This is a genomic window from Streptomyces sp. NBC_01257 (genome assembly GCF_035917255.1).
GTDB lineage: Bacteria > Actinomycetota > Actinomycetes > Streptomycetales > Streptomycetaceae > Streptomyces.
On sequence record NZ_CP108472.1, the window covers coordinates 7,759,607 to 7,817,277 of the forward strand.

44 protein-coding genes, 1 tRNA gene and 1 riboswitch (2 of these 46 running past the window's edge) are annotated in these 57,671 nt (G+C 71.5%); of the genes, 28 read left to right on the forward strand and 17 right to left on the reverse strand.

The window, feature by feature from the left end; genetic code table 11:
• The 3 genes in view from OG408_RS33920 to OG408_RS33930 are tightly spaced (each overlapping or abutting the next) and all read right to left on the reverse strand, a layout consistent with a single transcriptional unit that may run on beyond the window.
• Nucleotides 1-943, reverse strand: the start of a protein-coding gene (locus tag OG408_RS33920; protein WP_326673572.1) for an NAD(P)H-dependent oxidoreductase subunit E. The gene continues 1,001 nt to the left of window position 1, outside the view; only the first 943 of its 1,944 coding nucleotides appear in the window; the start codon lies at nucleotides 941-943; its stop codon lies beyond the left edge, outside the window.
• Complete coding sequence (locus OG408_RS33925) at nucleotides 934-2,871, reverse strand: molybdopterin oxidoreductase family protein (RefSeq protein ID WP_326673573.1); 1,938 nt, start codon at nucleotides 2,869-2,871, stop codon at nucleotides 934-936. The genes OG408_RS33920 and OG408_RS33925 overlap by 10 nt, the downstream gene beginning before the upstream one ends.
• Nucleotides 2,868-3,866, reverse strand: coding sequence for a 2-dehydropantoate 2-reductase (locus OG408_RS33930; RefSeq protein ID WP_266785202.1), 999 nt, complete (start codon nucleotides 3,864-3,866; stop codon nucleotides 2,868-2,870). The genes OG408_RS33925 and OG408_RS33930 overlap by 4 nt, the downstream gene beginning before the upstream one ends.
• A 260-nt stretch (nucleotides 3,867-4,126) precedes the next feature.
• On the opposite strand from OG408_RS33930, the gene OG408_RS33935 reads away from it, so the two are divergent.
• The 17 genes from OG408_RS33935 to OG408_RS34015 all read left to right on the forward strand — a co-directional run bounded on the left by OG408_RS33935 (nucleotide 4,127) and on the right by OG408_RS34015 (nucleotide 25,903).
• Entirely contained in the window at nucleotides 4,127-5,077 is a 951-nt protein-coding gene (locus OG408_RS33935; protein WP_266785204.1) for a beta-ketoacyl-ACP synthase III, read from the forward strand.
• Nucleotides 5,078-5,141: 64 nt separating this feature from the next.
• Nucleotides 5,142-5,819: a GntR family transcriptional regulator gene (locus tag OG408_RS33940; protein ID WP_326673574.1), complete on the forward strand. Its 678-nt coding sequence runs from the start codon at nucleotides 5,142-5,144 to the stop codon at nucleotides 5,817-5,819.
• 241 nt (nucleotides 5,820-6,060) lie between these two features.
• Nucleotides 6,061-7,242 (forward strand): ROK family transcriptional regulator, encoded by a 1,182-nt coding sequence (locus tag OG408_RS33945; protein ID WP_266785208.1) that lies wholly within the window; start codon nucleotides 6,061-6,063, stop codon nucleotides 7,240-7,242.
• Nucleotides 7,243-7,413: 171 nt separating this feature from the next.
• Nucleotides 7,414-8,946, forward strand: a complete 1,533-nt coding sequence (locus OG408_RS33950; protein ID WP_266785210.1) for a sugar ABC transporter ATP-binding protein — start codon at nucleotides 7,414-7,416, stop codon at nucleotides 8,944-8,946.
• The gene (locus OG408_RS33955) at nucleotides 8,943-9,992 is read left to right on the forward strand and encodes an ABC transporter permease (RefSeq protein WP_266785212.1); all 1,050 of its coding nucleotides are present in this window, start codon (nucleotides 8,943-8,945) and stop codon (nucleotides 9,990-9,992) included. Before OG408_RS33950 ends, OG408_RS33955 begins: the two co-directional genes overlap by 4 nt.
• A 75-nt stretch (nucleotides 9,993-10,067) precedes the next feature.
• Complete coding sequence (locus OG408_RS33960) at nucleotides 10,068-11,108, forward strand: substrate-binding domain-containing protein (RefSeq protein ID WP_266785214.1); 1,041 nt, start codon at nucleotides 10,068-10,070, stop codon at nucleotides 11,106-11,108.
• 68 nt (nucleotides 11,109-11,176) lie between these two features.
• Nucleotides 11,177-12,415: a Gfo/Idh/MocA family protein gene (locus tag OG408_RS33965; protein ID WP_326673575.1), complete on the forward strand. Its 1,239-nt coding sequence runs from the start codon at nucleotides 11,177-11,179 to the stop codon at nucleotides 12,413-12,415.
• Nucleotides 12,416-12,427: 12 nt separating this feature from the next.
• A complete protein-coding gene (locus OG408_RS33970) occupies nucleotides 12,428-13,435 on the forward strand; it encodes a sugar phosphate isomerase/epimerase family protein (protein ID WP_266785218.1) in 1,008 nt (335 codons plus the stop codon).
• Between the two features lie 336 nt (nucleotides 13,436-13,771).
• A complete protein-coding gene (locus OG408_RS33975) occupies nucleotides 13,772-17,521 on the forward strand; it encodes a ThuA domain-containing protein (protein WP_326673576.1) in 3,750 nt (1,249 codons plus the stop codon).
• Between the two features lie 117 nt (nucleotides 17,522-17,638).
• Nucleotides 17,639-18,757 carry an inositol-3-phosphate synthase gene (locus OG408_RS33980; RefSeq protein WP_266785223.1) on the forward strand — a complete coding sequence of 373 codons (1,119 nt, stop codon included), beginning with the start codon at nucleotides 17,639-17,641 and terminating at the stop codon, nucleotides 18,755-18,757.
• On the forward strand, nucleotides 18,754-19,653 hold the full coding sequence (locus OG408_RS33985) for an SCO3242 family prenyltransferase (RefSeq protein WP_326673577.1): 900 nt from the start codon (nucleotides 18,754-18,756) through the stop codon (nucleotides 19,651-19,653). The genes OG408_RS33980 and OG408_RS33985 overlap by 4 nt, the downstream gene beginning before the upstream one ends.
• On the forward strand, nucleotides 19,650-20,537 hold the full coding sequence (locus tag OG408_RS33990; protein ID WP_266785227.1) for a sugar phosphate isomerase/epimerase family protein: 888 nt from the start codon (nucleotides 19,650-19,652) through the stop codon (nucleotides 20,535-20,537). The genes OG408_RS33985 and OG408_RS33990 overlap by 4 nt, the downstream gene beginning before the upstream one ends.
• Nucleotides 20,534-21,223 (forward strand): EboA domain-containing protein, encoded by a 690-nt coding sequence (locus OG408_RS33995; protein WP_326673578.1) that lies wholly within the window; start codon nucleotides 20,534-20,536, stop codon nucleotides 21,221-21,223. Before OG408_RS33990 ends, OG408_RS33995 begins: the two co-directional genes overlap by 4 nt.
• Nucleotides 21,223-22,071, forward strand: coding sequence for a TatD family hydrolase (locus tag OG408_RS34000; protein ID WP_266785231.1), 849 nt, complete (start codon nucleotides 21,223-21,225; stop codon nucleotides 22,069-22,071). Before OG408_RS33995 ends, OG408_RS34000 begins: the two co-directional genes overlap by 1 nt.
• 4 nt (nucleotides 22,072-22,075) lie before the next feature.
• On the forward strand, nucleotides 22,076-23,251 hold the full coding sequence (eboE, locus tag OG408_RS34005; protein ID WP_266785233.1) for a metabolite traffic protein EboE: 1,176 nt from the start codon (nucleotides 22,076-22,078) through the stop codon (nucleotides 23,249-23,251).
• Entirely contained in the window at nucleotides 23,248-24,645 is a 1,398-nt protein-coding gene (locus tag OG408_RS34010; protein ID WP_266785235.1) for a nucleotide pyrophosphatase/phosphodiesterase family protein, read from the forward strand. Before eboE ends, OG408_RS34010 begins: the two co-directional genes overlap by 4 nt.
• A 64-nt stretch (nucleotides 24,646-24,709) precedes the next feature.
• Complete coding sequence (locus OG408_RS34015) at nucleotides 24,710-25,903, forward strand: sugar phosphate isomerase/epimerase family protein (protein WP_266785237.1); 1,194 nt, start codon at nucleotides 24,710-24,712, stop codon at nucleotides 25,901-25,903.
• 81 nt (nucleotides 25,904-25,984) lie between these two features.
• Here OG408_RS34015 and OG408_RS34020 read toward each other — a convergent pair whose 3' ends face one another.
• The 4 genes from OG408_RS34020 to OG408_RS34035 all read right to left on the reverse strand — a co-directional run bounded on the left by OG408_RS34020 (nucleotide 25,985) and on the right by OG408_RS34035 (nucleotide 32,518).
• Nucleotides 25,985-27,379, reverse strand: coding sequence for an OFA family MFS transporter (locus OG408_RS34020; RefSeq protein WP_285564304.1), 1,395 nt, complete (start codon nucleotides 27,377-27,379; stop codon nucleotides 25,985-25,987).
• Between the two features lie 69 nt (nucleotides 27,380-27,448).
• A complete protein-coding gene (locus OG408_RS34025) occupies nucleotides 27,449-29,587 on the reverse strand; it encodes an acetate--CoA ligase family protein (RefSeq protein ID WP_285564303.1) in 2,139 nt (712 codons plus the stop codon).
• Nucleotides 29,588-29,589: 2 nt separating this feature from the next.
• On the reverse strand, nucleotides 29,590-30,819 hold the full coding sequence (gene frc / locus OG408_RS34030) for a formyl-CoA transferase (RefSeq protein WP_266785243.1): 1,230 nt from the start codon (nucleotides 30,817-30,819) through the stop codon (nucleotides 29,590-29,592).
• Nucleotides 30,820-30,835: 16 nt separating this feature from the next.
• Nucleotides 30,836-32,518, reverse strand: coding sequence for a thiamine pyrophosphate-binding protein (locus tag OG408_RS34035; protein WP_266785245.1), 1,683 nt, complete (start codon nucleotides 32,516-32,518; stop codon nucleotides 30,836-30,838).
• Nucleotides 32,519-32,684: 166 nt separating this feature from the next.
• Between OG408_RS34035 and sucC the strand changes: the two genes are divergently transcribed.
• The 3 genes from sucC to OG408_RS34050 all read left to right on the forward strand — a co-directional run bounded on the left by sucC (nucleotide 32,685) and on the right by OG408_RS34050 (nucleotide 36,459).
• Nucleotides 32,685-33,818 (forward strand): ADP-forming succinate--CoA ligase subunit beta, encoded by a 1,134-nt coding sequence (gene sucC, locus OG408_RS34040; protein WP_326673579.1) that lies wholly within the window; start codon nucleotides 32,685-32,687, stop codon nucleotides 33,816-33,818.
• Nucleotides 33,819-33,829: 11 nt separating this feature from the next.
• A complete protein-coding gene (sucD, locus tag OG408_RS34045) occupies nucleotides 33,830-34,750 on the forward strand; it encodes a succinate--CoA ligase subunit alpha (protein WP_326673580.1) in 921 nt (306 codons plus the stop codon).
• Between the two features lie 140 nt (nucleotides 34,751-34,890).
• Entirely contained in the window at nucleotides 34,891-36,459 is a 1,569-nt protein-coding gene (locus tag OG408_RS34050) for an aldehyde dehydrogenase family protein (RefSeq protein ID WP_326673581.1), read from the forward strand.
• Between the two features lie 250 nt (nucleotides 36,460-36,709).
• Here OG408_RS34050 and OG408_RS34055 read toward each other — a convergent pair whose 3' ends face one another.
• Complete coding sequence (locus tag OG408_RS34055; protein WP_266785253.1) at nucleotides 36,710-38,017, reverse strand: DUF2254 domain-containing protein; 1,308 nt, start codon at nucleotides 38,015-38,017, stop codon at nucleotides 36,710-36,712.
• A 236-nt stretch (nucleotides 38,018-38,253) separates the two neighbouring features.
• Between OG408_RS34055 and OG408_RS34060 the strand changes: the two genes are divergently transcribed.
• A tRNA-Leu gene (locus OG408_RS34060) sits at nucleotides 38,254-38,341 on the forward strand.
• A 67-nt stretch (nucleotides 38,342-38,408) separates the two neighbouring features.
• Here OG408_RS34060 and OG408_RS34065 read toward each other — a convergent pair.
• The 6 genes from OG408_RS34065 to OG408_RS34090 form a co-directional block, all read right to left on the reverse strand.
• Nucleotides 38,409-40,058 carry an FAD-dependent monooxygenase gene (locus tag OG408_RS34065; RefSeq protein ID WP_326673582.1) on the reverse strand — a complete coding sequence of 550 codons (1,650 nt, stop codon included), beginning with the start codon at nucleotides 40,056-40,058 and terminating at the stop codon, nucleotides 38,409-38,411.
• A 77-nt stretch (nucleotides 40,059-40,135) separates the two neighbouring features.
• A complete protein-coding gene (gene sph / locus OG408_RS34070; RefSeq protein WP_326673583.1) occupies nucleotides 40,136-41,119 on the reverse strand; it encodes a sphingomyelin phosphodiesterase in 984 nt (327 codons plus the stop codon).
• A gap of 167 nt (nucleotides 41,120-41,286) precedes the next feature.
• Complete coding sequence (locus tag OG408_RS34075) at nucleotides 41,287-41,937, reverse strand: class F sortase (RefSeq protein ID WP_326673584.1); 651 nt, start codon at nucleotides 41,935-41,937, stop codon at nucleotides 41,287-41,289.
• Between the two features lie 93 nt (nucleotides 41,938-42,030).
• A complete protein-coding gene (locus tag OG408_RS34080) occupies nucleotides 42,031-42,381 on the reverse strand; it encodes a hypothetical protein (RefSeq protein WP_266785261.1) in 351 nt (116 codons plus the stop codon).
• Between the two features lie 125 nt (nucleotides 42,382-42,506).
• Nucleotides 42,507-44,501: a sensor histidine kinase gene (locus OG408_RS34085; protein ID WP_326674632.1), complete on the reverse strand. Its 1,995-nt coding sequence runs from the start codon at nucleotides 44,499-44,501 to the stop codon at nucleotides 42,507-42,509.
• Nucleotides 44,502-44,625: 124 nt separating this feature from the next.
• The gene (locus tag OG408_RS34090; protein WP_326673585.1) at nucleotides 44,626-45,360 is read right to left on the reverse strand and encodes a response regulator transcription factor; all 735 of its coding nucleotides are present in this window, start codon (nucleotides 45,358-45,360) and stop codon (nucleotides 44,626-44,628) included.
• 153 nt (nucleotides 45,361-45,513) lie between these two features.
• Between OG408_RS34090 and OG408_RS34095 the strand changes: the two genes are divergently transcribed.
• Nucleotides 45,514-46,335, forward strand: coding sequence for a maleylpyruvate isomerase family mycothiol-dependent enzyme (locus OG408_RS34095; RefSeq protein ID WP_326674633.1), 822 nt, complete (start codon nucleotides 45,514-45,516; stop codon nucleotides 46,333-46,335).
• 31 nt (nucleotides 46,336-46,366) lie between these two features.
• Here OG408_RS34095 and OG408_RS34100 read toward each other — a convergent pair whose 3' ends face one another.
• Together OG408_RS34100 and OG408_RS34105 are read right to left on the reverse strand one after the other, a co-directional pair.
• A complete protein-coding gene (locus OG408_RS34100) occupies nucleotides 46,367-48,151 on the reverse strand; it encodes an AAA family ATPase (RefSeq protein ID WP_266785265.1) in 1,785 nt (594 codons plus the stop codon).
• Between the two features lie 359 nt (nucleotides 48,152-48,510).
• Nucleotides 48,511-48,990, reverse strand: a complete 480-nt coding sequence (locus tag OG408_RS34105; RefSeq protein WP_266785267.1) for a hypothetical protein — start codon at nucleotides 48,988-48,990, stop codon at nucleotides 48,511-48,513.
• 283 nt (nucleotides 48,991-49,273) lie between these two features.
• Between OG408_RS34105 and OG408_RS34110 the strand changes: the two genes are divergently transcribed.
• On the forward strand, nucleotides 49,274-50,296 hold the full coding sequence (locus OG408_RS34110) for an alpha/beta fold hydrolase (protein WP_405407107.1): 1,023 nt from the start codon (nucleotides 49,274-49,276) through the stop codon (nucleotides 50,294-50,296).
• Nucleotides 50,297-50,433: 137 nt separating this feature from the next.
• On the opposite strand, the gene OG408_RS34115 is transcribed toward OG408_RS34110, so the two are convergent.
• Nucleotides 50,434-51,288 (reverse strand): hypothetical protein, encoded by an 855-nt coding sequence (locus OG408_RS34115; protein ID WP_326673586.1) that lies wholly within the window; start codon nucleotides 51,286-51,288, stop codon nucleotides 50,434-50,436.
• A 329-nt stretch (nucleotides 51,289-51,617) separates the two neighbouring features.
• Here OG408_RS34115 and OG408_RS34120 point away from each other — a divergent pair, with 329 nt between their 5' ends.
• The 5 genes from OG408_RS34120 to OG408_RS34140 all read left to right on the forward strand — a co-directional run.
• Nucleotides 51,618-53,684, forward strand: a complete 2,067-nt coding sequence (locus tag OG408_RS34120; RefSeq protein ID WP_326673587.1) for a phosphocholine-specific phospholipase C — start codon at nucleotides 51,618-51,620, stop codon at nucleotides 53,682-53,684.
• Between the two features lie 112 nt (nucleotides 53,685-53,796).
• Nucleotides 53,797-53,906, forward strand: a riboswitch (SAM riboswitch).
• Nucleotides 53,907-53,953: 47 nt separating this feature from the next.
• Complete coding sequence (locus tag OG408_RS34125) at nucleotides 53,954-54,388, forward strand: hypothetical protein (protein ID WP_326673588.1); 435 nt, start codon at nucleotides 53,954-53,956, stop codon at nucleotides 54,386-54,388.
• Between the two features lie 225 nt (nucleotides 54,389-54,613).
• Nucleotides 54,614-55,912, forward strand: coding sequence for a cytochrome P450 (locus OG408_RS34130; RefSeq protein WP_326673589.1), 1,299 nt, complete (start codon nucleotides 54,614-54,616; stop codon nucleotides 55,910-55,912).
• Nucleotides 55,912-57,183, forward strand: a complete 1,272-nt coding sequence (locus OG408_RS34135; protein ID WP_442806088.1) for a cytochrome P450 family protein — start codon at nucleotides 55,912-55,914, stop codon at nucleotides 57,181-57,183. The genes OG408_RS34130 and OG408_RS34135 overlap by 1 nt, the downstream gene beginning before the upstream one ends.
• Nucleotides 57,184-57,243: 60 nt before the next feature.
• Nucleotides 57,244-57,671, forward strand: partial view of a TIGR03854 family LLM class F420-dependent oxidoreductase gene (locus OG408_RS34140; RefSeq protein WP_326673590.1) — the 5' portion only. Its footprint extends 454 nt past the window's final position; 428 of the gene's 882 nt are visible here — the first part of the coding sequence; it begins with the start codon at nucleotides 57,244-57,246; its stop codon lies off the right edge, out of view.

A 57,671-nucleotide genomic window follows, 5' to 3' on the forward strand; every position in this document is an offset into this window, starting at 1 on the left:
GGGTGTCGGGCTGCCCGGCGGTGGCCTCCCACTTGCGGCCGGTCGGGAACGCGGCACCGCCCCGGCCGACGAGCCCGGCGTCCAGGACCTCGCGGATGACGCCCGCGGGGCCGAGGGCGAAGGCGCGGCGCAGCGCGGTGTAGCCGCCGCTCGCGCGGTACGCGTCGAGGGAGGCGGGGTCCGTGGTGCCGATGCGCTTGAGGAGGACGAGGCCGGGGCTGCCCGTCTGGGGGACGGCGGTCTCGGGTGGGGGCTGGGGCGGGGTGTGCTCGGGGGAGCGGATCGCGTGGGTGAGGGCGGCCGGGGTGGCGGGGGCGATGACCGCGGTGCGGTGGGGGGCGCCTGCCGCGCGCTGTTCCCCTTCCCGCCCCTTCCCGTACCCGTGGGCTCCGCCCCCGGGCCCCCGGTCCTCGAACGCCGGACGGGCTGACCGCGGTTGTTCGCCCGCCTGGATCAGCAGTGCCGCCGGGGCCCTCTCGCACAGGCCCAGGCAGGGGCTCTCCTGCCAGGTCGCGCCCTCCGTCGCCGTTCCCGCCGGGGCGAAGTCCCTCGTCAGGTCCGCGCAGAGGGCCGCCGAGCCGCGGGCCGCGCACGCCAGGTCCGTACAGACGTGGAGGACCTTCGGCGGGCGGGGACGCAGCGAGAACATGGCGTAGAACGTCGCGACGCCGTACGCCTCCGCCGGGGCCACCGTCAGCCGGCGGCAGAGGTAGCCGAGCGCGCCCTCGCTGATCCAGCCGATCCGGTCGTTCACCGCGTGCAGGGCGGGCAGCAGCTGGTCGCGCCGGTCCTTCGCGGCCGATGCGCCGCCCCGCGCCCACCGCAGGTCCTCGTCGCTCCGGGTGGTGCCGCCCTCCCAGCCGGACGGCGGCGGACCCAGCAGGCTGTCCACGGCCTCCCGTTCGGCGTCCGTGGGGGCGGCGTCGGTGTGTTTCAGGTCCATGAGGGCACCAGCTTCTCGATCCGGACGGCGGAGGCCTTGAACTCGGCGGTACCGGCGATCGGGCAGTTCGCCTCGATCGTCAGCGCGTTGGTGTCGACCTCGTCCGGGAAGTGCATCGTCATGAAGGCGAGCCCCGGCCGCAGCCCCGGATCGATCCACACCGGAGCGGTCACGCTGCCCCGGCGCGACGACACCCGCACCTCCTCGCCGGTCGTGACCCCGTGGGCGACCGCGTCCTCGGGGCACAGTTCGATGTACTCGCCGCGCCGCAGGGGGGACGCGTAACCACCGCTCTGCACACCGGTGTTGTACGAGTCGAGGCGACGGCCCGTCGTCAGGCGCAGCGGGTACGCCTCGTCGGTGAGGTCGACCGGCGGATCGTGCTGGACGAGACCGAAGGGCGCGGCCGGGCCGCGGCGTACCGGGTCGGTCTCCCACAGCCGGGCGTGCAGGAAGCTCGACGGCAGCTTCTCCGGGTCGGGGCAGGGCCATTGCAGCCCCTGGTGCTCCTCCAGGCGGTCATACGTCATCCCGAAGTGGTCGGGGGAGAGCGAGCGCAGTTCGTTCCACACCGCCTCGGAGTCGGTGAACTTCCAGTCGTGGCCGAGGCGCCGGGCCAGTGCGCAGATGATGTCGATGTCCTCGCGGGCCTCGCCCGGCGGGGTGAGGGCCGCCCGTACGCGCTGGACCCGCCGTTCGCTGTTGGTCGTCGTGCCGTCCGTCTCGGCCCAGGCGGCCGTCGCGGGCAGGACGACGTCGGCGAGTTCGGCTGTCTTCGTGAGGAAGATGTCCTGGACCACCAGATGGTCCAGGGCCTTCAGCCGTCGCACGGCCTGCTCGCTGTCGGCCTCGGACTGGGCCGGGTTCTCGCCGATGCAGTAGACCGCGCGCAGTTCGCCGCTCTCCATCGACTCGAACATCTCGGTGAGCGTCTTGCCGGGGCGGGGCTGGATGACGGTGTCCCAGGAGCGTTCGAACTTCCGCCGGGACGCCGGGTCCAGGATGTCCTGGAAGCCGGGCAGCTTGTTGGGGATGGCGCCCATGTCGCCGCCGCCCTGCACGTTGTTCTGCCCGCGCAGCGGCTGGACGCCGGAGCCGTACCGGCCGACGTGGCCGGTGAGCATCGAGAGGTTGATCAGTGCCCGGACGTTGTCGGTGCCGTTGTGGTGCTCGGTGATGCCCAGGGTCCAGCACAGCTGGGCCCGTTCGGCGGTGGCGTAGGCGTGCGCGAGATCGCGGACTGCCTCGGCAGGCACTCCGGTCACCTGCTCGGCGGCCGACAGCGTCCACGGCTCGACGAGCGCCGCGTACGCGTCGAAGCCCGTCGTCGCGCGGTCCACGAACGCCCGGTTGACCAGCCCGGCGTGGATGATCTCGCGGCCGATGGCATGGGCGAGCGGGATGTCCGTCCCCACGTTCAGGCCGAGCCAGCTCTCCGCCCACTGGGCCGTCGAGGTGCGGCGCGGATCGACGACGTGCATGCGCGCGCCGTTGCGGATGCCCTTCAGTACGTGCTGGAAGAAGATCGGGTGCGCGAAGCGGGCGTTGGAGCCCCACATCACGATCAGATCGGTGTGCTCGACCTCCTCGTACGAGGAGGTGCCGCCGCCCGAGCCGAAGGCGGCGGAGAGACCGGCGACGCTGGGGGCGTGACAGGTCCGGTTGCAGGAGTCCACGTTGTTGGTGCCCATCACCACGCGGGTGAACTTCTGCGCCACGTAGTTCATCTCGTTCGTCGCCCGGGCGCAGGACAGCATCGCGAAGGCATCGGGGCCCTGCGCCCGGCGGGCCTGCCGGAACCCGGCAGCCGCGCGGTCCAGCGCCTCGTCCCAGCTCGCCCGCCGCAGCACGCCGTTCGCGTCCCGGACCAGCGGGTGCGTCAGCCGCTCGTACTGCTTGCGCTCGCGCCTCTTGCGGTCGTTGTTCATGGTGCGCTCCCTGCTGGGGCCGTGGCGGCCGAGGAGGTGGTGGCGAGGAGATCGGCGAGCGCGTGCACGGCGCGCAGCGTCGGGACGGGCAGCCCGGTCAGATCGGCCAGTTCGACGACGGCCGCGAGGAGTACGTCGAGCTCGAGTGGCTTGCCCTTCTCCAGGTCCTGGAGGGTGGAGGTCTTGTGGTCGCCTACGCGCTCGGCGCCCGCGATGCGCCGCTCCACGGAGATCTCCGGGCGGCAGCCGACCGCGGCCGCGACGCCGAGGGTCTCGCGCATCATCGACTCGACGAGCGCGCGGGTGTCCGGGTGGCGGCAGATCTGGCCCATCGTGGCCCGGGACAGGGCGCTGATCGGGTTGAACGAGATGTTGCCGATCAGCTTGATCCAGATGTCCTTGCGCAGATCCGTCTCGACGGGACACTTGAGCCCGCCCGCGACCATGGCCTCGCTGAAGTCGTGGCAGCGCCGCGACACGGTCCGGCCGGGCTCCCCGATGGAGAACCGGGTACCTTCGAGATGGCGGACGACGCCCGGTGCCTCGATCTCCGTCGCCGCGTAGACGACGCAGCCGATGGCCCGCTCGGGCGGCAGCGTGGAGCTGACCGCGCCGGCCGGGTCCACACTGTTGATGCGGCGTCCGGCGTGCGGGCCCGCGAGCCCGTGGAAGTACCACCACGGGATGCCGTTCTGTGCGGCGACGACCGCGGTGCGGTCGTGCAGCAGCGGGTGGACCAGGGGACCCGATGCCGCGTACGAGTTGGCCTTGAGGCCGAGGAACACGAAGTCGACGGGCCCGACCTCCGACGGGTCGTCGGTGGCCGAGGGGCGTGCGGTGAAGTCGCCGCGCGGACTGAGGACCCGTACGCCGTCGCGGCGCATGGCGGCCAGGTGCGGCCCGCGGGCGATGAGATGGACCTCGGCGCCGGCGCGGTGGAGCGCGGCCCCGACATAGGCGCCGATCGCGCCGGCACCGACAACTGCGACTTTCACGGGCTCTCCGTTCGGTAGGTGACCGAGCGAGGCGGGAGCGGGAAGCAGTGCGGATGTGCGGGAGGAGCAGAAGACGGAGGAGACAGGAAACCCTGTAACGTCGACAGAATATTGTCTACAGTATGCGGTCCGGAGGGTCAAGGCTGTTGTCAAGCCTCCAACCCCCGGCCGGGAATCCTGTGGGATCACGTGCCCCTGTACCGGGCGGTAGCGACCAAGACTGGATGGTTCCTGCCATAAGTAGCGAGGGGAACCTGAATATGACCGGCTCACGTGTCGTGGCGCTCGGCCACTATCAGCCCGCCAAGGTGCTCACGAACGACGATCTGGCGGCCATGGTCGACACCAGCGACGAGTGGATCACCAGCAGGGTCGGCATCAAGACCCGCCACCTCGGCGGCCCCGACGAGCCGGTGGACGAGCTGGCCGCGCACGCGGCGGCCAAGGCGCTCGCCGCAGCCGGCCTGCAGCCCGCCGACATCGACCTGGTCCTGGTCGCCACCTCCACCGCGATCGACCGGTCCCCGAGCATGTCGGCCCGCGTCGCCGCCCGGCTCGGCATGACCTCGCCCGCGGTGATGGACATCAACGTGGTGTGTTCCGGGTTCACGCACGCCCTCGCCACCGCCGACCACGCCCTCCGGGCTGGCGCGGCCACCCGTGCGCTGGTGATCGGCGCCGACAAGATGGGCGACATCGTCGACTGGACCGACCGCACCAGCTGTGTGCTGATGGGCGACGGTGCCGGTGCGGCCGTCGTGGTCGCCGACTCCGGTACCGGGGGCAGGCCCGGCATCGGGCCGGTGCTGTGGGGGTCCGTGCCGGGGATGGGGGACGCGGTGCGGATCGAGGGGACGCCGCCGCGCTTCGCCCAGGAGGGGCAGTCCGTCTACCGCTGGGCCACCACCCAGCTGCCGCCCATCGCGCGCAAGGTGTGCGAGAAGGCCGGGGTCACCCCCGAGGACCTCGCGGCGGTGGTGCTGCACCAGGCCAATCTGAGGATCATCGAACCCGTCGCCAGGAAGATCGGCGCCGTCAACGCGGTCATCGCGCGGGATGTGGTGGATTCGGGCAATACGTCCGCGGCCTCGATCCCGATGGCCCTGTCCAAGCTGGTGGAGCGCGGCGAGGTCGCCACGGGCGCCCCGGCCCTGCTCTTCGGCTTCGGCGGGAACCTCAGTTACGCGGGACAGGTGATCCGCTGTCCCTGAGGGGCCTTGCGCTCGGTAGACTGTAGACGATAAGCAATTGCTCGTCGCCCGGAGGGGGACCGCGATGTTGTCCACAGGACTGCCGCAGGGGGCCGTGCCGAAGCTGGAACGGCCCGGGCCACTGCGCGAGCGCGTCTACGAGGCGCTGCTCGAACTCATCACCACCCGGGCGCTCCGCCCCGGCCAGCATCTGGTCGAGAGCGAGCTGGCCGGACACCTCGGTGTGTCCCGGCAGCCGGTCCGCGAGGCGTTGCAGCGGCTCAACACCGAGGGATGGGTCGATCTGCGGCCCGCCCAGGGTGCGTTCGTCCACGAACCCACGGAGGAGGAGGCGGACCAGCTCCTCTCGGTCCGTACGCTCCTGGAGGCCGAGGCGGCCCGTCTCGCCGCCGCCAACTCCGGCACCTCGGGCATCGCCGCCCTGGAGGAGCTCTGCGCCAAGGGGGAGCAGGCCGTCGCCGACGACGACGTGGACCTGGCGGTGGCGACCAACGCCGCCTTCCACGCCAAGGTCATGGAACTGGCGGGCAACGTCGTCCTCTCCGAACTGGCCGGGCAGGTGGACCGCCGGGTCCGCTGGTACTACACCCCCGTCGCCCGGCAGCGCGGCACGCAGTCCTGGATCGAGCACCGCTCCCTGATCGCCGCCATCTCCTCGCGCGACGAACAGCGGGCGACCGCGATCATGCGGGCGCACACGGAGCACACCCGGCAGACGTACCACCAGCGCGACGAAAGCTGATCCGGGCCCGCTCCCCCCGCCCTCGAACGCCGGCTGAGGCATCGGACCACCGGCGATCGGGGGCTTTTCCGCGCTCCCGGACGTCCGCTCCGCACCCCTTCCACCCCCTCTTTGTCCTCGGGGTGGAGAAAGTTGCGGTGGATTCCTGCGCAACTTCTTCCCACTCCCGGCAACCGCTGCTACGTTCCCCTCCAAAGCCCGACGGACAGGCCGATGTGGCGGGGAGGGGCGCGTGAGACGAATGACGGCACGACCCGCGAATGCGCATCAGGCGCGACTGCTTCGGCTGTTGCGCGACGGCGGGCCCAACTCACGGGCACAGCTGGGGGATCAGGTCGATCTCTCCCGCTCCAAGCTCGCCGTCGAGGTGGACAGACTGCTGGAGACCGGCCTTGTCGTGGCCGACGGACTCGCCGCATCCCGCGGCGGGCGTCGCTCGCACAACATCCGGCTCGCCCCGGCACTGCGCTTCCTCGGCGTCGACATCGGCGCCACCTCGGTCGACGTGGCGGTCACCAACGCGGAGCTGGAGGTCCTGGGCCACCTCAACCACCCCATGGACGTACGCGAAGGCCCCGTCGCCATCTTCGAGCAGGTGCTGTCCATGGCGGCCAAGCTCCGGGCCTCCGGGCTCGCCGAAGGATTCGACGGCGCCGGCATCGGCGTACCGGGACCGGTCCGCTTCCCCGAAGGCATCCCGGTCGCACCGCCGATCATGCCCGGCTGGGACGGCTTCCCGGTCCGCGAGGCGCTCAGCCAGGAACTGGGCTGCCCCGTCATGGTCGACAACGACGTGAACCTCATGGCGATGGGGGAGCAGCACGCGGGCGTCGCCCGCTCCGTGGGCGACTTCCTCTGCGTCAAGATCGGTACCGGCATCGGCTGCGGCATCGTCGTCGGCGGCGAGGTCCACCGCGGTACGACGGGCAGCGCCGGCGACATCGGCCACATCCAGGTCGAACCCGACGGCCGCCCCTGCGCCTGCGGCAACCGGGGCTGCCTGGAAGCACACTTCAGCGGCGCCGCCCTGGCCCGCGACGCCGAGGACGCGGCACGCGCCGGTCAGTCCACGGAGCTCGCGGCCCGGCTGGAGGCGTCCGGGAAACTCACCGCCGTCGACGTGGCCGCCGCCGCGGCCGCGGGCGACCCCACCTCGCTCGACCTGATCCGCGAAGGCGGCAACCGGGTCGGACAGGTCATCGCCGGACTCGTCAGCTTCTTCAACCCCGGTCTGGTGGTGATCGGCGGTGGGGTGACCGGACTGGGCCACACGCTGCTGGCCAGCGTCCGGACCCAGGTCTACCGGCAGTCACTGCCGCTGGCCACCGGCAACCTCCCCATCGTGCTGGGCGAACTCGGACCCGCCGCCGGAGTGATCGGCGCGGCCAGGCTCATCAGCGACCACCTCTTCTCACCCGCCTGACCCTTCTCGAAGCCACCCGGCCAGCACCGAAGGCACCGCCCCCGCGCCCCAGGCCGGGGTCCGGGGAACATCCCCGGGACCGCACTGCGCCCTGCCCGCTCACCGGCCCTTCCCCCCTGCTCGCGGACTCGCCCGCGCAGGGGAAAACCCCACCCGCCGAGGGGATTTGTCATGGCTCCAGAACCACCGCTGCTCACCATGTCCGGAATCACCAAGTCCTTCCCCGGCGTGCGCGCCCTCGACGGCGTGGACCTGGAGGTCCAGGCCGGCGAAGTCCACTGCCTCCTCGGTCAGAACGGCGCCGGCAAGTCCACCCTCATCAAGGTGCTCGCCGGGGCCCACCAGCCCGACGACGGCCAGATCACCTGGCGCGGCGAACCGGCCGTGCTCAAGTCGCCGATCACCGCGATGCGCCTGGGGATCGCCACCATCTACCAGGAACTCGACCTGGTCGAGAGCCTGTCGGTCGCCGAGAACGTCTTCCTGGGCCACGAGCCCACCAGCGCCGGCTTCGTCGTCCGCACCCACCGGGGCCGCACCGCCGCCGCCGCGCTGCTGAAGCGGCTCGGCCACCCGGAGATCGACCCCGGCCGCGCGGTCGGCGAACTCTCCGCGGCCCAGCAGCAGATCGTCTCGATGGCCCGGGCGCTCTCCCACGACGTGCGCCTCATCGTGATGGACGAACCGTCCGCCGCCCTCGACCCCGACGAGGTCGACAACCTCTTCCGGATCGTCGCCTCGCTCACCGCGGACGGCGTCGCCGTCGTCTACATCTCGCACCGCCTGGAGGAGATCCGCCGGATCGGCGACCGGGTGACCGTCCTCAAGGACGGCCGGGCCGTCGCCGTCGGACTCCCCGCCGAGTCCACACCGACGCGCGACATCGTTGCCATGATGACCGGCCGCAACGTCGAGTACGTCTTCCCGCCCCGCCCCGAGGGCACCCCCGAGGACGCCCGGCCCGGGCAGCCCCCGGTCCTCACGGTCCAAGGGCTCACCAGGCAGGGCGAGTTCGACCCGGTCGACCTGGAGCTCAGGCCCGGCGAGATCGTCGGCCTCGCCGGACTCGTCGGCTCCGGGCGCTCCGAGATCCTGGAGACCATCTACGGCGCCCGCAAGGCCACCGCCGGCCGGGTCACGGTCGCGGGCAAGCCGCTGCGGCCCGGCAGTGTGCGCGCCGCCGTCGCCGCCGGCATCGGCCTCGCCCCCGAGGAACGCAAGGCGCAGGCCCTGCTGATGCTCGAATCCGTCACCCGTAACGTCTCCGTCTCCACCATGTCCCGCTTCTCCAGGGGCGGTTGGGTCGACCGGGGAGCAGAGCGGAAGGCGGCCCGCGCCGCCACCCGCGAACTCTCCCTGCGCCCCGACAACCCGGACACCCCCGTCCGCACCCTGTCCGGCGGCAACCAGCAGAAGGCGGTCCTCGCCCGCTGGCTGCTGCGCGGCTGCCGGGTGCTGCTGCTCGACGAACCGACCCGCGGAGTGGACGTCGGCGCCCGCGCCGAGCTCTACGCCGTGATCCGCCGGCTGGCCGACGAAGGCCTCGCCGTTCTGCTCGTCTCCAGCGAAGTGCCCGAAGTCCTGGGCCTCGCCGACCGGGTGCTCGTCCTTCGTGAGGGTCGCGTCGTGCACACGGCGGACGCCAGGGAGCTCGACGAGCACCGCGTACTCGACCTCGTGATGGAAGGGAGCCCGACGTCATGACGCAGCCCGTCTCATCGGCGCAGCAGAGCGGGCCGGACAAGGGCGCCGCGCCCGTGTCCGTCCCCGCGTCCCCGAAGAAGGACGGGTCCCCGCGAGCCTTCGGGCTGCGCGCGGACGTCCGCAACCTCTCGCTGCTCGGCGTCCTCGCCGCGCTCATAGTCGTCGGCGGCATCACCGAGCCCGACGCGTTCCTGGACACCGGGAACCTCCAGCTGATCCTGACCCAGTCGTCCGTCATCGGTGTCGTCACCGTCGGCATGACCTTCGTCATCATCAGCGGGGGCATCGACCTCTCCGTCGGCGCCATGGTCGCCCTCGCCTCCGTCTGGGCGACGACGCTCGCCACCCAGGACTTCGGCTTCGCGGGCATCCTCTTCACCGCCGTCCTGGTCGGCCTCGGCGCCGGACTCGTCAACGGGGTGCTGATCGCGTACGGCAGGCTGGTGCCGTTCATCGCGACGCTGGCCATGCTCGCGTCCGCCCGCGGTCTGGCCCTCCACATCACCGACGGCAAGACGCAGATCGTCACCGTCAAGTCGGTCCTCGACCTGGGCCTGCCCGACGCGTACGTCCTCGGCATCCCGCCGCTGGTCATGATGTTCGCCGTGGTCACCGTCGTCGGCTGGCTGGTGCTCAACCGGACGACCTTCGGCCGCCGCACGGTCGCCGTCGGCGGCAACGCGGAAGCGGCCCGGCTGGCCGGCATCGACGTACGCAGGCAGCGGCTCTACCTCTACCTGCTGTCCGGACTCTGCTGCGGCATCGCCGCCTTCATGCTGATCATCCTGTCCGGTTCCGGCCAGAACACCAACGGCAACCTGTACGAGCTCGACGCCATCGCCGCCGCGATCATCGGCGGCACCCTGCTCACCGGCGGCCGCGGCACCATCGTCGGCTCCGTGCTGGGTGTCCTCGTCTTCACCACGATCACCAACATCTTCGCGCTCAACAACCTGCAGACCGACGTCCAGCAGATCGCCAAGGGCGCGATCATCGTCGCCGCCGTCCTCGTCCAGCGCCGGACGTCGGCCCACGGAGAGACCTGACCCTCCGTCTCCACCCGTTCGACCCCCGCTTGTTACGCATCCCACGCCGCACATCGGATGAAGGGTTTGACAGCCATGCCAGAAACCAGCCGCAGAGGACTCCTCTTCGGGACCGCCGCCGTCTCCGCGGGCGCTCTGCTGACCGCCTGCACCAGCAACGAGCCCAAGGAGAAGGACACCGCCTCCCAGAGCAACGCCCCGGCCGCCGACGACAAGCCGGGCAAGCCCGTCACCATCGGCTTCGCGGGACCGCAGGCCGACCACGGCTGGCTCAACGCGATCAACGAGAACGCCAAGTCGCGGGCGAAGAAGTACTCCGAGGTGACCCTGGAGACCACCGAGGGCTCCAACGACACCGCCGCCCAGATCGGCCAGGTCAAGACCCTCATCAACAAGAAGGTCGACGTCCTCGTCATCCTCCCGGCCGACGGCAAGGCGCTCACCCAGGTCGGCCTGGAGGCCATGCGGGCGGGCATCCCCGTCATCAACCTGGACCGCATCTTCGCCTCCCCGCAGGCCTACCGCTGCTGGGTCGGCGGCGACAACTACGGCATGGGCCTCAACGCCGGTACGTACATCGGCGAGCAGCTCAAGGACAAGCCGAACGCCAAGGTCGTCGAGCTCGCAGGCATCGACAACCTGGAGCTGACCAAGCAGCGCAGCAAGGGCTTCGCCGACGCGCTGAAGAACTACTCCAACATCGAGCTGGTGGCCCGTCAGGCGGCCGACTTCACCGTCGAGTCCGGCCAGGCGAAGATGGCCCAGCTCCTCCAGGCGCAGAAGAAGTTCGACGCCCTGTGGAACCACGACGACGACCAGGGCGTGGGCGCGCTCCGCGCCATCCAGCAGGCCGGCCGCGACGAGTTCCTGATGGTCGGCGGTGCCGGGGCCAAGTCCGCGATGGACGCCATCAAGGCCGGCAACAGCGTGCTGAAGGCCACGGTCCTCTACCCGCCGACCATGGCGGCATCGGCCATCGACCTGGCCCGTGCGCTCGGCCAGGCCAAGGGGGTGTCCGGACTCGCCGAGCTGGAGATCCCGACCAACCTCACCCTGTACTCGGCCGTGGTCACCAAGGACAACATCGACCAGTACCTGCCGACGGGCTTCAACTGAGCCGCCCCGCAGGAGGGTGCTGACCCTCCTGCCGCACCCACCGAACCACCGATGAGGAGGAAGCCCGGATGGCCCGTAGGGAAGAGACGGAGCAGGAGGCGGCCGCGCCGCCGACGTACCGGCCGATGGCGAGCGCACCGACGCTCGGGGTCGGCATGGTCGGATACGCATTCATGGGCGCCGCCCACTCGCAGGGATGGCGCACCGCGGGCCATGTCTTCGAGCTGCCGATGAGGCCGGCTCTCGCCGCGATCTGCGGACGTGACCGGCCGGCGGTCGAGGCCGCCGCGGACCGGCTCGGCTGGGCGGCGGCCGAGACCGACTGGCAGGCCCTGATCGCCCGGGACGACGTCCAGCTCGTCGACATCTGCACCCCCGGCGACAGCCATGCGGAGATCGCCATCGCGGCTCTGGAGGCGGGCAAGCACGTGCTGTGCGAGAAGCCGCTCGCCAACACGGTCTCGGAGGCGGAGGCCATGGCCGAGGCGGCGGAGCGGGCCGCCGCCCGGGGCCAGATCGCGATGGTCGGCTTCAACTACCGCAAGGTGCCCGCCATCACGTACGCGCGGAAGCTGATCGCCGAGGGCCGGATCGGCACGCTGCGGCACGTGCGGGCCACCTACCTCCAGGACTGGCTGGTGGACCCCGAGTCACCGCTCACCTGGCGGCTGAAGAAGGACCGCGCGGGCTCCGGCGCGCTCGGTGACCTCGGGGCGCACATCGTGGACCTCGCGCAGTACCTGGCGGGGGAGCTGCTGGTGGGGGTCTCCGCGATGAGCGAGACCTTCGTCCGGGAGCGCCCGCTGCTCGCCGGCCCCTCGGGAGGCCTCGGCGGGGTCGCCGCCGCGGGGGAGCTCGGCACGGTGACGGTCGACGACGCGGCCGTGTTCACCGGACGGCTCGCCTCGGGCGCCCTGGCGTCCTTCGAGGCGACCCGGATGGCGGCCGGACGCAAGAACGCGCTCCGGCTGGAGATCAACGGGGAGCGCGGCTCGCTCGCCTTCGACCTGGAACGGCTCAACGAGCTGTCCTTCCACGACCACACCGAGCCCGCCACCACGGCCGGCTTCCGGCGCATCCTGGTCACCGAGCCCGAGCATCCGTACCTGGAGGCATGGTGGCCGCCGGGCCACGCGCTCGGCTACGAGCACACGTTCATCCACCAGGCCCGCGACGTGGTACGGACGATCGCCGAAGGAGCGCCGCCCGTACCGTCGTTCGCCGACGGGCTGCAGGTGCAGCGGGTGCTCGCGGCGGTGGAGGAGAGCGCCGCGAAGAACTCCGTACTCACGCCCGTACAGCTCTAGGAGGTCCTGCGCATGCCCCGTCCCTTCACCCTCTTCACCGGCCAGTGGGCCGATCTGCCCCTGGAGGAGGTCTGCCGGTACGCCCGTGACTTCGGCTACGACGGCCTCGAACTGGCCTGCTGGGGCGACCACTTCGAGGTGGACAAGGCCCTGGCCGACCCCGGCTACCTGGAGAGCCGGCACCAGCTGCTCGACAAGTACGGGCTGAAGTGCTGGGCGGTCTCCAACCACCTGGTCGGCCAGGCCGTCTGCGACAGCCCGATCGACGAGCGCCACCAGGGCATCCTGCCCGCCCGGATCTGGGGGGACGGGGAGCCCGAGGGGGTGCGCCGGCGGGCCGCGGAGGAGATCAAGAACACCGCACGGGCCGCCGCCGCCTTCGGCGTCGACACGGTCATCGGCTTCACCGGCTCGTCGATCTGGCATCTCGTCGCGATGTTCCCGCCGGTCCCGCCGCACATGATCGAGCGCGGGTACGAGGACTTCGCGGAGCGCTGGAACCCGATCCTGGACGTCTTCGACGCCGAGGGGGTGCGGTTCGCCCACGAGGTCCACCCCAGCGAGATCGCGTACGACTACTGGACCACGCACCGCGCGCTGGAGGCGGTGGACCACCGGCCGGCGTTCGGGCTGAACTTCGACCCGAGCCACTTCGTGTGGCAGGACCTGGACCCGGTCGGCTTCCTGTACGACTTCCGGGACCGGATCTACCACGTGGACTGCAAGGAGGCGCGCAAGCGCCTGGACGGGCGCAACGGCCGGCTCGGCTCCCACCTGCCGTGGGGCGATCCGCGCCGCGGCTGGGACTTCGTCTCGGCGGGGCACGGGGACGTGCCCTGGGAGGACGTGTTCCGGATGCTGCGGTCCATCGGGTACGAGGGGCCGGTGTCCGTGGAGTGGGAGGACGCGGGCATGGACCGGCTGGCGGGGGCGCCGGAGGCGCTGACGTCCCTGAAGCGGTTCGATTTCGACCCGCCGAGCGCGTCGTTCGACGCGGCGTTCGGCGGCGGCAAGGACTGAGGCGCCGGGGGCGCGGCCCCTCCCGGGGGCTCCGCCCCCGCACCCCCGCTCCTCAATCGCCGGAGGGGCTCGAAGGTGCCCGGCGGCACCGTGGACGCCGCCGGGCCGCTCCCCCCTGCCCACGTCCCTCTTTGTCCTGGGCAAGGAAGAAGTTCAACAACACTGCTGCACAAGGGCTTTCCGTCCCGGACGAACAGGTCTACCGTCCAATGCGTGTACATGACATAACTCCCGTCACCGGAGCCACACAGGCCCCGGCTGACCAGCGCGGCAGTCCCCGCGCACCACGGATCGGCAGCACCCGCCCGTACCACCGGCACACCCCGGAGGACATTCGTGCACAGAACCAGAAGCAGGACCGGATCAGGGACCCGCACCGGGTCCGGAACCAGGCTCCGCCTCCGTAAATCACTCGCACTGTTCACCGGTGGCCTCCTCGCCGCCGCCACCCTCAGCCTGGGCGCCACCTCGGGCACGGCCGTCGCCCACGACGAGCACCCCGACCCCGCCCCGGCCGCCGAGGACTTCCAGCAGGTCACCCTCGCCAAGGGGGCCGCCGAGACCGGCGAGCCCATGTCGCTGGCCGTGCTCCCCGACCGCAGCGTGCTGCACACCTCGCGCAGCGGCGAGCTCCGCATCACCGACAGCTCGGGCAACACCCGGATCTCCGGCGTCCTCCCCGTCTACTCGCACGACGAGGAAGGCCTCCAGGGCATCGGGGTCGACCCGCACTTCAGCGAGAACCGGGCGATCTACCTCTACTACGCGCCCCCGCTGGACACGCCCGCCGGCGACGCCCCCGAGACCGGCACCGCCGCCGACTTCGCCCCCTTCGACGGGGTCAACCGGCTCTCCCGCTTCGTCCTCGACGAGGACGGCACGCTCGACCTCGGCAGCGAGAAGAAGGTCCTCGACGTCCAGACGTCCCGCGGCATGTGCTGCCACGTCGGCGGCGACATCGACTTCGACGCGGACGGCAACCTGTACCTGTCGACCGGCGACGACTCCAACCCCTTCGCCTCCGACGGCTTCAGCCCCATCGACGAGCGCCCGGACCGCAACCCGGCGTTCGACGCCCGCCGCTCCGCGGGCAGCACCAACGACCTGCGCGGCAAGATCCTGCGCATCAAGGTCGCCGACGACGGCTCGTACACCGTCCCGGACGGCAACCTCTTCGCGCCGGGGACGGACAAGACCCGCCCCGAGATCTACGCGATGGGCTTCCGCAACCCGTTCCGCTTCTCCGTCGACAAGGCCACCGGCATCGTCTACGTCGGTGACTACGGGCCGGACGCCGGTGCGGCCGACCCCAAGCGCGGACCGGCCGGACAGGTCGAGTTCGCCCGGGTGACGAAGGCCGGCAACTTCGGCTGGCCGTACTGCACGGGCAACAACGACCCGTTCATCGACTACGACTTCGCCACCAAGACCTCCGGCGCGGCCTTCGACTGCGCGGCGCCGAAGAACACCTCGCCGCACAACACCGGCCTCGTCGACCTGCCGCCGGCCCAGGCCGCCTGGATCCCGTACGACGGCGCGTCGGTCCCGGAGTTCGGCACCGGCTCGGAGTCCCCGATGGGCGGACCGGTCTACCACTACGACGCCGACCTCGACTCGCCCGTGAAGTTCCCCGAGGCCTACGACGGCGACTTCTTCGCCGGTGAGTTCGGCCGGCAGTGGATCAAGCGGATCGAGCAGGACGCCGACGGCAAGGTCGAGTCCATCAACGACATCCCGTGGTCCGGCACCCAGATCATGGACATGGCCTTCGGTCCCGACGGGGCGCTCTACGTCCTCGACTACGGCCTCTCCTGGTTCGGCGGCGACGAGAACTCCGCGCTCTACCGCATCGAGAACGCCACCGGCGGACGCTCCCCGATCGCCGAGGCGACCGCCAACAAGACATCGGGCACCGCGCCGCTGAAGGTGCAGTTCTCCTCGGCCGGCACCGCCGACGGGGACGGCGACGCCCTCACGTACGCCTGGGACTTCGGCGACGGAGGAACCTCCACCGCCGCGAACCCCGCGTACACGTACAAGAAGAACGGCACCTACACCGCGACCGTCACCGCCACGGACCCCTCCGGGCGCACCGGATCGGCCAGCGTCCACGTGACCGTCGGCAACACGGCGCCCAAGGTGAACCTGGAACTCCCCGGTGACGGGCAGCTCTTCACCTTCGGCGACGAGATCCCGTTCAAGGTCACCGTCACCGATCCCGAGGACGGCACCGTCGACTGCTCCAAGATCGAGGTCCGCTTCGTCCTCGGCCACGACAGCCACGGCCACCCGATCACCTCGGCCCACGGCTGCACCGGCACCATCAAGACCGAGATGGACGGCGGCCACGACCCCAACGCCAACATCTTCGGTGTCATCGACGCCTCGTACACCGACGGCGGGGGCGGCGGCCAGGCCGCACTGACCGGCCACGACCAGTCGCAGCTCCAGCCGCGCCACCGCCAGGCCGAGCACTTCAACGACTCGTCCGGCATCAAGACGTACGACAAGGCGAACGCCGAGGGCGGCAAGACCGTCGGCGACATCGACAACGACGACTGGATCTCCTTCAAGCCGTACATCCTCGGCGACTCCACCAAGCTCACCGCGCGGATCGCCTCCGGCGGCGCGGGCGGCTTCCTCGAGGTGCGGTCCGGCTCGGCGACCGGGAAGATCCTCGGCTCCGCACCCGTACCGGTGACCGGTGGCTGGGAGACCTTCCAGGACATCGACGTACCCCTGCGGGGCGTGCCGAAGAAGGCCACCGAGCTCTTCCTGGTGTTCAAGGGCGGCACCGGCGCGGGCGCCCTCTACGACATCGACGACTTCGAGCTCTCCAACACCCCGCCCGACAAGACCGCCAAGCGGGTCCTGGTCTTCTCCAAGACCGCCGGCTTCCGCCACGACGCGATCCCCGAGGGCATCGCCGCACTCAAGGAACTCGGCAAGGACAGCAACATCACGGTCGACGCCACCGAGGAGGCCGGCCAGTTCACCACCCCGAACCTGGCCCGCTACGACGCCGTCGTCTTCATGTCGACGACCGGTGACGTCCTCAACGCCGACCAGCAGAAGGCCTTCGAGAACTACATCGCCACCGGCGGCGGCTACATGGGCGTCCACGCCGCAGCCGACACCGAGTACGACTGGTCCTTCTACGGCGGACTCGTCGGCGCGTACTTCTCCGGCCACCCCGCCATCCAGCCCGTCACGGTCCGCGTAGAGGACCACAAGCACCCGGCCACCGCCCACCTGGGCGACGCCTGGGAGCGCACCGACGAGCTGTACAACTACCGCACCAACCCGCGCGACAAGGTGAAGGTCCTCGCCACCCTCGACGAGACCACCTACACCGGCGGCACCATGAAGGGCGACCACCCGATCACCTGGTGCCAGGCCTACGAGGGCGGCCGCTCCTTCTACACCGGCCTCGGCCACACCAAGGAGTCGTACGCCGACGCGGACTTCCGCAAGCTGCTGCTCGGCGGGGTGCGCTACGCCGCCGGCCAGGTCAAGGGCGACTGCAAGCCCGACACCGGCTACCGGTCGATCTTCAACGGCAAGACGCTCGAAGGCTGGAAGCAGGCCGGGCCCGGGAAGTTCGACGTGGTCGACGGCGAGCTGCGCTCCGAGGGCGGCATGGGTCTGCTGACCTACCAGGCCAAGGAGCTGAAGTCGTACTCCCTGAAGCTCGACTGGAAGATGGCGGGCGACGACAACTCCGGAGTCTTCGTCGGCTTCCCGGAGTCGGACGACCCCTGGTCCGCGGTGAACAACGGCTACGAGGTCCAGATCGACGCCTCCGACGCCGTCGACCGCACCACCGGCTCCGTCTACACCTTCAAGGCGGCCAACACCAAGGCCCGCGACCAGGTGCTGCGCCCGCCGGGGCAGTGGAACAGCTACGAGATCAAGGTGCAGGGTGAACGGCTCCAGATCTTCCTCAACGGAGTGAAGATCAACGACTTCACCAACACCGACCCGGTCCGCAGCCTCAAGGACGGCTACATCGGCCTCCAGAACCACGGGGCGGACGACCAGGTCTCCTTCCGCGACATCCAGCTCAGGGAACTGCCCTCGGCGTAGGGCAGCCCACCCGGCCGGCGGCGGGCGGGGCCTCACACCCCGCCCGCCGTCCCCGGCCCCTCCAGTACAGCGCCATCAGCTCTGCCCAGCCAGGACCCCCAGCCAGGGAGGCAGCCCGTGTCAGCACACGCCGTTCGTACCGGAGTCTGGTTCATCGGAGCACGCGGCTCCGTCGCCACCACCGCCACGGCGGGGTGCGCAGCGGTCGCGGCGGGACTCCACCCGGCCGCCGGCATGGTCACCGAGACCGCCCCGTTCGCCGACAGCGGCCTGCCACCCGTGACCTCCCTCGTCTTCGGCGGCCACGACACCCTGGACTGCCCCCTCCCCAAACGGGCCGAGGCGCTCGCCGCCGGGGGAGTGCTGCCGCACGGACTCCCGTCGGCGGTCCGGGCCGAACTCGCCGCCGCCGACGCGGAGATACGGCCCGGCGGACCCGTCCCAGGCGACACCCGCACGGACGAGGAGCTCATCACCGCGTTCGCCGCCGACCTCACCGACTTCGGCCGCCGCAACGATCTGGCCAGGACCGTCGTCGTCAACGTGTCCTCCACCGAACCGGCACCCGCCCCCGACGCCGAGCGGCTGCCCGCCAGCTCGCTCTACGCCGCCGCCGCGCTCCGGGCCGGCTGTCCGTACGTCAACTTCACCCCCTCCACCGGGCTGCGCGCGCCCGCCCTCCAGGACGCCGTCGCGGCCGCCGGACTTCCTCACGCCGGCCGCGACGGCAAGACCGGCCAGACCCTGCTGCGCTCGGTCCTGGCCCCGATGTTCGTGCAGCGCGCCCTGCCCGTACGGGCCTGGTCCGGCACCAACCTGCTGGGCGGCGGCGACGGGGCAGCGCTTGCCGACCCGGCCGCCGCCGCGGCGAAGAACGCCGGCAAGGAGCGCGTCCTCGCCGACACCCTCGGCGCCGCCCCCGAGGGCGAGGTCCACATCGACGACGTCCCGGCGCTCGGCGACTGGAAGACCGCCTGGGACCACATCGCCTTCGACGGGTTCCTCGGCGCCCGCATGGTCCTCCAGACCACCTGGCAGGGCTGCGACTCCGCGCTCGCCGCGCCTCTGGTCCTCGACCTGGCCCGGCTGCTGGCCCGCGCCCACGAAGCGGGCCTGACCGGCCCGCGGCCCGAGCTCGGCTTCTACTTCAAGGACCCGGACGGCGGACCGGCCGCCCTGTCCGAGCAGTACCTCGCGCTGCTGGCCTTCGCCGAGCGCCTGCGGGGGGAGAAGTGACGGCAGGCGCCTGGGCGGAACTGCTCAGGGTCTCCGCACTCTTCACCGTCCCGGGCGACGCACTCGCGGGTGCGGCCGCCGCCGGACGGCGCCCCGACCGCTCCACCGCGCTGGCGGTGGGCGCCTCGCTCTGCCTGTACGAGGCGGGCATGGCCCTCAACGACTGGGCGGACCGCGAGGAGGACGCCGTCGACCGCCCGCACCGCCCGATCCCCTCGGGCCGGATCACACCCCGGGCCGCGCTCACGGCGGCCGGCGCCCTGACCGCGGCGGGCCTCGCCCTCGCCGCCCGGGCCGGCCGCCCGGCGCTGGGCGTGGCCACCGGCCTCGCGGCCACCGTCTGGGCGTACGACCTCCGTCTCAAGCACACCCCGGCCGGTCCGGCCGCGATGGCGGCGGCGCGCGCCCTCGACCTGCTGCTGGGAGCGACGGCCACCGCGGCGGGACAGGCCGCACCCCGCGCAGCGGCCCGCGCCGCCCTGCCCGCCGCCCTGCTCGGCGCCCACACCTACGCGGTCACCACCGTCTCCCGCCACGAGACACAGGGCGGATCCACCACCGCACCCCTCGCCGCCCTCGCGGCCGTCGCCGGAATCGGCGGCGCCGTGGTGCGCGAGGGACACACCTCCCGGGGTACGGCGCGGGGCGCCCCCGCCCGGCTGCTGGTCACCGCGCTCACCGGCGCCTACGTCCGCACCACGGCCCGGCCCCTCGCGCACGCCGCGCTCAACCCGTCGCCGCCGCTCACCCAGCGCGCCGTCGGCAGCGGCATCCGGGCGATGATCCCGCTCCAGGCGGCCCTGGCCGCACGCGCCGGAGCCGCCGGTACGGGGCTCGCCGTCATGGGCCTCGTCCCGCTCGCCCGCGCCCTCTCCCGGAAGGTGAGCCCCACATGACACTCCGCCTCGGCTACGGCACCAACGGGCTCACCGACCTCCGCCTCGACGACGCCCTCGGGCTCCTCGCCGACCTCGGCTACGACGGCGTCGGCCTGACCCTCGACCACATGCACCTCGACCCGATGGCCCCGGACCTCGCAGCCCGCACCCGGCAGGTATCCGACCGGCTCCGGGAACTCGGGCTCGGAGTCACCGTGGAGACCGGCGCCCGCTACGTCCTGGACCCGCGCCGCAAGCACGGCCCCTCGCTGCTGGACCCGGACCCGGAGGCCCGCGCCGCCCGCACCGCGCTGCTCGTCCGGGCCGTCGACGTCGCCGCCGGACTCGGCGCCCACGCCGTCCACTGCTTCAGCGGCGTCACCCCGCCGGACACCGCGCCCGACACCGCGTGGCAGCGCCTCACCGACGCCCTCGGCCCGGTCCTGGACGCGGCGGACCGGGCCGGGGTGCCCCTCGCGATCGAACCGGAGCCCGGACACCTCCTCGCCAACCTCGCGGACTTCCACCACCTGCGGGTGCTGTGCGGCGACCCGGAGCCCCTCGGGCTCACCCTCGACATCGGCCACTGCCAGTGCCTGGAGCCCGCCCTGCCCGTCGACTGCGTGCGCGACGCCGCCCCCTGGCTGCGGCACGTCCAGATCGAGGACATGCGCCGCGGCGTCCACGAGCACCTGCCCTTCGGCGACGGCGAGATCGACTTCCCGCCCGTGCTCGCCGCACTCGACGCGCTCGGCGACACCGGATACGCCGGCCTCACCGTCGTCGAGCTGCCACGCCACTCCCACGCGGGCCCCGAACTCGCCCGCACCTCAATCGACTTCCTCAACAAGCACCGCCCGCCGAGCCACCCGGGCCCAGCCGCCGAAGGGAGCACGTCATGACGCCCACCCCCACGACCCCACTCCTGACCCGCAAGGAACTCGACACCCTGCTCGGCGGAGCCGCACGCGCCTGGCTCGACGAAGCCCTCGCCGAGGCCGCCCACGCCGCAGCCCACCCGGACACCGCACCCGCGGATAACTACGCCGTACCTCCGTGGGAACTGCGGTACGCCGCCGCCGGCCGGCACTGCGGACTCGAACACGCCGACTCCGTACGCTCCTTGCTGCTCGTCGAGGCCCGCACCACCCTGCCCGCACTGACCCGCATCTACGAGCAGGGCACGGCCGCCGAACGCCGCGCCGTCCTGCTCACGCTGCCCGCACTGGACCTCGGCGCCACCGCCCTGCCGCTCGTCGAGGACGCCCTGCGCACCAACGACACCACGCTGGTCGCCGCGGCCGTCGGGCCGTACGCCGCCGTTCACCTCGCCCCGCACCACTGGCGCCACGCCGTCCTCAAATGCCTGTTCACCGGCGTCCCCGTGGAAGCCGTCGACCAGCTGGCCCGAAGATCACGCGGCGACGCGGAACTCGCCCGGATGCTGGGCGACTTCGCGGCGGAACGCATCGCGGCCGGCCGCCCCGTCCCCGCCGGCCTGCACCACGTACTCGCGCTCACGGCCCCCGGCCCGGACGCCCCCGCCACCGCTCCCGACGCCCCCACGGTCTCACCCGAGGAGTCCTGATGCGCATCTTCGACCCCCACATCCACATGACCTCCCGCACCACGGACGACTACCGGGCGATGTACGACTCCGGGGTCCGCGCCCTGGTCGAACCCTCCTTCTGGCTGGGCCAGCCCCGCACCTCGCCCGCCAGCTTCTTCGACTACTTCGACGCCCTGCTCGGCTGGGAGCCCTTCCGCGCCGCCCAGTACGGCATCGCCCACCACTGCACGCTCGCCCTCAACCCCAAAGAGGCGAACGACCCCCGCTGCACCCCGGTCCTCGACGCCCTGCCCCGCTACCTCGTCAAGGACTCCGTCGTCGCCGTCGGCGAGATCGGCTACGACTCGATGACCCCGGCCGAGGACCACGCGCTGGCCGCCCAGCTCCAGCTGGCCGCCGACCACGGACTGCCCGCGCTCGTCCACACCCCGCACCGCGACAAGCTCGCCGGCCTGCGCCGCACCATCGACGTCGTACGCGAGTCCCGCCTCGCCCCGGAACTCGTGCTGCTCGACCACCTCAACGAGACGACGGTCAAGGACGCCCTGGACAGCGGCTGCTGGGCCGGGTTCTCCATCTACCCCGACACCAAGATGGACGAGGACCGCATGGTCGCCGTCCTCAAGCTGCACGGCACGGAGAAGGTCCTCGTCAACTCCGCCGCGGACTGGGGAAAGAGCGATCCGCTGAAGACCCGCCGGGTGGGCGACGCCATGCTCGCCGCCGGATTCAGCGAGGACGACGTCGACCAGGTGCTGTGGCGCAACCCGGTCGCCTTCTACGGCCAGAGCGGCCGTCTCCACCTCGACACCGCCGCCCCCGAACCGCTCCACGAGGGCAACTCCATCCTGCGCGGCGGGGAGTGAGGCCATGCGCTTCCGCCACCCCGACGGCACCGTCGTCCACCTCGCGTACTGCACCAACGTCCACCCCGCGGAGACCCTGGACGGTGTCCGGTCCCAGCTCCGCGACCACTGCGAGCCCGTACGCAGACGCCTCGGCCGCGACCGCCTCGGCATCGGCCTCTGGCTCGCCAGGGACGCCGCCCGCACCCTGATCAACGACCCCTCGCAGCTGCGCTCCCTGCGCTCCGAGCTGGAGCGCCGCGGCCTCGAAGTCGTCACCCTCAACGGCTTCCCGTACGAGGGATTCGGCGCCGAGGAGGTCAAGTACCGGGTCTACAAGCCGGACTGGACCGACCCCGAACGGCTCGCCCACACCAGCGACCTCGCCCGGCTCCTCGCCACGCTGCTGCCCGACGACGTCACCGAAGGCACCATCTCCACCCTCCCGCTCGCCTGGCGCACCCCCTACACGGGCGACCCCGAGGCTGCCCGCACCGCACTCGCCGCGCTCACCACCCTCGGCGAACGCCTCGACGCACTCGCCGAACTCACGGGCAAGTCCATCCGGATCGGCCTCGAACCCGAACCCGGATGCACCGTCGAGACCACCGCCGACGCCATCGCCCCGCTCACCGCGGTCGGCCACGCCCGCATCGGCGTCTGCATCGACACCTGCCACCTCGCCACCTCCTTCGAGGACCCGGACACCGCACTCGACGCACTCACCGCGGCCGGCATCCCCGCCGTCAAGGCGCAGCTCTCCGCCGCCCTGCACGCCGAGCACCCCCACCTCCCCGAGGTGCGCACCGCCCTCGCCGCCTTCGCCGAACCCCGCTTCCTGCACCAGACCCGCGTCGCCACCGCCGCCGGACTGCGCGGCACCGACGACCTCGACGAGGCCGTCGGCGGTGAGGCCCTGCCCGACAGCGCCCCGTGGCGCGCCCACTTCCACGTCCCCCTGCACGCCCCGCCGGCACCCCCGCTCACCTCCACCCTCCCGGTGCTCCGGTCCACGCTGACCCGCCTGGTCGGCGGGGCCCGGCCGCTCACCCGGCACCTGGAGGTCGAGACGTACACCTGGCAGGCACTCCCGGCCGAGCTGCGGCCACGCACCCGCGCCCAGCTCGCCGACGGCATCGCCGCCGAACTCACCCTCGCCCGCGACCTCCTGGTCGACCTCGGCCTCAAGGAGCTGCCATGACCACCGCAGGGACGACCGGCTCGCCCACCCCGCTCCTGGTCCTGGACGTCGTGGGACTCACCCCGCGGCTCCTCGACCACATGCCCCACCTCAAGGCCCTGGGCCGGACCGGCACCCACGCACCGCTCGGCACCGTGCTGCCCGCCGTCACCTGCGCCGCCCAGTCCACCTTCCTCACCGGCACCACCCCGGCCGAGCACGGCATCGTCGCCAACGGCTGGTACTTCCGGGAGCTCGGTGACGTCCTCCTGTGGCGCCAGCACAACGGACTCGTCGAGGGCGACAAGCTCTGGGACGCCGCCCGCCGCTCCCACCCCGGCTACACCGTCGCCAACATCTGCTGGTGGTACGCCATGGGGGCCGACACCGACTACACCGTCACCCCGCGCCCCGTCTACTACGCCGACGGCCGCAAGGAACCCGACTGCTACACCCGCCCGCCCGCCCTCCACGACGAGCTCACCGACAAGCTCGGCACCTTCCCCCTCTTCCACTTCTGGGGACCCGGCGCCGACCTGGTCTCCTCGCAGTGGATCATCGACGCGACCCGCCACATCCTCGACACCCGCCACCCCGACCTCGCCCTCTGCTACCTCCCGCACCTGGACTACGACCTCCAGCGCTTCGGCCCCGACGACCCCAGGTCCTTCAAGGCGGCCGCCGACCTCGACCGGGCCGTCGCCCCGCTCCTGGACGACGCCCGCCGCGAGGGCCGCACCGTCGTCGCCCTCTCCGAGTACGGCATCACCCGCGTCGACCGGCCCGTCGACATCAACCGGGCGCTGCGCCGGGCCGGACTCCTGGAGGTCCACACCCAGGACGGCATGGAGTACCTGGACCCGATGACGTCCCGGGCCTTCGCCGTGGCCGACCACCAGATCGCCCACATCTACGTACGCCGCCCCGAGGACCTCGAAGCGGCCCGCGCCGCCCTGGCGGACCTCCCGGGCATCGAGCAGCTCCTGGACGACGAGGGCAAGAAGGCCCAGGGCCTGGACCACCCCCGCTCCGGGGAGCTGGTCGCCGTCGCGGAACCGGACGCCTGGTTCACGTACTACTACTGGCTCGACGACGCCCGGGCGCCCGACTTCGCCCAGCTCGTCGAGATCCACCGCAAACCCGGCTACGACCCCGTCGAGCTCTTCATGGACCCGCAGGACCCGTACGTACGGGTCAAGGCGGTCACGGCGGTCGCCCGCAAGAAGCTCGGCATGCGCTACCGCATGGCGGTCGTGCCGCTCGATCCGTCACCCATCCGGGGCAGCCACGGCCGCCTCCCGCTGAGCGAAGACGAAGGTCCGCTCATCCTCTGCTCCACCCCCCACGCGTTCACCGGCCCCGTCCGGGCCACCGAAGTGAAGTCCCTGCTCCTCACGCTGGCCGGCCTCGCGTGAGACCGGTCCGAGCACAGCGCTGCGCACACCCCCGTAGTGCGCATCCTCGAGAAAGAGAGAGACCGTGACCGAGTTCAACGACGCATCCGGAACGGACGGCGCCCTGCGCCGCAGCCTCGGCATCAACCGCCGCCGCTTCCTCAGCACCTGCACCGCCGCCACGGGAGCGGCGATCGCCGCCCCCGTGTTCGGCGCATCACCGGCCTTCGCGCAGCCCGCCTCCCAGCAGGGGCACGGCCACGGCCACGGCCACGAGCACGACCACGGGCACGGTCACGGGCACGGCCAGGCACTCGTCCCGCCGTCGAAGCGGGGCATCATCCTGTACACCGTGCGCGACGCCACGGGCCGGGACCCGCTCAGCACCACCCTTCCCTCGGGCTTCCGTGACGTCTTCAAGGAGCTGGCCCGCTACGGCTACAAGCAGGTCGAGTTCGCCGGCTACGGACAGCACGCCAACGCGCCCGGCGGCAGCAACCTGGAGACGGTGGAGGGCGCGAAGCTGCTGCGCTCGTGGCTGGACGACTACGGGCTGCGGGCCCAGGGCAACCACGGCTTCATCCCGGGGTCCTGGCCGCTCAGCCAGAGCGACCTGGACACGTTCAAGCGGCACCTCGAAATAGCCAACATCCTCGGCATGGACCACATGGGCACCGGTGGCGACCCCACTGGCAGCGCCTACCGTGCCGACTGGGACGTGGCCGCCGACAAGTGGAACGCGCTGGGCAAGATCGCCCACCGCGAGGGCATCAAGCTGTACACCCACAACCACGACGCGGCCTACGGCTTCCTGCTCGACGGCGGCCCGCTGGACGACCAGGGCCGGCCCACCCGCAGCTCGGGCATCCGCAAGCTGGAGTACTTCCTGAAGGTCACCGACCCGAAGACCGTGTGGCTGGAGATGGACGTCTACTGGGCACACGTCGCCCAGTACAAGTTCCACACCTACACCGCGCTCGACGGATCGGTCCGGGAGAACGTCTTCGACCCCGCGGCCGTGGTCCGCCGCTACAACAAGCGCTACCCGCTGTTCCACGCCAAGGACGGCATCATCAACACGGCCAGTGGCGACGGCTACGACATGGTCCCCTTCGGCACCGGGGTCATCGACTACCGGACCTTCTTCAGCCGCGTCGGGGAGACGAACTACCGCAACCCGATGGTCGAGCAGGACACCGCACCGAGCTCGACGGACCTCGCGCAGTCCCTGAAGCAGGCGAAGATCAGCTACCAGGGCATGGCGGCGCTCCGCAAGTAGGACGGCAGCCGCGTACGCCGGGCCTCCCCGCACCTGTCTGTGCGGGGAGGCCCGGCGTACGCGGGGCAGAGTTCGTCGCCCCTAGACGACCTCCCGGCTGACCGGCTGCGGATTGGGGACGATGTCCCGCACCCGCGGCCGCCCCGGCTGCCTCAGCATCAGCGCGATGCAGGCCGCCACCATGGAGATGGCCCCGGCCAGCGCATAGGCGCCGTCGTAGCCCCAGGAGTCCACCACCATCGAGCCGAGACCACCGCCGAACAGTCCGCTGATCAGCTTGCCGCTGTAGACGAGGCCGTAGTTGGTGGCGTTGTAGTTCTCCCCGAAGTAGTCCGGGGTCAGGGCGGCGAACATCGGGTAGAACGCACCGCCGCCGAAGCCGGAGAGGAAGGCGAAGAACAGGAACAGCCACTCGCTGTGCATGTTCCCGGCCCAGATCACGCCGAACTGGGCGAGACCCAGCACGACGATGACGAACACCAGGGTCAGCTTGCGGCCCCAGATGTCCGAGAGCCAGCCGACGACCGCGCGGCCGACCCCGTTGATGACGGCCATGACCCCCATGGACGACGCCGCGACCAGCGGGCCGAAGCCGACCTCCTTCGCGTAGTCCACCTGGAAGGAGATCCCGAAGATGGACACCCCGGCCGTCAGGACGATGGTGATCCACATCAGGGGCAGCATGCCCGTCCTGATGGCCTCCTTCGGCGTGTACTGCTTGGACGCCGGAGGGTTCTTCGCCAGGCTCGCCGCACTCTTGGCGTTGCCCGTGTAGTTCAGCGGGTCGATGTCGGAGGGCCACCAGTTCTTCGGCGGGTCCTTGAAGAACCAGGCACAGACCGCCACGACGATCAGGACGTAGAGGCCGATGAGGTCCAGCACCTCGTTGTAGTTGCTGGTGTCGAAGGCGTAGTTGAAGATGAAGATGAAGGGCAACGCACCATATGCGAAACCGCCGTTGACGAATCCGGTCTTCGCGCCGCGCCGTTCCGGGAACCACTTGCCCACCATGTTGATGCAGGTGGCGTAGATGAGTCCGGACCCCAGCCCGCCGACGACGCCGAAGCCGCAGATCGCGCCGAAGACGTTGTCGACGTGCGAGAGCGCGAGGAAGCCGAACAGACAGAGCGCGGCGCCGATGAACATGGCGCGGCGCGCGGTGAGGATGTTCTTCTCGCGCAGCCACCCGGCGGGGAACGCGATGCCCGCCTGGAAGAAGACCCAGACGCTGAGAATCCAGAAGGTGTTGCTCTGTGTCCAGCCATGCGCCTCGGAGAGGGTGTCCTCCGCGGATCCGTAGGCGTACTCCGACACGCTGATGGCCATCATCGCGATCCACGGCAGGTACACCATGGTCTTCCGGCTGTGACCGAGGATGCTGCGGTCCGACTCGCCGACCCGGTAGATCCGGCCCTTGCTGTCCGTCACTTCCCGGTACGCGACGGCTGACGCGCCCGGTTGTCCGTCTGTGCTCATGAATCTCCCCTTGGCTTCGAAAGAACCTGGCCAGCGCCCCCTGTCCAAACTCCTCGTGCCTGGGAAGGGTCAGGTCAGCAGCCCCGCGGCCCTTGCCCAGCGGTACTTCGCACCGAGCGCCGCGACCGGCTTCTCGGTGGTATAGGGGTAGGCGACGACGCCCCGCTCGAAGAGATACGCGCAGGCCTCCTCGACCTCGGTGTCACCGGCCAGCGACGCCACGACCGGCTTCTCGATCCCGCGGTCCCGGAACTCCTGGACCACCCGGGCCGTCAGCTCGGCGAAGACCATCGGCGGAGTGACGATCGTGTGCCAGTAGCCCAGGACCAGCGCGTGGATGCGCGGGTCCTCCATACCGAGCCGGATCGTCGCCTCGTACGTCGAAGGCGGCTCACCGCCCGTGATGTCGATCGGGTTGCCGGCCGCGCCGAACGGCGGGATGAACGCCTTGAACGCGGAGTCGAGATCCGGCGGGATCTCCATCAGCGACAGGCCGTTGTCCACGATCGCGTCCGACAGCAGCACACCCGAACCGCCCGCGCCGGTGATGATGACGACGTTGTCGCCCTTCGGCGCCGGCAGCACCGGCAGCGCCCGCGCGTACTCCAGCATCTCGTTGAGCCCCGGCGCCCGGATCACCCCCGCCTGACGCAGGATGTCGTCGTACACGGCGTCGTCGCCGGCCAGCGCACCGGTGTGTGAACCCGCGGCCTTCGCGCCCGCGCTCGTCCGCCCCGCCTTGAGCACCACGATCGGCTTCTTCGGTACGGTCGCCCGCGCCGCCTCCACGAACGCGCGCCCGTCCTTGAGGTCCTCCAGGTGCATGGCGATGCACTGGGTGTGCGGGTCCTCGCCGAACCAGGTCAGCAGATCGTCCTCGTCCAGGTCCGACTTGTTGCCGAGCCCGACGATCGCCGAGACACCGGTCTTCGTCGAACGGGCGAAGCCGAGGATCGCCATGCCGATGCCACCGGACTGGGAGGTCAGCGCCACCCCGCCCTTCACGTCGTACGGGGTGCAGAACGTGGCGCACAGGTCCTGCCACGTGGAGTAGTAGCCGTAGATGTTCGGCCCCAGCAGCCGCACCCCGTACCGCTCGCCGATCGCCACGATCTCGTCCTGCAGGGCCTGTTCACCGGTCTCGGCGAAGCCGGACGGGATGAGGACCGCGTTCGCGATGCCCTTGCGGCCCACTTCCTCCAGCGCCGACGCCACGAACTTGGCCGGGATCGCGAAGACCGCCACATCCACCTCACCGGGAACGTCCGTGACACTCTTGTACGCTTTGCGGCCCAGAATGTCATCGGCCCGCGGGTTCACCGGATGGATCTCCCCGGCGAAGCCGCCGTCGATGAGATTGCGCATCACCGAATTGCCGATCTTCCCGGCCTCGTTGGACGCCCCGATCACGGCGACCGAGCGCGGCTCCATCAGCCGGCGCATCGAGGCGAGGATCTCCTCCCGGCCGTACTTCCGGCGCTCCTTCACCGCCTCGGTGGACAGCAGGATCCGGATGTCGGCGGCGACGGCCCCCTCCGGGGAGGCGATCACCGGGTTCAGGTCGACCTCGGCGATCTCCGGGAAGTCCGCCACCAGTCGGGACACCCGCCGGATCTGCTCGGCCAGCGCCCACCGGTCCACCGGCGGGGCGCCGCGCACCCCGCGCAGGACCTCCGCCGCGCCGATCGAGTCGAGCATCGACAGGGCCTCGTCCGCGGTGACCGGAGCCAGCCGGAAGGTGATGTCCTTCAGCACCTCCACCAGCACGCCGCCCAGACCGAACGCGACGACCTTGCCGAACGTCGGGTCCGTCACCGCGCCGATGATGACCTCCTGCCCGGGCGGCACCAGTTGCTGCACCTGCACGCCGTCGATCCGCGCGTCAGGCGCGTACGCCCGCACGTTCCCGACGATGCGGCGGAACGCCTCCCGCACCTGCGCGGCGCCCTCCACCCCGACGACGACCCCGCCGGCGTCCGTCTTGTGCAGCACATCGGGCGAGACGATCTTCAGTACGACGGGCCCGCCGATCCGGTCCGCGTGGGCGACCGCCTCGTCGATGTCCCGGGCCAGCTCCTCGCCGGGCACCACGATCCCGTACGCGTCCGCCACGATCTTGCCCTCGGGCGCGGTGAGCGCCGTGCGCCCGGCCGCCCGGACGGATTCGAGCAGCTGCCTGACCTGTTCGCGATCCTGTGACTCGACCATGATCAGATGACTCCGCTCGTCTTCAGCAGCCGCAGTTCCTCGTCACCGAGGCCCAGTTCGCCGATGTACACCGCTTCGTTGTGCTGGCCGAGCAGCGGTGACGTCACCACGTCGACGGGGGAGTCGGACAGCTTCAGCGGACTGCCGACGGTGGTGAACGTGCCGCGCTCGGGGTGCTCGACCCGGACGACCATCTCGTTGGCGGCCAGCGACTCGTCCTCCATGATCTCCTTGGTGGACAGGATCGGACCGCACGGGATGTTGTGGCCGTTGAGCTGTTCCAGGACCTGCCACTTGGGGAGCGTGGACGACCACTCCTCGATGAGCTGGAACATCTTGCCGAGCTTGGGCAGCCGGGCCTCCGGCGTCGCCCACTCGGGGTCCTCCACCAGTTCGGGCCGCCCGATCAGCGAGGCGAGCGGCTGCCAGCCGACGGGCTGCACGATCACGTACACGTAGTCGTTGGGCCCGCCGGGGGCGCACTTCACCGCCCAGCCGGGCTGCCCGCCACCGCTGGCGTTGCCGCTGCGCGGCACCTCGTCGCCGAAGTCCTCGTTCGGATACTCGGCCAACGGGCCGTGTTCGAGACGCTGTTGATCGCGCAGCTTCACCCGGCACAGATTGAGGACGGCATGCTGCATGGCGACGTTGACGCGCTGCCCCCGGCCGGTGCTCTCGCGCTGGTACAGGGCGGCCAGGATGCCGGCGACGGCGTGGATCCCGGTCCCGGAGTCGCCGATCTGCGCACCGGTGGCCAGCGGCGGCCCGTCCTCGAACCCGGTGGTGGACATCGAGCCGCCCATCGCCTGGGCGACCACCTCGTACGCCTTGAAGGCGGTGTACGGGCCCTCACCGAATCCCTTGATGGAGGCGTACACGATGCGGGGGTTGATCTCCTGGATCCGCTCCCAGGTGAACCCCATGCGGTCGACTGCCCCCGGCCCGAAGTTCTCCACCATCACATCGCTGCGGCGGATGAGTTCGGTGAGGATCTCCTTGCCGCGTGCGCTCTTGGTGTTCAGCGTGATGCTCCGCTTGTTGCAGTTGAGCATCGTGAAGTAGAGGGAGTCGACATCGGGCAGGTCGCGCAGCTGCCTGCGGGTGATGTCGCCGCTCGGAGCCTCCAGCTTCACCACGTCCGCACCGAGCCAGCCGAGCAGCTGGGTGGCGGAGGGGCCGGACTGTACGTGCGTCATGTCGAGGACGCGCACGCCCTCAAGAGCCTTGGTCATGCCAACCGCTCCTCTGCTACTTGTACATGGTCTGGTTCATGGTTCCGGGGGCGTACGCGTCCGGGTCGACCCAGACGTTGATCAGGGACGGCAGCCCGGACTCGCGGGCCCGCCGCAGCGCCGGTCCGATGTCGGCGGGGTCGCGGACCTCTTCGCCGTAACCGCCCAGCATCTGGGCGAACTTGTCGTAGTGGACGTCCCCGAGGGTGTTGCCGACCCGCTGCCGCTCGTCGCCGTACTTGGCCTTCTGGCCGTAACGGATCTGGTTCATCGAGGAGTTGTTGCCGACGATGCCGACGAAGGGCAGGTCGTAGCGGACCAGCGTCTCGAAGTCCCACCCGGTGAGGGAGAACGCGCCGTCACCGAAGAGCGCCACGACCTCCTTGTCCGGCCGGGCCTGCTTGGCGGCCAGCACGAACGGCACCCCCACCCCGAGCGTGCCGAGCGGCCCCGGGTCCATCCAGTGCCCGGGCGACTTCGGCTGCACGACCTGACCTGAGAAGGTCACGATGTCGCCGCCGTCCCCGATGTAGATCGAGTCCTCGGTGAGGAACTCGTTGATCTCGCTGACCAGCCGGTACGGGTGGATCGGCGACGCGTCCGACCTCAGACTCGGCAACCTCTTCTCGATCGCGGTCTGTTCGGCGGCGCGCAGCTCCTCCAGCCAGGCCTTGCGCTTGACCGCGCCGCCGTTGAGCCGCCCGCTCGCGGCCTCGGTGACGGCCTTGAGGACCAGGCCCGCGTCACCGACGATCCCGAGGTCGACGTCCCGGTTCTTGCCGACCGTGCGGTAGTCGAGGTCGATCTGTACGACGGTGGCGTCGGGGGAGAGCCGCTTGCCGTAGCCCATCCGGAAGTCGAAGGGCGTCCCCACGATGATGATGAGGTCGGCGTTGGAGAAGGCGTAGCGGCGCGAGAGCTGGAAGTGGTGCGGATCGCCGGGCGGCAGGGTGCCGCGGCCCGCCCCGTTCATGTACGCCGGGACGTTCAGCGTCCGTACGAGTTCGGTCGCGGAGTCCGTCGCCCGGGTGGTCCACACCTGACTGCCCAGCAGGATCGCCGGCTTCTCCGCGTGGACCAGCAGATCGGCCAGCCTCTCGACGGCGGCGGGGTCACCGGGCGAGCGGGTCGAGGCCCGGTACTGCCCGGCCTGCGGCACCCGGGCCCTGGACACCGGCACCTTGGCGTCCAGCACGTCGCGCGGAATCTCCAGGAAGGACGGACCCGGCGCCCCGTGGTAGCACTCGCGGAACGCCATCGACACCATGTCGGCGGCGCGCGCGGTGTCCGGCACGGAGGCGGAGAACTTCGAGATCGGCGCCATCATCTCGACGTGCGGGAGGTCCTGGAGCGAGCCCATCTTGTGCTGGCTGTGCGCCCCCTGACCCCCGATCAGCAGCATCGGTGACTCGGCACGGAAGGCGTTCGCGACGCCCGTCACCGCGTCCGTCGTCCCCGGCCCCGCGGTGACGACGGCGCACCCGGGCTTGCCGGTGATCCGGGCGTAGCCGTCGGCGGCGTGGGCGGCGACCTGTTCATGGCGTACGTCGACGACCTCGATGCCCTCGTCGACGCAGCCGTCGTAGATGTCGATGATGTGGCCGCCGCAGAGGGTGTAGATGCGCTCCACCCCCTCGGCCTTCAACGCCTTCGCGACCAAGTGCCCACCGGAAATGAGGTCCTGGCTGTCCTCGGGCATGAAGATCCCTGTCCCTTCGTAGGGGAGTGCGGGGAGCCGGTCCGGTGCTCCCGCGGTACATTGCATACAGTCGACGAATACTGTATGAACCTTGTTATCCCGCATCCGGTGGGTGGTGTCCAGGGGGCGTGCGGCACTTTCACAATCGGCACGATCGGGAGTGGCTATGGATCTGTACGAGCACCAGGCACGGCAACTCTTCGCTGAACACGGCATAGCGGTACCGCGCGCCGAGGTCGTCGACAGCGCGGGCGCGGCGCAGGGGGCGGCCACTCGGCTCGGCGGCCGCGTCGTCGTCAAGGCCCAGGTCAAGACCGGTGGCCGGGGCAAGGCGGGCGGGGTGAAGACGGCCGCCGACCCCGCGGCGGCGGCTCTCACCGCACGCCGCATTCTCGGCATGGACATCAAGGGCCACCCGGTCCGCACGGTGATGCTCGCCGAACAGATGGACATCGAGGCCGAGTTCTACGTCGGCTACGTACTGGACCGGGCGGCCGGCACCTTCCTCGCCATCGCGTCCGCCGAGGGCGGGATGGAGATCGAGGAGGTGGCCGCGAACCACCCGGACGCGGTGGCCCGCATCCCGGTCGACCCGGTGGAAGGCGTGACGGACGACAAGGCGCGTGAGATCGCCGCGGCGGCCGGACTGCCACCGGAGACGGCCGGTGTCCTGGCACGGCTCTGGCAGGTCCTCAGCCGGGAGGACGCCCTCCTGGTCGAGGTCAACCCGCTCGTCCTGACCACCGACGGCCGGATCGTCGCGCTGGACGGCAAGGTGACACTCGACGACAACGCCCGCTTCCGTCAGCCCCGTTGGAGTGCCGGGGCCGATGACCCGCACGCCGACCCGCTGGAGGCCGAGGCGGCCGCGAAGGGGCTCAACTACGTCAAGCTCGACGGCGAGGTCGGGATCATCGGCAACGGCGCCGGACTCGTCATGTCCACCTTGGACGTCGTCGCCGGCTGCGGCGCACGGCCCGCCAACTTCCTGGACATCGGCGGCGGCGCCTCGTCCCGCGTCATGGCCGACGGACTCTCCGTCGTCCTCTCCGACCCGGACGTGGCCTCGGTCCTGGTCAACGTCTTCGGCGGGATCACCGCCTGCGACGCGGTGGCCGAGGGCATCGTCCAGGCACTGGAGACCGTACGCCTGACGAAACCGCTCGTCGTCCGCCTCGACGGCAACAACGCAGCCCGCGGCCGGGCGATCCTCGACGCACGGGCGCACCCGCTGGTCCAGCAGTCCACCACGATGGACGGCGCCGCGCTGAGCGCCGCCCGACTCGCCGACGCGGCATAGGGAGAGCGGACATGGCCATCTACCTCACCAAGGAGAGCAGGGTCCTCGTCCAGGGCATGACGGGCGCCGAGGGCATGAAACACACCCGCCGCATGCTCGCCGCCGGCACCCGGATCGTCGGCGGCGTCAACCCGCGCAAGGCGGGCCGGACCGTGGACGTCGACGGCACAACCGTCCCGGTCTTCGGCACGGTCCAGGAGGGCATGACGGCCACCGGCGCGGACGTCACGATCGTCTTCGTCCCGCCCCCCTTCGCCAAGTCGGCGGTCATCGAGGCGGTGGACGCGGGCATCGCCCTCGCGGTCGTCATCACCGAGGGCATCCCGGTCCACGACGCGGTCGCCTTCCACGCCCACGCCAGAGCCGGCTCCACCCGCGTCATCGGCCCCAACTGCCCTGGCGTGATCAGCCCGGGCCAGTCCAACGCGGGCATCATCCCGCCCGACATCGCCCCGGCCCCCGGCCGCATCGGCCTGGTCTCCAAATCGGGCACGCTCACCTACCAACTGATGCACGAACTCCGCGACATCGGCTTCACCTCGGCGGTCGGCATCGGCGGCGACCCGGTGATCGGCACCACGCACATCGACTGCCTCACGGCCTTCGAGGAGGACCCCGACACCGAACTGATCGTCCTCATCGGCGAGATAGGCGGCGACGCGGAGGAACGGGCCGCGGCCCACATCGCCCGCCACGTCACCAAGCCGGTGATCGCCTACATCGCGGGCTTCACGGCCCCCGAGGGCAGGACGATGGGGCACGCGGGCGCGATCGTCTCGGGCGCGTCGGGCACGGCGGCGGCGAAGAGGAGCGCGCTGGAGGCGGCGGGTGTGGCGGTCGGCTCGACCCCCACGGAGACGGCCGACCTGGCAAGGACCCGCCTGCTCCCGGGGGCGCTGCCCCCGGCCGAATCCAGCCCCGCCGGCGTTTGAGGCGCGGGGTCCGGGGCGGAGCCCCGGCTACGGGAAGGGGCGGGCAGGGGAAAAGGCCCGCCGCAGGCGCTCCCCACCCGCACCACCCCGCACCACCCGGCACCACCCCGCCCCGACTGTGCACCGAGAGCGGAGACCGAATGGCACCCAGCAACTCCACCGACCCCACCCCCACCCCCACCCTCAAACCCGGCACGGCCTGGCAAGACGCCTGGACCCGCTGCCTGGCCACCGCCCCCGAGGCCTTCCAGGACGACCGCGTCCTGAACCTCTGGGCCTCCACCTGGCAGCGCGACGGCCGCGTGCTCCCCGCCACCACCCCCGTGGACGGCACCCCCATCGCGGCCCCGCCCCGGCTCGACGCCCCCACCGCGACCCGTGCCGTCCGTGCCGCCCTCGACCAGCACCGCGCCTGGCGCCACCTCCCGCTCCCCGAGCGCAGCGCCCGCGTGGCAGCGACCCTCGACGCCCTGACCGAGCACCGCGAACTGCTGGCCCTCCTCCTCGTCTGGGAGATCGGCAAACCCTGGCGCCTCGCGCAGGCGGACGTGGACCGGGCCATCGACGGCGTGCGGTGGTACGTCGACCACATCGACCGGATGCTCGTCGACCGCACCCCGCTCCCCGGCCCGGTCTCCAACATCGCCAGCTGGAACTACCCCATGTCCGTGCTGGTCCACGCGATGCTCGTCCAGGCCCTGGCCGGCAACGCGGTGATCGCGAAGACCCCCACCGACGGCGGCGTGGCCTGCCTGACCCTGGCCTGCGCGCTCGCCGCCCGCGAGGGCGTCCCCCTCACCCTCGTCAGCGGCAGCGGGGGCGAACTCTCCGAGGCGCTGGTGCGGTCACCGGAGATCGGCTGCGTCTCCTTCGTCGGGGGCCGCGACACCGGAGCCCGTATCGCCACAGCGGTGGCCGACCTCGGCAAGCGGCACATCCTCGAACAGGAGGGGCTCAACACCTGGGGCATCTGGAACCACACGGACTGGGACGCGCTGACCGCCGTGATCCCGAAGCTCTTCGACTACGGGAAGCAGCGCTGCACCGCCTACCCCCGCTTCGTCGTGCAGCGCAGCGCGTTCGACGCGTTCCTGGCGGCCTACCTCCCCGCGGTCCGCTCGTTGCGCGTGGGCCATCCGCTCGCCGTGGCGGACCCGGCCGACCCCCTCCCGGCGCTGGACTTCGGCCCGCTGATCAACGCGGCCAAGGCCAAGGAACTGGCCGACCAGGTGGCGGAGGCGATCGACCGCGGCGCGATCCCGCTTCACCGCGCCGACGCGTCCACGTCCGACGGCCGCTTCCTCCCCGGGCAGGACACCTCCGCGTACCTCCACCCGGTCACGCTCCTCAACCCGCCCCCGTCCTCCCCGCTGCACCACGCGGAACCCTTCGGCCCGGTCGACACGATCGTCCTGGTCGACACGGAGGCGGAGCTGCTGGCCGCGATGAATGCGTCCAACGGGGCCCTGGTCGCCACCCTCTCGACCGACGACCCCGCGACGTACGACAGGCTGGCCCCGCAGATCCGCGCCTTCAAGGTCGGCCACGGCACACCCCGCTCCCGGGGCGACCGCGACGAGCTCTTCGGCGGCTTCGGGGCCTCCTGGCGCGGGGCGTTCGTCGGCGGGGAACTCCTGGTCCGGGCCGTGACCGACGGCCCGGCGGACGACCGCCTGCCGGGCAACTTCCCGGACCACCACCTGATCTAGGGCCTCTCGTTTGGATCATGCCGGGCTCGCGGGCCCCGGCACGCGCTCCCCCAAGCTCTCGACTTCGCTCGAGCAGGGAGGGGCCCCCTCCCGCGTTGTCGTCGGTCGCCCATGCTCCTTCCCCAAGCTCTCGGCTTCGCTCGAGCAGGGGAGACCCCATCCGACTCCCTCCTCCGCCTTGCAGCCGCACGCACCGGACCCCGCTCCCTGATCCGGCCTGATCCAAACGAAAGACCCTAGGCGGGGCCGCCTACCCGATCCCCTGCCGGTCGGGCAGCAGCGCGAACTCCCGCTCGGCGGCCTCCGGCATCGTGCGCTCCACCGCCTGTACCAGCAGCGCACGGTGCCGGAGCAGCGGACCCTGCCGCTCCGGCCCGGCCAGCAGCGCCAGGTCATCGATGCCGGCCAGCAGCCGCCGCGTCACCTGCGGGCTGTCGGTCGCGCACCGCCGGATCTCCTCGAACCCGAGATCCACGAGGTCCACCCATCCCGGCACGTCCTGAACGAGCCGCACCATCCCCTTGCGGTCCCGGTGGTGGACGGCGCCGAGGGGGAGCCCCGACACGGCCGCGAGGAACTGCACGATCCGGTCGAGGCACTGCACGGCGGTGGTCGGATCGCTCACCGCCGGCGACAGCGCCCGCAGCGCGATGTCCGACAGCTGCCGCAGCCCGAACGCCAGGTCCTGGTGGAGCGTGCGCTCGACCCCTACGGACACCGTGTACCGCAGCGCGCGCCGGGGCGGCGCTGCGGTACCGCCGTGCACTGCCAGCACGGGCGTGCCCGGCACGACGAAGTCCCCGAGCCGGGGGATCAGCCGCAGCACCACGCCCTGCTGCCGGGCAGCCCGGACCAGCCGCGCCACGTTCACGTCCCGCAGCACCCCGGCCCGCCCCTCGTGCAGGATCTGCCCGGTTTCCGGGGGAAGCGCCTCCTCGTGCGACCCGCCGACGGGCATCCGCCGCAGCACATGGAAGGAGTCCCGCGTGATCCGGTCGACGACGGGACCGACCTGCATCAACCGCAGCGTGGCGCTCACGTACGCGATGAAGAGCAGCAGGCTGAGCCCGACGAGCACGGCGGTCAGGATGCTCTGGAGAAACGGGACGGACACGACGCGGCGCGGATCGACCGTGCTCTCGTACGAGCTGAGGACCAGCAGCGAGAACACGAACGTCGCCAGGAAGACGGAGAGCGTGAGCTTGCTGATCCGGCTCCGCACGAAAATCCGCACCACCCGCGGCGTGAGTTGCCCGCTCGCCATCTGGACGGCCACCAGCGAAATGCTGAAGACCACACCGATGAAGGTCATCATCGCCGTGCTGATCGTGACGACGATCGTCTGCGTGTCCTCGGCGATCGAGACCAGGTCCTTGATCTCGTCGTACGCCTGCTCCTCCTGGAGGTAGGTCACGATCTGCTCGTCGAGTGCCGAGGCGATGAACCAGAGCGCGACGGCGCAGATCAGCGTCAGGGTCGGGGCGAACCAGAAGGTTTCGCGCAGGTGCTCGCGCAGGGGCGACAGCGCGCGGGGTGGCCGGTAGCCGCGATCACTCATGCCCGCGAACGTAACCCGGCCCGCCCGCGCACCGGCGGAACCCGCCACCGACCCTCCGGACGCACTGCACGTACGCAGCCGGCGACGCACCGTGCATGACCTGCGGGGCGCAGAACGCGCGAGGCGCCGCCGAAGCCGTCGGCACCGCACTGACCACCGGATATACAGGTGAGGGCGACCCCAAACCCCTGGTATTGTTTTCTTTGTCGCCGCGGGAGACCGGGGCCGACCACCTGGTCCGGGTGGCGGAATGGCAGACGCGCTAGCTTGAGGTGCTAGTGCCCTTTATCGGGCGTGGGGGTTCAAGTCCCCCCTCGGACACCACGAAGAGCCAGGGTATTCACTGAATACCCTGGCTCTTCTGTCGTACCCCGCCCCTTGCCCGGCCGGTTCATTCGGCCGCGGACAGGGACGCCAGGTATCCCGTCAGGGCCTCCCGGGTTGCTGACAACGGGAAGCGGGCGCCGAGCTGCCCGTCCGGGCGCACGACGAAGCCGGTCGGCCCGTCCGGCCGGTAGAGCCGGGCGAACTCGCCGGTGGCGTCGCGGTAGCCGGGGGTGTCCGCAGGAGCGTCGCGGCCCACCACGGTGACCGTGTGCAGCCCGCCCGGCACGGCCGCGTCGAACGCCCCGGCGTCGTCGACGCCCTTCTCCGCGTACCGCACCAGCACATGCCCCGTGAGCCCGCGCAGGACGTCGAGCAGTCGCAGCGGGTAGGCGGCCACCGGAGTGGTCAGCCCGGGGCAGTCAGGGGCCCGGTCGCCGGGCTGGGGTGCGTCGTCCGGCCCGTACGGGGCGCCGGCGAGCGGCCCGTCCCGGTACCCGACGAGCAGCTGGGCCTCGCGGAGCATCAGTGTCTCCATGTCGTCGGCGTCGCTCTCGATCCCCTTCGTGGCATGCCGGACGGTCCGGCCGACGACCTCCTCGCCGACCGGGCGGCGCTCGGCGTCGTAGCTGGTGAGGAGGGCGGGCCCGGCTTCCCCGCGGACGACGAGGGCGAGTTTCCAGGCCAGGTTGCAGGCGTCCTGGATGCCGGTGTTCATGCCCTGGGCGCCGGTCGGCGGGTGGATGTGCGCGGCGTCGCCCGCGACGAAGACCCGTCCGTCGCCGTAGCGCCCGACGATCCGGTGGCTGATCCGGAACACGGAGGACCAGCGCATCCGGGACAGGTTCGCCGGCCGCGGGGCCAGCCGGTCGACGACGGTCTGGATGTCGGAGAGCTCCGGGACGCGTCCGCCCTCCAGCCCGTGCACCACCTCGGCACCGTCCGACGGGCGGGTGGACAGGGCGGGCGGGACCAGCATGGACATCCGGTAGCGCCCGGCGCCCGGAAGCGGGATGCAGACCAGCAGATCGTCGATGGAGCCGTCGTCGGCGGTGTGAGAGGCGCGCACCCCGTATCCGTACGGCAGGTCCCAGTCCGCGACGACATCGGCCAGCATGTACTCCTCGCCGAACGCCCCGCCCTCGAAGGTGAGCCCGAGCCCCTTGCGCACGGTGCTGTGCGCGCCGTCGCAGCCCACCAGGAAGCGGGCCCTGACCTCCTCGGTGCCGCCGGTGGCCGTGCGCAGCCGGGCGGTCACGCCGCCCTCGTCCTGGACGAAGGACACCAGCTCGGTCCCGCGCTCGATGACGGTGCCGAGGCCCGCCACGTACTCCTCCAGGATGCGCTCGGTCTCGTACTGCGGAAGCGCGGCGAAGCCGTAGGGCACCTCGGGCGGGAGGACGAGCTCGATCCGCGCCACCTCGCTGCCGTTGACGTGGATCAGCTGGCCCCGCATCGGGGCGGCCGCCTCCAGCACGGTACGGGCCAGGCCCATCCGGTCCCAGATCTCCAGGGTGCGCGGCTGGATGCCGACGGCCTTGGCGTACGGGAGCCGCTCCGGCAGCCGGTCGACGAGCCGGCACGGGACTCCGCGCCGGCGGAGTTCGGCGGCCGCGCTCAGCCCGACGGGCCCGGCGCCCGCGATCAGTACGTCAGTGGTGTGCTCGCGTGCCACGGATGCCTCCCGCGCCTTGCCCCCGGCCGGTCCCTCCTCCATGGTCGCCCGATGCGGTACGGGCGGCGAGCCGGAGGAGCGGTGGCCGGGGTGCGCGGCGGGCGGGGCCGGCTGTTCTGCTACTTCGCCGAGGCGACGACCGGATAGTGGTCGGAGAGGTTCGTGTACGTGTAGTCCGTGCCCCAACTCGACACGGTCCAGGGCGCGCTGTCCTCCTTGACCACCTCGTTCGTCCAGCCCGTGGGCTTCGCGTGGCCCGTGCGGTGCAGGACGAAGTCGAGGTCCTCGCGGGGGTCGTCGGGGTAGCGGTCGGCAGCGATCGAGTTGTCCCGGGTGTCGAAGGAGTAGGTGTGGCCGGTGCGGGTGTCCGCCCCGGTCAGGCCGGCGTTCGTGAGCAGCGCGGCGTACTCGGCGGAGTGTGAGTCGACGTTGAGGTCGCCGGCCACGATGACCTGCTCGGACGCCGGGATGTTCTTGGCGTCGAGGAACGCGTCGATCTGCCGGAACTGCCGGGCACGTATGTCCGCGGCCTCGCCCGCCCCGCACCCCGGGTCGGTCGACTGGGTGTGGGTGCCGACGATGTGCACCCGGGCCCCGCCGACGTTCAGTTCGGCATAGGCGAAGCCCTTGTTGGACCACCAGTCGCTGCCGCAGGCGTCCTTGTAGATGTGCTGCTCCTGCCGGACGATCGGCCACTTGCTGAGGACGGTCACGCCACCGTCCTCCGGTGTCGTGGCGGAGTAGGCCCCGCCGGTGGCGTCCCATCCGCTCCTGCTCCGGCCGACGACCGGTGTGTGGAACGGGTACTGGTCCGAGGCGGCGGCCGTCAGCGCGTCCGACGAGGCGTTGTCGAAGGCCTCCTGGAGCACGACGACGTCATTGCCGCGGAAGAAGCCCGCCCGCGGGATCTCCGCGGCCCGGTGGGCCTGCCCCCAGTTCGGGTACAGGGCCGTGCTCATCAGGAACGTGTTGTACGTGAGCACCCGCAGGGACGGGGTGGCACCGGCGGCCGAGGCGGGCGGTGTGCCGACGGCCAGGGTGACGGCGGCGAGCGCGGCGGACAGGGTGACACCGGAGATGCGGCGAAGGGCGGAGTGCGGCACTGGGGCTCCTGGTTCTGCTGCTGCAGTTGGGGGGTGGTCGCGTCCTGGCCCCATGAAAGCAGGGGGAGTTACCCATGGGTAGACGGCGGGTGCCGGGAGCCCGGCGCGCCGCCGTCCATCGGGTGCGGCCGTCGCCCGTGCCGACCGTGGCTGCCGTCCCGCCGCCGTCACTTCCTCTTCGCGTAGACGATGAGGTTGTCGACGGGGTGCCCCTGGGCGTCGAACGCGCCGTCGCAGGTGATCAGCCGCAGGGCCCGGTCGTCGGTGGGGCCGTAGACCCGCCCGGTGGGGAAGGCCTTCTTGTCGGCCGTCTCGCGGCCGGTGACCGTGAAGTGGATCTCGGTGCCCGCGTCGTCGCGGACGGCGATGTCCGCGCCCTTGGTGATGTTCTTGAGGTCGTGGAAGACGGCCCGGCCGAAGCGGGTGTCGTTGTGGCCGATGAGTACGGCGGGGCCCGGTTCGCCGGGGACGGCGCCGCCGGTGTACCAGCCGGCCGTCATGCCCTTCTCGGCGGGCGGCACTTCGACCGTGCCGTCGGCGTTGAGACCGAGCCGCATGACGGCGCTGTCCACTCCGAGCGAGGGGATGGAGACGTGGACCGGTGGCCGGGCGGAGGACTTCGGGGTCTTCGGCGGAGTGACGGTGGTGCCGGTGTCCGGGGTGCTGATGGTGCTGGGCCGGTGGGCAGCATCCGCCGGGGCCTTGGATGTCGAGGTGTCCGCGCAGCCGGTGAGTGCGGCGAGCGCGGTGAGCGTGAGGCAGGCGTACAGCGGAAGTGCGGTGCGACGGCGCCGCAGGGGCTGGGAGGTACGGGGCATGGGTGCGGGCTCCAGAAGGGATCGTACGACGGCAGTGGCGCCGCCCGAGGTGAAGGGCGGCGCCACTGCGGGCAGTTCGGCTACCGGACGGGGTCAGCCGTTGCGGCGGCCGGTGTGGCGGCGGCGCAGCACGACCGTTCCGGCGCCCGCGACCAGCAGTGCGGCCACGGCGGAACCCGTGAGGGCGGCGGTGTTGTCGTCCGACGAACCGGTCGGCTCCTCACCCGCGGCCACGCCCCCGCGCGGCACCGCGGACGGAGTGGCGGCGGAGGGTGCCCGGGTGACGGCGGGGGAGGGCTCGTCGCTCGGCGCGGCGGGCGCCGCCGAGGGGGCGGTCGTGGGCTTGGGCGAGGAGTCGGCGAAGGCCGCGGTGGCGGGTACGCAGACAGCGCCGACCGCGACAGCGGTGAGGACGGCGGTACGCAAGGACGTACGCAGGGACATGAAGACGGCTCCGTTCCAGGTCGGCCTCGACGGCGCCGCAGTGCGGGGGTGCACTGCGGCGCGAGGCGTGCCGACAGGCTGACGCGAAGTTATGAAGAAGCTGTCAGGACGCTGTGGTCATCGCATCAGGGCTGCTCGGAACGGTCCGGGGGACCGTCGGTGGAACCGTTCGCGGGGTTGTCCCCCGGACGGTCTGCAGGCAGGCGCAGGGTGAACACCGAGCCCTCTCCCGGCACGCTCACCGCCGTCGCGCTGCCGCCGTGTGCCTCCGTGAGTTTCCGGACGATCGCCAGCCCGAGCCCGCTGCCTCCGGTGCGGCGGCTGCGGGACTTCTCGCCGCGCCAGAAGCGGTCGAAGACGTGCGCGAGGTCCTCGGCCGGGATGCCGGTGCCCGTGTCCGACACGTCCACGAGGACCGCGTCCCCCGCCCCGGAGCCGTACGCGCGCAGGGCGACCGTGCCTCCGGACGGGGTGTGGCGGACCGCGTTCGACACCAGATTGCCGATGGCCTGCCGCAGCCGGACCGGGTCGGCCGTCAGCTCCGGCACCGGGCGGTCCGGCGGCGACGGCAGCACCGTCAGCGTCACCCCGGCCGTTTCGGCGCGGGCCTGGTGCGCGGCGGCGACCTGGGCCAGCAACTCCTCGGTCCGTACCGGTTCGGTATGCAGCCGCAGGGCGCCGGCGTCCGCCTGGGCGAGGTCCTGGAGGTCGTCGATGATGTGCTGCAACTGCACGGCCTCCTCGTGCAGGGAGGCGATGAACGCCGGGTCGGGTTCGGCCACCCCGTCCTGTGCGGCCTCCAGCCAGCCGCGGATGTTGCTGAGCGGGGTGCGCAGCTCATGGGCGACATCGCTGACCATGGCCTTGCGCTGGGCCTCCAGACGGGCGCGGTGGGCGGACATGTCGTTGAACGTGGCGGCGAGGCGCCCGATCTCGTTGTCCGCGGTGACCAGCACCGGCGCGGTGTCCTCGCCGTCGCGCATGCGCTGGGCGGCGCCCGTCAGGGCGCGCAGCGGGCGGACGAGCCGGGCGCCGACGAGCACCGAGGCGCCGACGGTGAGCGCCAGGACGAGCGCGGCGGCGCCCGCGATCCTGGCGGTGTTGCCCGGGGACAGGTCGAACCCGGGGACGGTGGTGCCGCCGGTGTCGCTGATGAACAGGAGCGCGGGCGAGGCGACGTAGGAACTGAGCTGCTCGCGGCGGGCCGTACCCACGCAGGAGGCGATGGCCCGGTCGTCCTCGCTGCTGCCGACGGCCGGTGAGGCGTCCGTGCCCGGCATGACGCTCGGGGCGTCGGTCGGGGTGGCCCTGCGCGCCGGTGCCGGTTCGGAGGCGGGGGCGTCCGTGGGTACGGGGCTGGGCATCGCACTCGGCTGGGTGGTGGGCACCAGCGCCGTGGGCCTGGGCTCCGATGCCTGTCCCCAGGACAGATCGAGCTTCAGCCGTACGGACGGGCGGTCCTGGCGCTTCAGACACGCGTCGGCCAGTTGGTTGAGCGACTTCAGGGCTTTCTTCTCCGTGGCCGTCGGGGTGTCGAGGGCGTCGGTGGCGCAGCGGGTCCCCTCCAGTCGTTCGGGGTCGTTGCCCACCACCTGGATCACCGGCCGCCCGCTCGCGGTCCGCACCACGTCCGATGCGATTCCGGACTCGCCGAGGCAGGCGACGCCCCGGTCCGCGATCTGCCGGAGCGCCGTACGTTCCGCGGCGGGCAGCCGGAAGGGGCCGACCGCACGTGGATCGACCCGGTCCGCCGGGGTGCCGGAGCCGGACGGGCCCGCGTTCTCGGCGGCGAGCGCGGTGTCCACGGCCAGCGGGTCCACGACCGCCGACGCCTGGGCAGGCAGCGCCGTCGCGGGCTCGGGCGCGGCCGAATCGGCGAGCGGGGCGCGCTGTTCGGTGGTCAGCACGATCCGCCGCCCGGACTGCTCGGCCAGGTCCCGCACCGTCTTCCCGACGCCGTCCCAGGCGGGATGAGCCGCCGCGTAACCGAGCAGGCTGTGGTAGATCCGGGCATCGGCGGTCAGGTTCTGCCCCTGCTCCTGGAGGATCGCGCCGGACGTCGTCTGGACGGCTATCCAGGCCGTGGCCGCGACCGAACAGGCCGCCACCAGCGCGGACACGGCCAGCAGCCGGGCGAACAGACTCCTGCGCAACGGCAGCCGCGAGCGCCGCACCGGTGCCGTTGCCGACACCGATGCCGGGTCCGGGACGGCGGTGTCCGCTCGTCCGTCCGGACGCCCTGCGCTACGACGACGCACGGGCCGCCGCCTTCGCCGGGTCGGTCAGCTTGTAGCCGACACCGAACACGGTGAGCAGCCGGGCGGGCCGGCGCGGCGCGGGCTCGATCTTCTTGCGCAGATTCATCACGTGCACGTCGACCGTGCGGTCACTGATGTAGCGGTCGAAACCGTGCAGCTCCGCCAGCAGTTGCTGCCGGGAGAAGACCCGGTCGGGCTCGCCGGCGAGTGCGGCCAGAATCCTGAACTCGCCCGGTGTGCAGTCCACGGCCCGGCCGTCGACCGACACCACGTGCCGGGCGGGATCGACCACCAGAGTCCCCACCGCCAGGACGGCGGCGTCGGCCGGACCGCTGCCGTCGCCGCCGGAGCCGCGCCGGTTGCGGCGCAGCAGCGTGCGCACCCGGGCCATCAGCTCGCGCGGGCTGTACGGCTTGGTCACGTAGTCGTCCGCGCCGAGGTCCAGCCCGAGCAGCAGATCGTCCTCGGTGGTACGGGCCGTCAGCATCAGCACCGGCAGCTCCCGGCACTCGGCGCGCAGGACCCGTACGACGTCCAGACCGTCGGCCCGCGGCATCATCACGTCGAGGACCAGCAGGTCGGGCTCTCCCTGCCGGACCGCGTCGAGAGCCGCGAGGCCGTCGCCGACGACGGTGACGGCATGCCCCTCCCGTTCGAGGTAGCGGCGGAGGAGTTCCGCCTGTTTCTCGTCGTCCTCGGCGATGATCACGTTTGCGCACACGCGCTCGATCGTAGAGGGGTTCGAACGGCGGGCGTCGACCTCTTGCCGGGAGCACGGGGAACTGCTCTGCTGTACCCGCAGGTAACAGGGGTGGTGGCGGACGCGCGGGCGACGCTCCACGACGACGTGTACGAGGACGGGGACGGTGGCGGGGTGGAGTCAGCAGCAGGGCAGGAGGTGCGTGGTGTGCTGCCCGAGGGGCTGGCCGATGCGATACGTACGACGGCCGAGGACATCGCTGAGCTGCTGCGCGGCGCCCCCGACACCGGCGCCCCGGTGCCGGGACTGACCTGGACGGTGGGTGAGGTTGCCGCGCACCTGGCGCAGGCCAACGCGCTGATGGCCGAGGTGGCGGCAGGGCGCACGCACCGGCACGGCGACGGCACCCCGCAGGGCATCGCCGAGGCCAACGAACGGGCCCTCGCCGCATACGGCGAGCGTGCGGCCGGACCCCTGGCCGCCGTCATCGTCGCGCAGGCCGCCGCATACCTGGACGCGGCGACCGGGCACCCCGCGGACGAGACGCTGATGACGCCGATGGGACCGATGAACCGGGTGGTCCTCGGCTCGTACCTCCTGACGCACATGCTGGGCCACGGCTACGACCTGGCCCGCGCGCTGAAGCGCCCGCACATGGTCGACCGGGCCCGGGTCGCGCTGGCTCTCCCGTTCATGGTCGAGGCGATGCCCCGGGTGACCGACGCCGCGACGACGGCGGGGCTCAACGCCCGTTACGCGGTACGGCTGTGGGGCGGCGGACAGTTCGGGGTGACGTTCACCGACGGCACGGCGGCCGTGGGCCACGCCCTGCCGGACCGCCCGGACTGCACGATCTCCATCGAGCCGGTCACGTTCCTGCTGATGGCGCTGGGGCGCTGCTCACCGGTGGGCGCGATGGCCCGGGGACGGGTCTTCGCGTGGGGCCGCAAGCCGTGGCTGGGGCCGAGGTTCCCCGCGTACTTCAAGGCACCCTGAGACGTGGTGGCCGCGCACGAGGCGCGCCCGGCTACTCGCCGCTTCCGTTCCCGTGGGACTCCATGAGCTCCTCGTGCGCTGCCACCACGTCCTCGGCGAGGACGGTCACGATCTCCTCGCGCGTCGGGGTACTGGCGATGTGCTTGGCGTACAGCCGCAGGTCCCGCTGCGCGGCGGCCTTCTGGCAGAGCTCGCGCGCGAAGCGGGCATTGCCCACGGTGTCGGCCATGCCGCCGTCCACGATCGCGGCGCAGAAGGACCCGAGGACCCCGACAGCTCCGTCGTCCGGCTCGTCGCCCTGGGAGGCCAGCACGGAGCGGGCGATGAGGACCAGTTCCTGCGCGGAGTAGGAGGGGAAGTCGACCCGGGTGGTGAAGCGGGACACCAGCCCCGGGTTGGCGGCGAGGAGGCCTGCCATCTCGTCGCGGTAGCCGGCGAGGACGACCACGAGCCGGTCCCGGTCGTCCTCGGCCCGCTTCAGGAGCACCTGCAACGCCTCGTCGCCGAACGCGTCGCCGCCGCTGTACCCGCTGTTGGACAGGGCGTACGCCTCGTCGATGAACAGCACCCCGTTGAGCGCCGAGTCGATGACCTTGCTGGTCTTGATGGCCGTCGAACCGAGGTGCTGCCCGACCAGGTCGACGCGCTGGGCCTCGATCACATGCCCCGAGCTCAGCAGCCCGAGCCCGGCGAAGACCTTGCCGATGATGCGGGCGACGGTCGTCTTCCCGGTGCCGGGCGGACCGGCGAAGACGAAGTGGCGGGGCCGGGCCCCGCCGGGGAGCCCCTGCTCCTCACGCAGCGCAGCCATCCGCAACTGGGCGATGAGCGTGAGCACCTGACGCTTCACGGGTTCGAGACCGATCATGCCGTCGAGCGACTTCTGCGCCTCGGCGAGCAACCTGGCCCGTTCCTCGGCGGACGGCCCGTCGGTTTCGGCCTCGGCCACGCTGCCCGTGCCGCCGCCCTGAGGGGAGCGGGTCCCGGCAGGGGCGGGCACCGGGGCGGTGGTGGGCGCCGGGGGCGAGGCCGGGCGCGGGACGGTGGGTGAGGGCGCGTCGGGCTGTGCCGTCGGCCTCGGCGACGCCAGATCGGCAGCGGTGGGAGCCGGGGCTGCCGGGTTGGAGGACGGCCGTGCCTGGGCGCGCAGGTCGACGTCGAAGAGTCCCGGCGCACACCGGAAGGCGTACTGATACCGCTTCAGCGCCTCCTCCCTCTGCCCGAGTTCCTCCAGCGACCGCCCCATGAAGTACTTGATCTCGGCGTCGAAGCGGGAGCCGGTCTCCAGCTTCTTCGGCAGCGGGGTCAGGACGCTCAGTGCCTCGTGGTAGACGCCCTGGGCGAAGAGTGAAGCGCCGACGTACAACTGAGCCTCGTCGTACAGGAACGCGTCACCGATCCCGGTCGCGAACCGCAGGACGAGGGCCCAGTCCTCCTTCACGAACGCGTACCTCGTGCAGACGAACCGCGTCTCGTCGCAGTCGAGTTGCGCGGTCGACAGTCCGGCCCAGGCCTCGTCGGTCCGCTTGTTGTCCAGCAGCGACGACATGGCGGCCAGCCACAGGTCGCGCGCGTTCTCCAGCCGGAAGGTGACGTAGTGGCCGATCTGGAACCTGGACTGGAGGCGCAGCCCGAACTTCGAGCGCAGCGCGCCGAAGGCCCCGGAGTTCCGGAGCATGGCATCCAGCGCCTCCTGCTGCCGCTGCCCGGTCGCATGCAGCCCCAGCCAGGCGTCGGCGGCGGCCGGATCATGCGTGGTGGCGAGTGCGAACTGCGCCCCGGCCCCCGCGTTGTCCCCGCGCTGCAGGAGTGTCATCGCCTGGTTCCACGCCTGTTCGGCCTTCCTGACCGACCCCCGGCTCGCGGCTGGACCCTGCACGTGACTCTCCCCTCGACGGGCGCGCGGCCCGCGTCGGCGGCCGACGGGGCCCACCGTGATCACCTGGAACGTGGGTCAGGATAACCAACCTCGGTGCAGCGCGTGCCTGACGTGTGACCGCCGCGCACCCGTCGCGGCTCTGCTCCTGGAGCGGCGCACCACGGCCGGCAACGCCGTCCGGTACCACTACCGCCCGTCGGTCCGCGCCCACGCCGAAGCCGTCGCCGTGCGGGAGGACGGCCTAGCGGGACGACCCGGGCACACGGATCACGGACCGGCCGGCGCCCGCGCCGTACTCAGGCCGCCATGGCCACGGACGCCTTGCCGAGCGACGCCTCACGTGCGCCGCCCGCCCCGCGCTCCCCGAAGACGACCACCCGCAGCAGCGCGAACCGCCCGACCCCGGCGAGGGCCGACGCCGACAGATAGACGCTCTGCTGGACGAGCGTCGAAGGCTCGGACCGGACCGCGTACAGGCAGAGCAGCGCCCCGGTCGTGAAGGCGTAGCTGACGGCGACGGTCAGGCCGGACTGGAGGTGGACGCCCCACCCCCGGCGTCCGCTGCGGAACGAGACCCGGCTGTGCAGCTCGGTCGCGATCACGGTGGACACGACGGTGACGAGCGCATTGGCGACGGCCAGCGGTATCCGGTCGTGGAGGAGGACCAGAACGCCACTGGACGCAACCCCGACCCCGCCACCACAGATCACAAAGCGCACGAAGGCCGCCAGGGCCGGGTGAAGCGTGCGCGTCTGCTGGAGTGAAGGGGCGGTCACGAGAGGGCCTCCGAAGGCTGTGTGGAGCGGTGTGCATATTCCACTCCAGAACCTACGGACCCGGCGTCCTCCCGACGACCCGGTTTTCCCCCGACCTTCCTGGGGGTTGTCCCCCAGGAAGCACTAGGGGGGACTGGGGTGCGACCCCCACCCCGGGCCGTCGTGCGTGCTGCCGGAAACCTCGCGGAAATGCCCGGTGACCTCGGAGGTCCTACGCTCGGACGATGAGCCAGTGAAGACGGGAGGCGATCTCGTGACCCGCTCCACCCAGTCCGTACCGCACCTGCCGCCGCACACGAACCCGCTGCAATCGGTGCCTGAGGTGACGGTCCGGCTCAGCCACCACACGGTGCACGGCTACCGCAGGGCCTACCGCATCGCCGGCGAGGGTCCCGCGATCCTCCTGATCCACGGCATCGGCGACTCCTCCGCCACATGGTCGGACCTCATTCCCGAGCTGGCCCGCAACCACACCGTCATCGCACCCGACCTGCTCGGCCACGGTGACTCCGACAAACCGCGGGCCGACTACTCGGTGGCCGGGTACGCGAACGGGATGCGGGACCTCCTGGGCGTCCTCGGCATCGAGCGCGCCACGCTGGTCGGCCACTCGCTGGGCGGTGGGGTGGCCATGCAGTTCGCCTACCAGTTCCCGGAGCGCACGGACCGCCTCATCCTGGTCAGCGCGGGCGGTGTGGGCCGCGAGGTCACTCCGGTCCTGCGCGCGGTGTCCCTGCCCGGCGCGGACCTCATGCTCTCCACCCTCCGGCTGCCCGGTATGCGCACCCAAGTCGGCCTCTTCACCGCACTGATGAAGCTGCTGGACACCGATCTGGGCCAGGACGCGGCGGAGTTGCTGAACGTCGTGGACGCCCTGCCCGACGCCACGTCCCGCTCCGCGTTCATCAGCACCCTGCGCTCGGTGGTCGACTGGCGGGGCCAGGTCGTCACCATGCTCGACCGCTGCTACCTCACCGAAGGCATGCCCACGCTGCTCCTCTGGGGCTCCCGCGACAGCGTCGTGCCGGTACGCCACGCCCATGGAGCCCACGCGGCGATGCCGGGCAGCCGCCTGGAGATCTTCGACGGCGCCGGGCACTTCCCCTTCCACGCGGACCCGGCCCGCTTCTGCGCTCTGGTCGAGCACTTCATGGACACCACGACTCCGGCGAACTGGAGCCCCGAGCGCTGGCGCGAACTCCTGCGCACGGGCCGCCCCGTCAGGCCCCCGGGCGAGCCGGGAGCCGCCCACGACCGCACGGTCGAACGCGACCTCCGCGAGGCGAGCGAGCGCAGCGCCACCTGAGACGGCGGCGGGCCGCGGCCTCAGGTGATGTGACCTGTTCCGGCTGTCCTGTTGGGGTGCCGCTCACCGCGCTTGCTTCCGGAGTCCCGGTACGGGAGAGCGGCCGCGCCGATTCACCGCGCCGCTCGTGACCTCCGTCAGCAGGCGGTAGTACGCATCGGAACGGGACGCGAAGTCCAGCCAGGCGGACATCGCGTCCCGCTCGGTGTCCGGTCCGCGGAGCAGGTCGGCCGAGGTCTGGCGGAACTCTTCGGCGACGGAGTTCCGGTCCGCCGCGTCCAGCAGGTGGCGGAGCTCGGCCAGTGCGGCCCGCGTCCGGCGGCGTTGTTCCGGGCCGGCTTGCGGCATTCGCGCGCAGCCGGTGGCGGCGGGCGCCTCGGTGAGCAGGAGTTCCAGCCGGGCTGCCAGCTCGCACCCGCTCCTGATGCAGCGGGTCCCAGGCCGTTCGGCCCGCGGACCGCGGCCAGCGCCTTCTCGTAGTCCTCGGCCACCAGGTCGGCCGCGTGGGCCAGATCCCACGCCCGGCGGACGACGTCCGGATCGACGCCGCGCAGTCGCGGCACCGCACGGATGTTCCCGCCGACCAGGCCGGTGATCGTCAGCAGCAGCCCGATGACCGTCAGCGTGTCGGAGAGGCCGATCCGACCGGCGGCCTCGTCGTCCTCGCTCAGCGAGTACAGCTCGCCCCTGGCCCCGCCCTCGGCGACCACGAAGCCGGTGTCCCAGCCGTGACCTGTCCTCAGGTCGTGGTTCGGCGCCTTCAGGACCGGGTCGCGTGTGGTGTCGCACCGATACGGGGCCTCGTGCCGGCGCTGGTCGAACGGGTCCTTCCAGCGGACCGTGCAGGCCCCGTCCGGTGCCTCTTCGAGCACGGTCAGATCGACCTGCCTGAGCTCGGGCATCTCCGGTGCGGTCGTATAGACGGCTGCCGAGCAGCCGATCAGCAGCACGCCGAGTGTCAACACCCAGCGGATGAAGGGTACGTGTCTCACTCGGGGTCCCCGCGTCCTGTCGGCAGTGCGCGTGCCGGCTCAGCGTGTGCCCCGTGGCCCGTCACCTGCAAGAACGGGAGTCGGCAGTTCCGCGCTCCCGGGCCTTCCCGGTTCCGGCAGGACGCGGGGTGCGGAGAGGGTGCCGCAGCGTTTACCCGTCCGTGCGGTCGGAAGTGTTCGCATGAGTGCGGCAATCCATTCCGTTGCCGGCTGTTCCCCCGAATACCACCATGTGCACACCGCGCGGGTCTTCCCCCGGGCCTGCCGATTCTGGAACACTCCAGTCGCTTTCGCCCGCACGTCCCCTCACCCCACAGAGGCCCCCACCCATGGCAGAACTCAACCGTCGTCGCCTCCTGCAACTCGCCGGAGGCGCAGCCGCCTTCACCGCGCTCTCCGGCAGCATCGCCCGTGCCTCGTCCCTCCCCGCCCGGGGCCGTACCGGCACGCTCCAGGACGTCGAGCACATCGTCGTCCTGATGCAGGAGAATCGATCCTTCGATCACTACTTCGGCACCATGAAGGGTGTCCGCGGCTACGGCGACCCCCGGCCGGTCACGCTTCCGAGCGGAAAGCCGGTCTGGCATCAGAAGGACCTGCTCGGCAAGGAGGTGCTGCCGTTCAGGCCGCCCGCCGACAAGCTCGGGATGCAGTTCCTCCAGGACCTGAACCACGACTGGGCCGGCGGTCACCGCGCGTTCAACAAGGGTGCGTACGACCAGTGGGTGCCCGCCAAGACCGCGACGACGATGGCCCACCTCACGCGTGAGGACATTCCGTTCCACTACGCGCTCGCCGACGCCTTCACCGTCTGCGACGCGTACCACTGCTCGTTCATCGGGTCGACCGACCCGAACCGCTACTACCTCTGGAGCGGGTACACGGGGAACGACCGCACCGGTGGCGGTCCCGTGCTCGGCAATGACGAGGCCGGGTACGGCTGGACCACCTATCCCGAGCGGCTGGAGCAGGCCGGGGTGTCGTGGAGGGTCTACCAGGACATCGGCGACGGGCTCGACGCCGCCGGGTCCTGGGGGTGGATCGACGACGCCTACCGGGGGACGTACGGGGACAACTCGCTTCTCTACTTCAACAGTTACCGCGGTGCCGAGCCCGGTGATCCGCTCTTCGACAAGGCGCGCACCGGTACCGACATCAAGAGCGCCGGCGGGCTCCTCGACGACCTGAAGGCCGACGTCCGGGCCGGGACGCTGCCCAAGGTGTCCTGGATCGTCGCTCCGGAGGCCTACAGCGAGCATCCCAACTGGCCCGCCAACTACGGCGCCTGGTACATCTCGCAGGTCCTCGACGCGCTGACCTCCGATCCCGAGGTGTGGGGCAGGACCGCCCTCTTCATCACCTACGACGAGAACGACGGCTTCTTCGACCACGTCGTGCCGCCCTTCGTGCCCTCGGGGCCCGGCCAGGGGCTGTCCACCGTGGACACCGCCGCCGACTACTTCCCGGGCGACATCCGGTACGCGGCCGGGCCGTACGGACTCGGGCAGCGCGTGCCCATGCTCGTCGTCTCGCCGTGGAGCACCGGCGGCTTCGCCTGTTCCGAGGTCTTCGACCACACCTCCGTCATCCGGTTCATGGAAGAGCGCTTCGGCGTGCACGAGCCGAACATCTCACCCTGGCGCCGCGCCGTCTGCGGCGATCTCACCTCCGCCTTCGACTTCGGCCGTACGGACACCTCGGACGCCCCGCTGCCGTCGACCGACGCCTATGAGCCCCCGGACCGCGGCCGCCACCCCGACTACGTGCCCGCACCGCCCGCCACCGGCAGCGTGCCCAAACAGGAGAAGGGCGCCCGTCCCACCCGGCCGCTGCGCTACGCGCCCTTCGTGGACGGGGCCGCCGACCCGGCCACCGGCAAGTACCGCCTCACCTTCAGCGGCGGGGCCGCGGCCGGGGCGCAGTTCCTGGTGACCTCCGCGAACCGCACCGACGGGCCCTGGACCTACACCGCCGGGGCCGGCGCGTCGCTCTCGGACAGCTGGAACACGCTCTACTCCAACGGCGTGACCGATCTCACCGTCCATGGCCCCAACGGGTTCCTGCGTGCCTTCAGGTCCGCCGGGAAGGTGGCCGGACCTGAGGTGACGGCCCGTCATGTCGCCGCGACCGGTGGGCTCGAACTCACCCTCTTCAATGGCGGGTCCGCGAGCGTGCACCTGACCGTTCGCCGTGCCGCCGGGTACGGAAGCGGCGCGGAGACCTTCACCGTGCGGGCGGGCGCGACCGTGAAGCACGTCCTCGACCTGCGGGAAAGCAAGCGCTGGTACGACATCGCCGTCACCTCCGACGCGGACACCGCCTTCCTGCGGCGCTTCGCCGGACACGTCGAGACCGGCGAAGCCGGTACGAGCGACCCGGGTCTCGTCACCGGGTGAGTGGCCGACGGTCCGGCGGTGGGGCGGGAGCGTCGCGACACCCGAGGGGGTGCCGCAACGCTCCTGACCACCCGTCGGGTCGTGCGGTTTGCGTGGGTTAGAGTTTTCGTCGGGTCATGAGTTCCAGCGCGCAGCCCCGGCTTGCTGGACGGCACCCCGCTCCGCTGCGGGTGCTCCGGGTGACGACCTGCCCCGTGCGCAGGGTGCGGGGAACAGCGGACCGCGGTGCAGGACACCCGGGGTCCTCGTCCCGGAAGGCGAATCCCACCATGCTGCGTCATCTCACCCAGAACGACTCCGTGCGGAGCGACGACTGCTCCCGCTACGCCGCGGGTCACCGCGTGCACTGGATCCATGCGAAGAAGTGCCGCCAGGAGCCGGGGCAGGCCGTCGAGATCCTGCTCACCGCCGGTGATGTCCGCGACGACGGATGGGTCGAACTCCGTCCCGCCTTCGACTACGCGAACGACCTTCCCGCCGTCTGGACGCATGCCCCCGGCGCACTGCGGGAGACTCTCGCGGCTCACCGCGGGCGCGTGTACTGGCTGCCGCGCTGGCATGCGCTGAAGCTCGTGCACGGCGACGGCGACAGCGGCGGTGCCGGTGGGGGAACCCGGGGTGCTGCCGGGCTGGTGAACGTCGGCCTGGAGGGCGGGGACCTCTGCGAGGGCGTCCGTGCCGGGGAGCGCTCCTCCCTGGCCTAGGGCCTTGGCTGTCCGACTCGCCCGTCCCGTACCGCCCGCGCGCATCGTGCCGGGCGGTACTTCGTGATGCTCTGCAAATGTGGGGAGTTGTCGCCCGGTTGTTGCGTTCAAGGCGCGAAATTGATCGCTGTTGACCGGTCCGGCGTCACACAAAATCCTTATAGTGAACATGCGTTGATCGCATGATCATGACGCGTGCAGCTGTCGCCACAGGAGTCAGGACTCATGACGCGCCCTTCTTCCACAGAGCCCGCGCCGCCCTCTCCGTCTCCTCCTCCCGGCTGTCCGGCGCACGCCGCCTCCGGAGCCGTGCCGCTCAGCGGGCCCGGCTTCCAGACCGAGCCGCAGGCCGTCTACCGCGGCATGCGGCGGGATCACGGGCCCGTCGTCCCGGTGGAACTGCCCGGCGGGTTCCCCGCCTGGCTGGTCATCGGGTACCGCGAGCTCCACCAAGTCACCAGCGACGGCGAGCTGTTCCCCCGCGACGTCGGTCTGTGGAACCAGTGGCCGCACATCCCCGACGACTGGCCGCTGCTGCCGATGGTGGGGCGGCCCCTGCCGTCCATCTACTTCAGTGCGGGGGAGGAGCACCGGCGGCACGCGCGCATGGTGGGGCCGGCCCTCGAAGGCGCCGATCCGTTCGAGATCCGGCGCCACTGCGAGGAGTTGGCGGACCGTCTGATCGACGACGTGTGCAGCAGGGGGACCGCCGACCTCGTCTCCGACTTCTGTGAACCCCTGCCCGTCCTCGTCCTCGCCCGCCTCGTCGGCTTCCCCGACGACGAAGGCGCCGACATCGCCCAGGTGTTGAGGGACCTCGCCGACGGCGGACCGGGTGCGCAGAGCGCCCATCTGCGGTTCGGGGAGCACATGGCGCGGCTGGTGGCCGCGAAGCGGGCCGTGCCGGGGGACGACGTGACCTCCCGCATGCTCGCGTTCCCCGAGGTGTTCACCGACGAGGAGTACATGCTCGACCTGATGGCCATCACGGCCGCCGGGCACCTCACCACCGCCGACTGGATCAGCAACTCCCTGCGGCTGATGCTCACCGAGGACGAGTTCGCCGACTCCATGGCCCGCGGCCGGCGCAGCATCGGCGAGGCCATGAACGAGGTGCTCTGGGAGGACACGCCCACCCAGATCCTCTCCGGCCGCTGGGCCGTACGGGACACCCAGCTCGGCGGACAGCGGGTCAAGGCAGGCGACATGCTGCTGCTCGGGCTCGGCGCCGCCAACACCGATCCGCTGATCCGGCAGAGCATGTCCGGCAGCGGCGCCCCGGCCCAGGGCGGCAACGGCGCGCACCTGGCCTTCAGCCACGGCGAGTACCGGTGCCCGTTCGCCGCCCAGGAGATCGCCGAGATCATCGCCCGTACCGGCATCGAGGTGCTGCTCGACCGGCTGCCCGACCTCCAGCTCGGCGTCGCCGTCCAGGACCTCGTACGGCGGCCCTCCGCCTTTCTGCGGGGCACCACCTCGCTCCCCGTCCGGTTCACCCCCGTTCGCACGACAGGAGACTTCTAGTGAACTGCCCTCACGCCGCCGCCCAGGAAGCCGCCCAGGCCGCCGCTCAGGACGGCGGGACCGTCGTCGTCATCGACCCGATGGTCCAGGACCTCGACGGTGAGACGGCACGGCTGCGCGACGCCGGGCCGCTGGCCCGTATCGAGCTGCTCGGGGTTCCCGCCTGGACCCTCACCCGGCACGCCGACGCCCGGCAGCTCCTCGTCGACCCGCGGCTGGTGAAGGACCTCGACGCCTGGAGCCTGTGGCAGAGCGGCGAGGTGACGCACGCGTGGCCGCTCATCGGGATGATCGACGCCGGCCGGTCGATGTTCACCGTCGACGGTGCCGAGCACCGCCGGCTCCGCACCAAGACCTCCCAGGCGCTCACGCCCCGCCGCCTGGAGGCGATACGCCCCGACATCGAGAAGTTCACCTCGGAACTGCTGGACGCGCTCGCCGAGGGCGGGCGGGACGGGGCCGTCGTCGACCTGAAGTCCGTGTTCGCGCAGCCGCTGCCCATGCGGGTCGTCGGCATGCTGATGGGCGTGGACCCCGCCGAGAACGCCATGCTGACCCGTCAGTACAAGGCCTTCTTCTCCATGCTCACGCCGCAGGACGAGCGGCTGGCCCTCCTCGCCGACCTGGACGTCTTCTACGCCGGGCTCGTACGCGAGAAGACCGCGCGGCCCACCGACGACCTGACGTCCGCGCTGATCCTCGCCGACGAGGGCGGCGAGCCGCTGACCGAGGAAGAGGTGGTCGGCAACCTGAAGGCGATGGTCGCGGCCGGGCACGAGACCACGATCGGGCTCATCCTCAACGCCGTGCGCGCCCTCCTGTCCCACCCCGAGCAGCTGCGGATGGTCCTCGACGGGGAGGTCTCCTGGGAGACCGTGATCGAGGAGACCCTGCGGTGGGACACCCCGACCACCCATCTGCTGATGCGGTTCGCCACCGAGGACATCCAGGTCGGTGACGGGGTCATCGCCAAGGGCGAAGGTGTCGTCATCTCCTACCGGGTGATCGGCCGGGACACCGAGCAGCACGGCCCGGACGCGGACGCGTTCGACATCACCCGCGCCACCCCGATCCGGCACATGACGTTCGGCCACGGACCGCACATCTGCCCCGGCGCGGCGCTCTCCCGGGTCGAGGCGGGGATCGCCCTGCCCGCCCTCTTCGCGCGCTTCCCCGGTCTGCGGCTCGCGGTGCCGGACGCGGACATCCGCAAGCTGCCCGTGATGACGCAGAACGACATGGAGGCCTTTCCCGTACTGCTCGGTGCCTGAGGCAGGCTGACGGACCGCCAGTTCACCGCGCGCGGGTGCTCCGCGCGTATCGTGGGAGCCATGAAGATCCGTTTCGGAGTAGGGCTCGGAGCCGGTCCGTCCTTGTCGGACTTCAGCCGCACCGTCGACCGTCTCGAAGGCGCCGGGATCGATTCGCTGTGGCTGTCCGAGCAGGTGTACTCCGACGCGGTCGACCCCTTCATCGGCATGGCCCACGCGCTGTCGCGGACCAGCCGGCTGAAGGTCGGGACGTCCGTCGCGGTCCTCCCGGGGCGGCACCCGGTCCTGGTCGCCAAGCAACTGGCTTCCCTGGCCGCGCTGTCGCCCCGGCGCGTGCTTCCCGTGTTCGGGCTCCAGCCCGCCCGGCCCGGCGAGCGTGAGCTGTTCCCGGCACCGGAGGGCCGGCGCGGGGCGCTGTTCGACGAGTCGCTGGAGCTGCTGCGGGCCTCGCTCAGGGGGGAGGCCGCCGGATTCGACGGTGAGTTCCA

Excerpts from the sequence above, each read along its gene's own strand:
- OG408_RS33995 (WP_326673578.1), top strand. The coding sequence starts at position 20,534 with ATGACGCCCACCCCCACGACCCCACTCCTGACCCGCAAGGAACTCGAC.
- OG408_RS34120 (WP_326673587.1), top strand. The coding sequence starts at position 51,618 with ATGGCAGAACTCAACCGTCGTCGCCTCCTGCAACTCGCCGGAGGCGCA.
- OG408_RS33955 (WP_266785212.1), top strand. The coding sequence starts at position 8,943 with ATGACGCAGCCCGTCTCATCGGCGCAGCAGAGCGGGCCGGACAAGGGC.
- OG408_RS34100 (WP_266785265.1), bottom strand. The coding sequence starts at position 48,151 with ATGACACTCCTGCAGCGCGGGGACAACGCGGGGGCCGGGGCGCAGTTC.
- OG408_RS34065 (WP_326673582.1), bottom strand. The coding sequence starts at position 40,058 with ATGGAGGAGGGACCGGCCGGGGGCAAGGCGCGGGAGGCATCCGTGGCA.
- OG408_RS33940 (WP_326673574.1), top strand. The coding sequence starts at position 5,142 with ATGTTGTCCACAGGACTGCCGCAGGGGGCCGTGCCGAAGCTGGAACGG.
- OG408_RS34130 (WP_326673589.1), top strand. The coding sequence starts at position 54,614 with ATGACGCGCCCTTCTTCCACAGAGCCCGCGCCGCCCTCTCCGTCTCCT.
- eboE (WP_266785233.1), top strand. The coding sequence starts at position 22,076 with ATGCGCTTCCGCCACCCCGACGGCACCGTCGTCCACCTCGCGTACTGC.
- OG408_RS33935 (WP_266785204.1), top strand. The coding sequence starts at position 4,127 with ATGACCGGCTCACGTGTCGTGGCGCTCGGCCACTATCAGCCCGCCAAG.
- sucD (WP_326673580.1), top strand. The coding sequence starts at position 33,830 with ATGGCCATCTACCTCACCAAGGAGAGCAGGGTCCTCGTCCAGGGCATG.
- OG408_RS34010 (WP_266785235.1), top strand. The coding sequence starts at position 23,248 with ATGACCACCGCAGGGACGACCGGCTCGCCCACCCCGCTCCTGGTCCTG.
- OG408_RS34125 (WP_326673588.1), top strand. The coding sequence starts at position 53,954 with ATGCTGCGTCATCTCACCCAGAACGACTCCGTGCGGAGCGACGACTGC.
- OG408_RS33965 (WP_326673575.1), top strand. The coding sequence starts at position 11,177 with ATGGCCCGTAGGGAAGAGACGGAGCAGGAGGCGGCCGCGCCGCCGACG.
- OG408_RS33970 (WP_266785218.1), top strand. The coding sequence starts at position 12,428 with ATGCCCCGTCCCTTCACCCTCTTCACCGGCCAGTGGGCCGATCTGCCC.
- OG408_RS34055 (WP_266785253.1), bottom strand. The coding sequence starts at position 38,017 with ATGAGTGATCGCGGCTACCGGCCACCCCGCGCGCTGTCGCCCCTGCGC.
- OG408_RS34075 (WP_326673584.1), bottom strand. The coding sequence starts at position 41,937 with ATGCCCCGTACCTCCCAGCCCCTGCGGCGCCGTCGCACCGCACTTCCG.
- OG408_RS34050 (WP_326673581.1), top strand. The coding sequence starts at position 34,891 with ATGGCACCCAGCAACTCCACCGACCCCACCCCCACCCCCACCCTCAAA.
- OG408_RS34035 (WP_266785245.1), bottom strand. The coding sequence starts at position 32,518 with ATGCCCGAGGACAGCCAGGACCTCATTTCCGGTGGGCACTTGGTCGCG.
- sucC (WP_326673579.1), top strand. The coding sequence starts at position 32,685 with ATGGATCTGTACGAGCACCAGGCACGGCAACTCTTCGCTGAACACGGC.
- OG408_RS33945 (WP_266785208.1), top strand. The coding sequence starts at position 6,061 with ATGACGGCACGACCCGCGAATGCGCATCAGGCGCGACTGCTTCGGCTG.
- OG408_RS34025 (WP_285564303.1), bottom strand. The coding sequence starts at position 29,587 with ATGGTCGAGTCACAGGATCGCGAACAGGTCAGGCAGCTGCTCGAATCC.
- OG408_RS33925 (WP_326673573.1), bottom strand. The coding sequence starts at position 2,871 with ATGAACAACGACCGCAAGAGGCGCGAGCGCAAGCAGTACGAGCGGCTG.
- OG408_RS34020 (WP_285564304.1), bottom strand. The coding sequence starts at position 27,379 with ATGAGCACAGACGGACAACCGGGCGCGTCAGCCGTCGCGTACCGGGAA.
- OG408_RS34080 (WP_266785261.1), bottom strand. The coding sequence starts at position 42,381 with ATGTCCCTGCGTACGTCCTTGCGTACCGCCGTCCTCACCGCTGTCGCG.
- OG408_RS33950 (WP_266785210.1), top strand. The coding sequence starts at position 7,414 with ATGGCTCCAGAACCACCGCTGCTCACCATGTCCGGAATCACCAAGTCC.
- OG408_RS34000 (WP_266785231.1), top strand. The coding sequence starts at position 21,223 with ATGCGCATCTTCGACCCCCACATCCACATGACCTCCCGCACCACGGAC.
- frc (WP_266785243.1), bottom strand. The coding sequence starts at position 30,819 with ATGACCAAGGCTCTTGAGGGCGTGCGCGTCCTCGACATGACGCACGTA.
- OG408_RS33960 (WP_266785214.1), top strand. The coding sequence starts at position 10,068 with ATGCCAGAAACCAGCCGCAGAGGACTCCTCTTCGGGACCGCCGCCGTC.
- OG408_RS33990 (WP_266785227.1), top strand. The coding sequence starts at position 19,650 with ATGACACTCCGCCTCGGCTACGGCACCAACGGGCTCACCGACCTCCGC.